A 57135-nucleotide genomic window follows, 5' to 3' on the forward strand; every position below is an offset into this window, starting at 1 on the left:
AGCTCCCAAGGCAGCGCCCGTAGTTCTTCGTCCCGTACGTCGAGGTAGACGGTCTGGCACGGGCCCAGCGCGGCGTCATGCACCAGGTCGTAGAGCCCCCGTCCCAGCTCGCGTCGGCCCTGTGGTGAGGCGTCACCGGCGAGCGCCAGCACATGGGCCGGGTCGACATGGCGGAGCAGCCGTTCGCCCGCGTCGTCAACGAGCACGACCGGGTATCCGGCCGCGCTCTTCGGGTCGACCCGGACGACGCTCATCACGCGTTAGGGAACAACCTCCGCGCCAGCGCCGCAAGGTCGGACTCGGCCGCCATCGACGGCTCCCGGCTGCCGCGTCTCGCCGAACCCTCTTCGGCGGCCAGCACCGCCGACGCGAGCGCCCGCCCGTTGCCCGCGTCGGTCTCCGCCACCGCCGCCCGCTCCTGCGCCGCGGCGACCTCCTGGACGGCCGCCGAAGACCGTCCGACAGCCGTCCCGAAAAGGACGCCCGCCGCCGCGAACACCAGCGCCTCCAGCCCCTGCAGCAGGAACACGAGCCGATCCCACTGCGGGTCGTCGCGCATCAGCACGAGCGCCACGAGCGCGGCGACGAACAGGACGATAAGCCCTACACCCAGCCATATCTGCAGCTTGGTCGGACCCTGGTTCTCCGGCATGCCGTTTGGACGTTCACCCCACGACACGGGTTGTCACGAAGGGCGGCCCAATGTGATCTGATGCACCGACATCCGCCCCGACTCGAAGGCCAGGCCACCACCGACCAGGTAGAGCCGCCACACCCGGGCGATCTCCTCCCCCACCAGGGCGACGGCCTGATCCCAGTGGGACTCGAAGGTCTCATACCAGGCCTGGACGGTCTTCGCGTAGTCCTCCCGCATGCCCTCCACGTGCAGCACCTCGAAGCCGGCCTCCTCGAACATCGCCACAGTCCGCCCCACGGGACGCATGTGCATGTCGGGCGCGATGTACCGCTCGATGAACGGGCCGCCGCCGGGCGCGTTGGCCCCGCGTGACATCTGCTGGATGACGACGCGGCCACCGGGGCGTACCAGGCGGAAAAGGGTCGAGGCGTAGACGGGATAGTTCTCCTCCCCCACGTGCTCGCCCATCTCGATGGAGGAGATCGCGTCGTAGGGGCCGTCGGAGACGTCTCGGTAGTCCTGGAGCCGCACCTCGCCGCCGCGCGCCTCGACGAACGCCTTCTGCTCCGCCGCGATCGTCACGCCGACCGACTTCGCCCCGAACTCCGAAGCGTGCAGCACCATCGAGCCCCAGCCGCAGCCCACGTCGAGATGCCTCGTCCCGGACGACAGTTCGAGCTTGCCGCAGATCAGGTCGAGTTTGCGCCGCTGCGCCGAGGCGAGGTCGTCTCCGGGGGCCCATTTGGCGCACGAGTAGGCCATCGAGGGGTCGAGGATCAGCGAGTAGAAGTCGTTCGAGAGGTCGTAGTGGTGGGCGATCGCGTCGCGGTCGCGGCCGCGGGTGTGCAGCCGCCCGCGCAGCCGGGCCTCGCTATCGGGGATCGGCGGCCTCGGTCCGGCGACGCCGAGGCCGAGGAGGGTGCGCGCGCCACGCGCCAGCTCGGCCATCCCCGGGCCGCCGGAGGTCGCGGCCCAGACCCGCCGGAAGCCGTCGGCCATGTCCCCCTCGACGTCGAGGTGGCCGCTGACATAGGCGCGCGCCAGCCCCAGCTCGCCCGGCGCCCAGAGCAGGTGCCGCAGCGCCAGGGGCGATCTCAGCACGACCACGGGCGCGTCAGCGGGCCCGGCGAAACCGCCGTCCCAGGTGCGCAGCCCGACGGGCAGTGAGCCCCCGAAAAGCCCGGCGACCGTATCGGCCAGACGGGTGGCGACAACAGTCACGACCGGCCCCTCTCCAGAATGAACTGCCGCACGTTCAGATATCCCGATCGGAATCCCGCCTCCGAATAGGCCAGATAGAAGACCCACATCCGGTGGAATACCTCGTCGAATCCGAGCCGCGTGATGTCCGTCCGCCGCGAGCAGTATCTTTCCCGCCACAACCGCAGCGTCTCGGCGTAATCACCGCCCATCTCGTGATGCCCGGCGATACGCAGCGGGCCGAGATTCTGTTCGATGGCCGTGACGCTCGGCAGCAGGCCGCCCGGGAAGATGTATTTCTGAATCCACGTGTACGTAGAGCGCGACGCCACCATCCGATCGTGCGGCATCGTGATGGCCTGCAGGCCCACCCGCCCGCCGGGGGCCAGCAACCGATCGAGGGTCGCGAAGAAAACGGGCCAATAACGCTCCCCGACCGCCTCGATCATCTCCACGCTGAGCACCGCGTCATAAGAGCCGTGCGCCTCCCGATAATCGCAGAGCTCCACGGAAACCCGGTCGGACAGACCCGCCGCGGCCACCCGCTCCAGCGCGAACGCCCGCTGTTCCGCGGAAAGGGTGATCGTCCGGACCGTGGCGCCCCGCATGGCGGCGCGAATGGCCAGCGCCCCCCAGCCGGTGCCGATCTCCATCACCTTCGAGCCCGGCCCGACCCCGGTCTCGTCGAGCAGCCGGTCGATCTTGGCGTGCTGCGCCTCCTCCAGGTTCTCCCATGTGGCGGGTGCCCAGAAAAGCGCCGACGAATAGGTCATCGAGGGATCGAGAAACTCGGCGAAAAGGTCGTTCGACAGGTCGTAGTGGCGCTGGATGTTCCGCCGGGCGTTCTCGACGGTGCCCTCTTCCGTGCGGGGGTGCCGCCGCACCCACACTCCGCGCAACCGCTGGAGAGGGGCCGGAATCAGCGACGCCAGCTCCCGCGCCATCACGGTGAGCACACCGGCGAGGTCGTCGGCCTCCCAGTCGCCCGCCATGTAGGCCTCGCCGAACCCGATCAGCCCGTCGGAGCCCACCCGGGAGAAGAAGTCCTCCGCGCGCACCACCCGCATCAGGGGGCCCGACTGATCTCCGAGCATCTCCCCGTCGGGCATCTGAACGCGCAGCGGCAGGCGGGCCACCGCGTTGCGGAAGAGTTGTCGCACGACCCTGACCCTGAATGGAGATCGGGCGGGGGTGACGGCGATGGCGTGCGTCATGACGATTCTCTCTTTCGGGGAATGACGGGCAGCCCGCGCAGATAGAGCGCGACACCCTGCCGCCGGATGCGCGCCCCCACCAGCAGGGGCGCGATCCGCAGCCGGTTGCGCAACGTCGGGGGCACTCGCCGGCCGCGCAGTGTCGCCACGAACGGCTTGCCTTCTGGACGGTGAAGTGTCACCGCGAGGTCGAGCCGGTCGGACGGCGGCGGTAGCCGGAGCGTGTAGTGGCCGTCGACGGGGTTGAAGGGCGACACGTAGAGCTCCTTGCTCGTCTCGGCACGGCCGTGCGCGTCGGGGTGGAGCAGGTAGCGGTGGCGTCCTCCGTAGGTGTTGCGGACCTCGGCGACCACGACGCCGGTGTCGCACCAGTAGACGGTCAGGGGGTTGAAGACGTATCCGAGGGTGCGGCGCCCGGCCAGCATCGTGACCTTGCCCGCGTGCTCGCCGTGTTCGGCCAGGAAGGCGTCGAGCTCCTCGCGGGCGGCCGGGTCGAAGCCGCGCGGCAGGTCGTCGAGGTCCACGAGCCACAGGTAGCCGTCGTAGGTGAACGCCTTGCGCAGCGGCGTGGAACGCACGTGGGTGATGACGCAGCGGTACAGGGCGGGTGTCACCATCGTGCCCCCAGGTTCTCGGCGGCCTTCAGCCCGGACCGGCAGCCGTCCTCGTGGAAACCCCACCCGTGGTAGGCGCCCGCGAACGCCACCCGGCCGTCCGACAGGCCTGGAAGCAGCCGCTGCAGGGCGACCGTCTCGGGGGTGTAGACGGGGTGCTCGTAGTCCATCCGGGCGATGACATGTTCGTCCGGCACGTCGTCGCCGAGGGTGACCAGATAGCGGGTCTCGGTGGGCAGCCGCTGGAGGCGGGTCATGTCGTAGGAGACACGTACAGAAGATGGTTCGGCGCCACAGTCGGACATGCGGTAGTTCCACGACGCCCGCGCGCCCCTGGCGCGGGGCAGCGCGCCCGCGTCGGTGTGCAGGACCGCCGGATTGCACTCGTAGGCGAAATCGCCCAGGACGCGCTTCTCGAGGTCTGTGGGGGCCGCCAGCAGGGCCAGCGCCTGCCGGGGGTGGGTGGCCACCACGGCGGCGTCGTAGGTGGCGGTCTCGTCGCCGTCGTCGCGGATCTCGACCGCGTCGGCGTGCCTTCTCAGTTCGCGTACGGGTGTCGCGGTGCGCACCGCCGTGAGCCCTTTGGCGACCTTCTCCACATAGGTCCGGCTGCCACCCGTGACGGTCCGCCACACCGGGCTGCCGGTCACGCTGAGCATCCCGTGGTTGGCCAGGAACGTGAACAGGTAGCGCGCCGGGTAGCGCAGGGCCACCGAGGGCGAGCACGACCACACGGCCGCCACCAGCGGGGTCACGAAGTGCCGGATGAAGTAGGGCGGAAACCGGTCGACGACCTGGCCCAGGGTGCGGTCGTCCTCGGTCTCCAGAACCCGGTGGGCCGTCCGGTGGAAGCGCGGGACGTCGGCCAGCAGGCGCAGGTAGTGCGCCGAGGGCCGCTGCGCGAACAGCCCGGTCAGGCTTTTGCCGCCGGCGTATTCGAGGCCGCAGCCGTCGCAGCGGACCGACATGCTCATGTCGGACTCCTGGGTGGCCACCCCCAGTTCGCCGAACAACCGCGTCAGATGCGGATAGGTGCGGTCGTTGTGGACGATGAACCCGCTGTCGACCGCGAGCCCGGCGACGTCGTGGGTGTGGGCGTGGCCGCCGAGGCGGTCATCGGCCTCGTAGAGCGTCACGTCGTGTGTGGAACGCAGCACATGCGCGGCGGTGAGCCCCGCCACGCCGCTGCCGATGACCGCCACCGTCGGGCGCACCTGACCTCCCATGACCTGTCTTTATGGGCTCCTTCGGAGCGGAAGGCCGTTCGGTTTGGCCGGGAGACAGGTTTTTCCCGCGCCTGTGGGGGAGTTTTCGATCGCGCCAATTCGCCTCCACCTGTGGGGCGGATGGGGCAGAGTGATGACAGCGCACACGGTTGGAGCCCCCTCATGGACGTCAAGAAGTTAGTCACCTACGCGGCGATCGCCTTCGTGATCTTCTATCTGTTCACTCAGCCCCAGGGGGCGGCCAGCGCGGTGCGTGGCATCTTCGAAGCGATCGGTAACGGCGCCGAGGCGCTGGCCCAGTTCTTCAACTCCCTCTTCGTCTGAGGGCACGTGTGCCGGAAGGTCCTCCTCCCTATCCGGCTAGTTATGATCACTGGTGTTGCCGGGTAGAAAAACCCGGGACACATAACGCAGGAGGCCCCCCAATGCAGGTCAAGAAGGTGCTTACGTACGCAGCGATTGCGTTCGTGGTCTTCTACCTCTGGACGCAGCCGAGCGCAGCTGCCGGCGCCGTCAGGGGAGTGTTTGACGGTGTCACCTCGGCCGGTAACTCCCTGGCAACCTTCTTCAACGGCGTTCTTGACCAGTAGCAGGCCGGCCCGCGGCGACGCGGGCTTCCTCTTTTCCGGCGCCCACGGATGATCTTCAGGGGGCTCCGGCGCGCACCGATCGGGCGCCCGGACGCTCCCATGCGAAACTGGTCTGATGAGTGACCTGATCGCGGTGACGGGGGCGACCGGCGGGCTTGGCGGCCGGATCGCGCGCCGCCTGGCCCAATCCGGAGCACGACAGCGACTGGTCGTCCGAGACCTCTCCCGGGTTCCCCGGATCGAGGGCGCGGAGACCGTCCAGGCGTCCTACGAAGACCCCGCCGCCTTCGCGGCGGCCCTCGACGGCGCCGGGGTCCTCATGTTGATCTCGGCGACCGAACACCCCGATCGGGTGGCTCTCCATACGGCGGCGGTCGACGCGGCCGTGGCGGCAGGGGTTCCCCGCATCGTCTACACCTCGTTCCTCGGAGCGGGGCCCGAGTGCACGTTCACCTTCGGCCAGGACCACTGGCACACCGAGCGGCACATCGAAGAGACCGGAGTAGGTTTCACCTTCCTCCGAGACAGCCTCTACCTCGATTTCCTGGCCGACATGGTCGGGGACGACGGTGTGATCAGAGGGCCCGCCGGCGACGGCAGATTCGCCCCGGTGGCCCGCGACGACGTGGCCGCGGTGGCCGCCACGATCCTGCAGGACCCCCACGCCCACGAGAGCGCGACCTACGACCTGACGGGTCCCGACCTCCTGACGATGACCGAGGTCGCCTCGGTTCTCTCCTCTGTACGAGGTTCGCAGGTCACCTTCGAGAACGAGACCCTCGACGAGGCCTACGCCTCCCGCGCCAAGTACGACGCCCCCGACTGGGCGGTGGCGGGCTGGGTGACGTCCTACGCGGCGATCGGCGCGGGCGAACTCGACGCGGCGACCGACCACGTGATGAAGGTGACAGGGCATCCGCCGATGACATTGGCGCAGGTGCTCCAGGCCTGAGGCAGGGCGGTTCGGACCATGTCCCGAAATTTCGGGTCTTCTCGTCGCAGCGATGGTGTTTCGCGGAAGTCGTCGATTTCGGGGTCCCTCGTTCGTGTAGGTGGTGAGACCGAAAGGGCTGCCACCATGGGCAAGATCGTTGTGACCGAGAATGTGACGCTGGACGGCGTGATGCAGGGGCCGGGCCGCGCCGAGGAGGACACCCGAGGCGGGTTCCGGCACGGCGGCTGGGCCGGGCCCTACACCGACCCGGTGATGATGCGCGTGATGGGCGCGGGCATGGCCACGACCGGCGCGATGCTGTTCGGCCGCCGGACCTACGAGGACTTCTACTCCGTCTGGCACGGGCGGACCGACGGCAACCCGTTCACCGACGTCCTCGACAAAGCACGCAAATACGTCGCGTCCACGACGCTGAGCGAACCCCTGACCTGGCAGAACTCCACCCTGCTCGCCGGTGAGGCCGGTCCGGCCGTCGAGGCACTCAAGAAGGAGATCGACCACGACATCGTGGTGCTCGGCAGCGGCGAGCTGGTCCGATCGCTGCTCGCCGCCGGGCTCGTCGACCGGCTGGTGCTGTCGGTCCACCCGCTGGTGCTGGGGGCGGGGCGGCGGCTGTTCGCCGACGACGGGGCGCTCGCCGCGTTCCGGCTGGTGGAGAGCGTGCCCACCGGAACCGGTGTGGTGATCGCGACATACGAGGTGGCGTGACGTGAAGAACTATCTGCTCAGCATCTACCAGCCGCAGGGCCCGGCCCCCGAGCCGGAGACCATGCGGAAGATCATGGCCGAGCTCGACGTCCTGCGCCGGGAACTGGAGTCGACCGGTTCGTGGGTGTTCGGCGACGGGCTGCACGACCCGGCCACCGCCACGGTCCTGCGGCCCACGGGGGGCGAGGTGCTGATGACCGACGGGCCGTTCGCCGAGGGCAAGGAGCACCTCGGCGGGTTCGTGATCGTCAGGGCCCCCGATCTCGACGCCGCGCTGGAGTGGGGCCGCCGGTACGCCCAGGCGACCACCCTGCCCATCGAGGTGCGCCCGTTCGCGACCGAGGCCGGCGGCTGACCGGGATCGAGCGGGTCTTCCGCGAGGAGTACGGCCGCGCGGTGGCCGTACTCGTCCGGCTGGCCGGGGACATCGGCACCGCCGAGGAGGCGGTCCAGGAGGCGTTCGCCGTCGCGGCCGAACGGTGGCCGGGCGACGGGATCCCGCCGAGCCCGGCGGGATGGATCATCACCACGGCCCGCAACAGACTGATCGACCGCAACCGCCGGGAGGCGACCCGGGACAGCCGGCACGCCGAGGCGCTCCTGCTGCACGCCCCGGCCGAACCTCCCGAGGAGGGGCCCGTGCCCGACGACCGGCTGCGCCTGATCTTCACCTGCTGCCATCCCGCCCTGGCCGAAAGCGCGCGGATCGCCCTGACGCTCCGGCTGCTGGGCGGCCTGACCACCGGGGAGATCGCCCGCGCGTTCCTGGTGAGCGAGGCCACGGTGGCCCAGCGCGTCGTGCGGGCCAAGACCAAGATCCGGGACGCCGGGATCCCCTACCGGGTTCCCTCGGACGCCGATCTGCCGGGACGGCTGACCTCGGTGCTCGCCGTGGTGCATCTGATCTTCAACGAGGGCTACCTGACCGGTTCCGGCGAGCCGGTGCGCGACGACCTGTGCGCGGAGGCCATCCGGCTGGGACGCCTGCTGGCCGAGCTCATGCCCGACGAACCCGAGGTCCTGGGCCTGCTGGCGCTGATGCTGCTGATCCACTCACGACGTGCCGCGCGCGTCACGGCCGAGGGCTCATTGGTCCTGCTGGCCGACCAGGACCGCGCTCTCTGGGACCGTGATCTCATTGCCGAGGGTCAGGACCTCGTCCGCCGGTGCCTGCGGCGCAACCGGCCGGGGCCGTTCCAGATCCAGGCGGCGATCAACGCCGTGCACAGCGACGCCCCGACCGACTGGCGGCAGGTGGTACGGCTCTACGACCAGCAGATGGCCCTGGCCCCCACGCCCGTGGTGGCCCTGCACCGCGCCGTCGCCGTGGCCGAGGTCGACGGGCCGGCCGTGGCGCTGGACCTCCTCGACGACCTGGACCTCGACGGGCATCACCTGTTCCACGCCGTCCGAGCCGACCTGCTGCGTCGCCTCAGCCGGGACCACGAGGCCGTCGCCGCCTACGAGGCCGCCCTGGCCCGAACGGAGAATCCAGCCGAACGCGAGATCCTGCGAAGCCGACTGACCGAGAGGTAGCACCGGCCGACCGGGGGTGGCAACCGAACACGAGGCCGACCGCGCGTCGCGGCCAAACGCACGGTCCTGCGAAGCCAACTGACCGAGGTCCGGCCCGGGGTAGAACCGGCCGATTCAGGAACGCGGTCGCAGCGCGACAGAAGGCCGTTGTCCCGAAATTTCGGGACAACGGCCGCCGCAGCACAAAGGGCCGGGCGTGACCGCCCGGCCCTCAGCGGAAAGCCCTACCTGACGGGGTGGCCCGCCTCGCGCAGGGTGTTCTTCACTTCGCCGATCTTCAGTTCGCCGAAGTGGAAGACGCTCGCCGCCAGGACCGCGTCGGCCCCCGCGTCGATGGCCGGCGGGAAGTCCTCGAGCGTCCCCGCCCCGCCCGAGGCGATCACCGGCACCGTCACGGCTGCCCGCACGGCTTTGATCATCTCGATGTCGTAGCCGTCTTTGGTGCCGTCGCCGTCCATCGAGTTCAGCAGGATCTCGCCGACGCCGAGTTCCTGGCCGCGTGCGGCCCACTCGACGGCGTCGATGCCGGTTCCCTTGCGGCCACCGTGAGTGGTCACCTCGAAGCCGGACGGGGTGGGCGGGCCGTCGACCACGCGCCGGGCGTCGACCGACAGCACGATGCACTGCGAACCGAACCGCCAGGCCGCCTCACGCAGGAACTCGGGGCGGGCGATTGCTGCGGTGTTGATGCCGACCTTGTCGGCGCCGGCGCGCAGCAGGCGGTCGACGTCGTCGTTGGTGCGCACTCCCCCGCCCACGGTCAGCGGGATGAAGACCTGCTCGGCCGTCCGCCGGACCACGTCGTACATGGTCGAGCGGTCGGAGCTGGAGGCGGTGATGTCGAGGAAGGTCAGTTCGTCGGCGCCTTCGGCGTCGTAGCGTCTGGCCAGCTCAACCGGGTCTCCGGCATCGCGCAGGTTCTCGAAGTTCACGCCCTTGACGACCCGGCCGGCGTCGACGTCCAGGCACGGGATCACGCGCACGGCCACGGTCATGACCGGTAGGCCTCCAGTTCCACCTCGACCAGCATGCGCGGGTCGATCAGGCCGGCCACGCGCACGGAGGTGCAGGCCGGGCGGACCTCGCCGAACAACACGCCGTGGGCGGCGCCGGCCGCGTCGAAGTCGTCCTGGCTGACCACGAACAGGCGGGTGCGGACGACGTCGGTCACCGACGCCCCGGCCTTCTCCAGCGCGTCGAGCGCGACGCCGAAAGCCGTGAGGGTCTGGTTGTAGGCGTCGCCGACGTGCTGGACCTCACCGCCGATGGTGGCGGTGCAGCCGGAGACCAAAACGTGGTTCCCGGCGATGACGGCGCGCGAATATCCGTAGCGCTCCTCCCACGGACCGCCGGAGGAGATGCGCGTCAGAGGTTCGGTCATGCCCTCACCGCCGCAAGTGCCTCTTCGAGGGTGAAGGCCTGGGCGTAGAGGGCCTTGCCGACGATGGCGCCCTCGACGCCGATGCCGACCAGGCCGTTCAGGGCGCGCAGGTCGTCGAGGCTGGAGACGCCCCCGCTGGCGATGACCGGCTTGTCGGTACGGGCGCAGACCTCCCGCAGCAGGTCGAGGTTCGGGCCGCGCAGGGTGCCGTCCTTGGTCACGTCGGTGACGACGTAGCGGGGGCAGCCGTCGGACTCCAGGCGGTCGAGGACCTCCCAGAGGTCACCGCCCTCCTGGGTCCAGCCGCGGGCGGCCAGGGTGGTGCCCCGGACGTCGAGGCCGACGGCGATGCGGTCGCCGTACTCGGCGATGATCTTGGAGCACCACGCCGGGTTCTCCAGGGCGGCGGTGCCGATGTTGACGCGGCGGCAGCCGGTGGCGAGGGCGGCCTCCAGGGAGGCGTCGTCGCGGATGCCGCCGGACAGCTCGACCTGGACGTCGAGCTTGGCGGTCACCTCAGCGAGCAGTTCACGGTTGGAGCCACGGCCGAAGGCGGCGTCGAGGTCGACGAGGTGGATCCATTCGGCTCCGGCGTCCTGCCAGGCGAGGGCGGCGGCGAGCGGGTCGCCGTACGAGGTCTCCGAGCCCGCCTCGCCTTGCACCAGGCGGACCGCCTGGCCATCGGCCACGTCCACGGCGGGGAGCAACACGAGTGACATCTGTTCAGGACCTCCGGTCGAAGAGAACGGTGACGAGCACCGGAACGATCAGGATGGACACGGCCAGCACGGCGAGCCTGGCCATCACGGTGCCGAGCGTCAGCCAGGCGATGACCTGGACGAGCACGAACAGCATGGCCATGACCGCGTTCTGGGCGCGGCGGCGCCGGGCCAGCACTCCGCCCTGCCGGGCCACTCTGACCGGCTTGGGCAGCACGGCCGTGATCCGGCCGCGCAGGTCCCGCAGCCGGGCCGACCTGGCCTCGCGGCGGGCCCGTTCCTCCGCCAGGCGGGCCTTCTCGGCCTCCCTCTCGGCCCGGCGGATGGCCCGCTCCTTGCTCATGAGAGGGTGTTCAGCCAGTTGGCGAGCAGGGTGGCCCCCGCGTCGCCCGACTTCTCGGGGTGGAACTGGGTGGCCATGAGCGGGCCGTTCTCGGCGGCGGCCACGAACGACGACGTCCCGTGGGTGGCCCAGGTGACCAGCGGCGCCTTGAAGCCGTCGCCGGGCACGAGTTCCCATTCGCGCACGCCGTAGGAGTGGACGAAGTAGAAGCGGGTGTCGGCGTCGAGGCCGGCGAACAGGACCGAGTCGCCGGGCGCGGTGACCGTGTTCCACCCCATGTGGGGCAGCACGGGCGCCTCCAGCCGCTCGACCGTGCCGGGCCACTCGCCGCAGCCCTCAGTGTGGACGCCGTGCTCGACGCCCTTCTCGAACAGGATCTGCATGCCGACGCAGATGCCCAGCACCGGACGGCCGCCCGACAGACGGCGGGCCACGATCTGCTCGCCGCGCACCGCCCGCAGACCGGTCATGCAGGCCGCGAACGCGCCCACGCCGGGCACCACGAGGCCGTCGCAGTTCAACGCCTCGTCGAAGTCGGACGTCACCGTGACATCGGCGCCGGTCCGGGCCAGCGCCCGCTCGGCCGAACGCAGATTGCCCGAACCGTAGTCGAGCACGACGACCTTCTTGCCCGCTCCCATCAGAGCACCCCCGTCGTCAGGGCCGGCGCAGCGAGATCGCCGATCGCCTGCGGGGCCACTTGCGCACCAAACCCGGCCGGCGCGCGCTCAGCCGATGTCACTGCCACCACATCACCCCCGCCGTAAAAGCCAGCACGGACAGCGCGCCGGTCACCACCGCGGCCAGCTTCAGCTTCTGGCGGGCGAAGGACCACACCCCGCCGATCAGGAAGAGGCCGATGAAGATCATGGCACTGGCGGAGAAGTTCACAGCACACCCTTGGTGCTGGGCACCCCGGTCGCCCGGGGGTCGAGTTCGGTGGCCGCGCGCAGCGCCCGTGCCAGGGCCTTGAACTGGGCCTCGACGATGTGGTGGGCGTTGCGGCCATAGGGGACGCGGACGTGCAGGCAGATCGAGGCCGAGGCGACGATCGACTCCAGGATGTGGCGGGTCATCGTGGTGTCGTAGTCGGGCCCGATCATCGGGGCCATGTTCTCGGGCTCGCTGTGCACGAGGTAGGGACGGCCGGAGAGGTCGACGGTGACCTCGGCGAGCGCCTCGTCGAGGGGGCAGGACGCGCTGCCGAACCGCCGGATGCCCGACTTGTCGCCCAGGGCCTGCTTCAGGGCGGCGCCGAGCGCGATCGCGGTGTCCTCGATCGTGTGGTGGGCGTCGATGTGCAGGTCGCCCTCGGTCTTGACGGTCAGGTCGAACAGACCGTGCTTGCCGAGCTGGTTGAGCATGTGGTCGAAGAAGCCGACCCCGGTCGCGATCTCGACCTCGCCGGTGCCGTCGAGGTCGATCTCGACCAGGACGGACGTTTCCTTCGTCGTGCGTTCGATGCGTCCGACCCTCATGAGAGGACCCCTTCCAGGGCGGCGCGGAACGCCGCCATCTCTTCGCTGGTGCCGATCGAGACCCGCAGCCACTGGGCCGGACCGGTCTCCCGGATCAGGACGCCGCGGCTGAGGACGTCTTCCCACACTTGGTGGCGATCCGGAAACTTACCGAATAGCACGAAATTGGCGTCAGAGTCAGCCACGGACAGGCCACGTTGCCGTAGCCAGGTCACGGTCGCGTCGCGTTCGGCCCGCAGCGCGGCGACCGTGCCGAGCAGATCGTCGCGGTGCGCGAGAGCCACCCGGGCGGCGGTCTGGGTCAGCGTCGACAGGTGGTAGGGCAGCCGGACCAGCAGCAGCGCGTCGACCACCGCCGGGTCGGCGGCCAGATAGCCCACCCGCGCCCCGGCCATCGCGAACGCCTTGGACATGGTCCGCGTGACGATCAGCCGCGGGTGCCTGGGCAGCAGCGACAGCGCCGAGGGGGTGCCCGTACGGGCGAACTCGAAGTAGGCCTCGTCGACGACGACCATGCCCGGCGCGGCGGCGACGACCCGCTCGATCACCGCCAGCGGCAGGGCGGTGCCGGTCGGGTTGTTGGGCGAGGTCAGGAAGACCACGTCGGGCCGGTGCTCCTCGATGAGGGCCACCGCGCGGTCGGGGTCGAGTGAGAAGTCCTCTTCCCGGCCGCCCTCGATCCAGCTGGTGCTGGTGCCGGAGGCGATGATCGGGTGCATCGAGTAGGAGGGCTCGAAGCCGATCGCCGACCGGCCGGGACCGCCGAAGGCCTGGAGCACCTGCTGCAGGATCTCGTTGGAGCCGTTCGCCGCCCACAACTGGCCGGCGGTCAGGCCGTGGCCGAGGTAGTCGGCCAGGTCCTTGCGCAGCTCGACCGCGTCGCGGTCGGGGTAGCGGTTCAGCGTCGCGGCGCTCTGGCGGACCGCCCGGGCCAGGTCGTCGAGGAGCGCCTCGGACGGCTGGTAGGGGTTCTCGTTGGTGTTGAGCTGCACCGCCACGTTGAGCTGGGGCGCACCGTAGGGGTGCTTGCCGCGCAGGTCGTCGCGGATGGGCAGGTCGTCGAGCGTGGTCATCAGCTGGGGATCTCCCAATCGAACCGGGCGCGGATCGCGGCGCCGTGGCCGGGCAGGTCTTCGGCGTCGGCCAGCGCGCACACCAGCGGCGCGGCCTCCGCGAGCGCCTCGCGGCTGTAGTCGACGACGTGGACGCCCTTGAGGAACGTCTGCACCGACAGACCCGAGGAGTGACAGGCGCAGCCGCCCGTGGGCAGCACGTGGTTCGACCCGGCCATGTAGTCGCCGAGCGAGACGGGTGCGTGCGCCCCCACGAAGATCGCGCCAGCGTTCCTGATCTTAGAGGCCACCAGGGCGGCGTCCGCCGTCTGGATCTCCAGGTGCTCGGCGGCGTAGGCGTCGACGACCTTGATCCCGTCGTCGATCGAGGAGACCAGGACGATGCCCGACTGCCGGCCGGCCAGCGCCTCGGTGATCCGCTCGCTGTGCTTGGTGCGGGCGACCTGGGCCTTGAGCTCGCGCTCGACCGCGTCGGCCAGGTCGACCGAGTCGGTGACCAGGACGGCGGCGGCCAGCGTGTCGTGCTCGGCCTGCGAGATCAGGTCGGCGGCGACGTGGACGGGGTCGGCGGTCGCGTCGGCGAGCACCGCGATCTCGGTCGGACCGGCCTCGGCGTCGATCCCGATGCGGCCCTTGAGCAGCCGTTTGGCCGCCGCGACCCAGATGTTGCCCGGCCCGGTGACCATGGCGGCGGCGGGGCAGTCTTCGGTGCCGTACGCGAACATGGCGACGGCCTGGGCCCCGCCCACCGCGTAGACCTCGTCGACCCCGAGCAGCGCGCAGGCCGCCAGGATCGTCGGGTGGGGCAGCCCGTCAGGCGCCTGGGGCGGTGAGGCCACCGCCATCGACGGCACCCCGGCCTCCTGGGCGGGCACCACGTTCATGATCACGCTGGACGGATAGACGGCCAGGCCGCCGGGCGCGTAGAGGCCCACGCGGTCGACCGGGATCCAGCGCTCGGTGACCGTGCCACCCGGGACCACGGTCGTGGTGACGTCGGTGCGGCGCTGGTCGCGGTGGACCAGGCGGGTGCGGCGGATGGCCTCTTCGAGAGCGGCGCGGACCGTCGGATCGAGCTCCGACAGAGCCTTCCCCAGAGCCTCGACGGGGACGCGGGCGGTCGGGAGGTCGAAGCCGTCGAAACGATGGGTCAGCTCCCGCACGCCCTCCGCGCCTTTATGGCGCACCTCCTCGCAGATGGACCGCACCTTCGAAAGGGCGGTCTCCACGTCGAGCTCGGCGCGGGGCAGCACGTCGCGCAGGTTCCCCGGAAGGGGCCCGCGCAGGTCGATACGGGAAATCACCCGAACAGTCTACGGACGCCCGGTCCGGAATCCCGCGATGTCCATCATGCGGACATTCGGGGCACCAACCACAAAAGCCATTCACTTCACAACGAGTGGAGCGATCCCGGCTTATGCCGTCAATAAGATGAGTCGGGTGACCACGCTCTCCCCACCCCTCCCGGCTCCGGCGCGCGACCGGCTCGTGCCGCCGCAGCCCGGCAGCGTGCTGTGGGGATGGCTCGGGCCGCTGATCGTGACGGTCCTCGGCGGGATCCTGCGGTTCTGGAACCTCGGCAAGCCCCACGAGGTGATGTTCGACGAGACCTACTACGCCAAGGAAGCGCTGTCGCTGCTGCGCTTCGGCGTGGAGACCAAGAGCGTCGACAAACCCGACGTCCCGCTGCTGGCCGGGGGCGACGGGGTGTTCCGGGCCTGCGCGAAGGTCGCCGAGTGCGCCGACTACGTGGTGCATCCGCCGCTCGGCAAGTGGACGATCGCGCTCGGCGAGTGGATGTTCGGGATCAACCCGTTCGGCTGGCGGTTCATGGCGGCCGTCGTCGGGACGCTGTCGATCCTGATCCTGGCCCGCACCGCCCGCCGGATGACCCGGTCGACGCTGCTGGGCTGTTTCGCCGGGCTCCTGCTGGCGGTCGACGGCATGCACATGGTCATGTCGCGGGCCGCGCTGCTCGACATCTTCCTGTCGTTCTGGCTGGTGGCGGCGTTCGCCTGCCTGGTCACCGACCGTGACCACATGCGCGCGAAGCTGGCCGGGTGGCACGCCCGGTCGATCCTCGACGACTTCGGGCCCGCTCTCGGGTGGCGGCCGTGGCGGCTGGCGGCCGGGCTCTGCCTGGGCGCGGCGACGGCGACCAAGTGGACGGGCGCGTTCTTCGTCGTCACGTTCCTGATCCTGACGCTGTGCTGGGACGCGGGGGCGCGGCGGTCGCTGGGGCTGCGCAGGCCGTACCGGGGGCATCTCAGCAAGGATCTGCCGCTCGGCGTCGCCTGGATGTGGGTCGTTCCTGTCGTGGTCTATGTGGTGTCGTACGCGGGATGGTTCGCCAGTGAGCGCGGCTGGGCGCGCAACTGGGCGCAGGCCACCGACCACGGGTGGGCGTTCTTCGTTTTCGACTCGATCAGGTCGCTGGTGGGCTATCAGCTCCAGGCGCTGTCGTTCCACACCGGGCTGGCCTCGGGCCACAGTTACGCCACCGAGCCGTGGCAGTGGCCGCTGCAGTATCGGCCGGTGCTGCTGCACTACAGCTCGCCGACGGGGTGCGGGGCCGAGTCGTGCTCGTCGGCGATCTACGCGGCGGGCACCCCGATCCTGTGGTTCGCCGGGCTCGCGGCGATGGTCGGGATGCTCTCCTGGTACACCGCGACGCGCGACTGGCGGGCCGGGGCGGCGCTGCTCGGCTACGCCACCGGCTGGGTCCCCTGGTTCTACTACGCCATCGTCGACAACCGGACGATGTACCAGTTCTACGCCCTGCCGATGGTGCCGTTCATGATCCTGGCGCTGACCCTGGTGGCCGGGCTGGCCCTCGGGAAACGGGACGCGAGCCCCGCCCGCCGGTCGAGGGGCGCGGTCGCGGTCGGCGTGTTCGCGCTGCTGGTGCTGGCCAACTTCGCCTGGCTGCAGCCGATCCTGACCGGCGACACGATCACCTACGACGGCTGGCGGGCGCGGCTGCTCTATTCGTCGTGGGTGCCGCCCGCCGGCGACTAACCGATGGTGATGGGGCTGGTCACCACGTTGAGTTCGGCGCCCCGGAACTGGAGCCGGAACCGGCCGCGCGGGATCGGGCGGATGGTGAACCCGCCCACCTCGTCGACCGGGACGCCCGGACCGGGCCCCGCGCCGGTGACGACGTGGATCTCCCCGGCGACCGGCGGGTCGAACTGGCCCTGGAGCGCGTCGCCGGTGACGCCGAGCTCGATCAGCAGCCCCGAGCCGGTCTGGAACGCCAGATCGCGCAGCGCGGCCACCTCTTCGGCCCGGACCAGCGGCCCCGGCGCGCCGGCCGTGGCGGAGTCGTAGCTGAGCTCGGCCAGCTCGGCGTCGACCAGCCGCCAGGTGTAGATCGCCCTGCCCATCTCGACCAGCCCGGGAGGCGCCTGGTCGGCGGCGCGCAGCACCACCGCCAGCTCCTCCATGAGGGCGTCGTCACGCATGGCTGTCTCCTCCCTCAGTGCCCGCGGGCCGCAGGCGGACGGCCCGTCTGGACACTACAGGCTGAGCTCGGCGAGCACCTCGTCAGCGGCGTCGGCGACGATGAGGTCGGCCGCCGCGCGCGCCGACAGGTTCTGGGCCGTCGCCCGCGCGGCGATCTCGCCGACCACCGCGGCGCAGGCGAAGGAGGTGCCGCTCCAGGTGGCGTACCCGTCGAACTGCTGTTTGTCCTGTACGGCCACCTCGCCGTCCAGGTTCCGCTCGTACATCTCGACCTCGCCGGAGAGGTAGGTGCTGGTCACCGCGAGGCCGTCGGCCAGCACGTTGATCCACGGCACCTTCGGGCTGAACTCCGCCCCCCGGGCGCCCACGGCGATCACGTCGGTGCAGGCGGCCGGCCAGACCGGGGTGACCTCGGTGATCCCCATCAGCTTGCGTTTCTGGGAGGGCCTGCCGTGGTTTCCGGCCGCCGCGACCAGCACGATCGAGGGCGCGAGGCGCTGGACCGCCCGCTCCAGCACGGTCGGCGGCCGGTTGTCGTGGGTGGTGCAGCCGAACGACATGTTGATCACGCGCACGTCGGTCCTCAGGAAGCCCACCATGGCCTTGGCCACCGTCCATGAGGAGACCTCGACGCCCCTGTTGTCGAGGATCGACCGCATGACGAGAACCGCGTCGGGGGCGTGCTTGAGGATGACCCCGGCGACGAAGGTGGCGTGCCCGACGGGCGCCGGGTGCGGCGCGGCGCCCGAGTAGATGTCCTTGGCGGAGGCCAGGAAGCGGCCCTCCAGTTCGGGGTGGGGCACGATCTTGGAGTCGAGGATGCCGATGTGCGTGCCGATGCCCGGCGCGGTCGAGCGGGTCAGGTCGAGGTGGACGGCCGGGACGAGCTCGTCGGGGCGGCCACCTCCCGTGTACGGGGAGCCCTGGACACCGTCGAGCAGCCGGTTCTTGGCCATCGGGGGCGACCAGCCGTCGTATTTCTCCTCGAAGGAGGTGCGGAGGGCGTACAGAACGAGATCGAGAGCCGGAATCGGGTCATCCGGGTTGTACTGGCCCTCCCGGGACCGGCGGACGCCCGCCAGGTAGCCGGAGATGAGGGTCTGTTCGATGGCGGCCAGGTCGGGGAGCTCGCAGAGGGCGAGGCCGAGTTCGGGGCTGGTGTCGAGTTCCCGCCAGGTGTGGCCGGTCAGCTCGGTGAGGCTTTTCTGGACGAGTGTCCGATATCGAAGGTCGACCACGAGCTGGTCGACCTTCCAGGCCTCGGTGTCGCTGCGGAACACGCCGCCCGAGTCGGTGAAAGGCATGGGATCTCCCTTGATGATGTCCACTTCCGATTGATGAGCGGGCACTCACCGGTTTGATACATCCCCGGCGAATATCGAATGAGAAACTGCCCCGGGTGACGACGATCCAGGATCCGGCGCGGGCGGCGCTCATGCTCGCGGAGGCCGATCCGAGCCGGGCGGTGATCGTCGCGGCGTCGGTCGCCTCCGCCGCCAGGGACCGCAACGATCTCGTCGCGCTGTCGCGGGCCGAACGGGCGCTCGGCATCGCGGCCGTCCACCTCGACGACCTGGCGACGGCGGCCCGGCACCTGCGCGCGGCGATCCGGACCGCCGACCGGGCGGGCTCCCCCGAACTGGCGGCCGAGGCGCACATCCGGATGGCGTTCGTGACCAGCATGCGCGGGCGGCCCCGGCAGGCCCTGTCCGATCTCGAGGCGCTGCTGCCCGGTCTGCACGGCGAGCTCCGGGGGCGGGCCGAGGCGCAGCGCGCCGCCGTGTTCAACCACCTGGGGCGGCACGCCGACGCGCTGGCGTCCTACCGGCAGGCCGTCCCGGTCCTGCGGCGCGCCCAGGATCACGTCTGGCTGCAGCGGGTGCTGTCCAACCGCGGGATCGTGTACGGCTACCGCCACGAGTTCGCCCTGGCCGAGGCCGACTTCCACGAGGCCGAGGAGCTGTGCGCCGACCTCGGGCTGGACCTGTCGCTCGCGGTGGTGCGGCTGAACCTGGGCTGGGTGCGGGGGGTGCGGGGGGACGTACCGGGCGCGCTGCGCTATCTCGACCTGGCCGAGACCCGGTTCCGCGAGCTGGGTACCCACCAGCTCGGGTGGCTGCTGAGCGACCGGTCGGAGCTCCTGCTGTCGGTGGGCCTGACCGCCGAGGCGCGGGCCGCCGCCGAGGAGGCGGTCGGGGAGTTGCGGCGCCGCAGGCGGGCGATCGTCCTTCCGGAGGTACGCCTCCTTCTCGCCCGCACGGCCACCCTCGACGGCGATCACGAACAGGCGGTCGAGGCGGCCCGCCGGGCGGCCCGCGAGTTCGGCGCCCAGCAACGACCGGAGTGGCGGGCCCTGGCCTCGTTCGTGGTGCTGCGGTCACGGCTGGCGGCCGGGCATCCGGGAGTGTCGGTGGCCCGGCTCAAGGCCGTCGCCGAGGAACTGGCCGAGGCGGGCTGGACCGCCGCGTCGGTGGAGGCCAGGCTGCTGGGAGCCCGCCTGGCCTTGGCCTGGAGACCCGGCGCCGGTTCGCCGACGGCCCGAGGGGCTCGGGCTCGCGCGCTCGAGCTGCTCGCCGTCGCCGCGCGGTTCCGGCATCGGGGGCCCGCCCTGCTTCGGGTGCGTGGCTGGCAGGCCGAGGCCTTACGCAGGCTGGCCGTCGGTGATCCGGGCGGGGCTTCGGCGGCGGTGCGGCGGGGGTTGCGGCTGCTCGACGAGCATCGGGCCGCGCTCGGGGCGACCGACCTGCGGGCCCATTCGGCCGAGTTCCGGGTCGAGCTGGCCGAGCTCGGGCTGCGGATGGCCCTCGACCGGGGCGGTCCCGCGCAGGTGCTCGGGTGGGCCGAGCAGGGGCGGGCGAGCCACCTGCTGATGCGCCGTGTCCTGCCCCCCGACGATCCCTGGCTGGCCGAGCACCTGACCGAGCTGCGGGCGGTGGCGACCGACGCGCGGACGTCCAGGGACCCTTCGGTCACCGACCGGCAGGCCCTGCTGGAGCGCCGCATCCGCGACTACATCCGCGCCCAGGCGGGCGCGCCGCAGCGGCCGGAGGCCGGGCGGGCCCCCGGCGTGGTCCGGTCGCTCGCGCCGCTGCTGGAGGATCGGGCGCTGGTCGAGTTCGTGCTGCTGGACGGGGTGCTGCACGCCGTCACGGTCATCGGCGGACGATCGCGGCTGACCGCGCTGGGGCCGGTGGGACCGGTGCGGGACCTGGTCGAGCGGGTGCCGTTCGCGCTGCGCCGGCTGGCCCGGTCGGGCGACACCCGGGGCGGTTCGTCGGCGGCGGCCCGGATGCTGCGGCACGCCGCCGCGCGCCTCGACACGCTGCTGCTCCAGCCGCTGGGCCTCGGCGACCAGCCGTTGGTGATCGTGCCGACCGGCCCGCTGCAGGGGCTCCCCTGGCCGGTGCTGCCGTCGTGCGCGGGGCGTCCGGTGGCCGTGTCGCCGTCGGCGGCGCTGTGGCGCAAGGCCGCCGCGCCGACCGGCGAGGGCGCCGCGGGGCCGATCGTGGCGGTCGCCGGGCCGGGGTTGCCCGACGCGGCGGCGGAGGTCGCCGAGGTCGCGGCCATCCACGGCGTCACCCCGGTCGAGGGCGGCGCGGAGGAGACCCTGGCCGCGCTCGACGGCGCCCGGCTGGCCCATCTGGCGGCCCACGGCCGCGTCAACGCGGCCAACCCGCTGTTCTCCGCCCTCCAGCTGTCCGACGGCCCGCTGACCGTCTACGACCTCGAACGGCTGCGCATCGCGCCGAAGCTGGTCGTGCTGGCCGCCTGTGAGAGCGGGCGCTCGGTGGTCAAGGCGGGCGACGAGCTCCTCGGGCTCAGCACGACCTTCCTGGCCCTGGGCACGCGGTGCGTGGTCGCGTCGATGGTGCCGGTGCCGGACGCCCGTACCCGGCCGTTGATGATCGCCCTGCACGAACGGCTCGCCGCCGGGCTGCCCGCCGCCACCGCGCTGGCCCAGACCCAGCACGACGCGGGCGACGACGTCACGGCGGCCGGGTTCGTCTGCATCGGCGCCGACGCGGGCCTCTAAGGTGATCGGGTGGCGAAGACGAAAGGCGGGCAGGGAACCCCCGCGACGGTGGCGCTGGCCAAGGCCGGTGCCGAGTTCACCCTCCACCCCTACGAGCACGACGCGAACGCGCAGGCCTACGGCGAGGAGGCCGCCGACGCGCTGGGCGTGCCCTACGAGCGGATCTTCAAGACCCTGGTCGCCGAGACCGAGGCCGGTCTCGCCGTCGCGGTGGTGCCGGTGGCCGGGAAACTCGACCTGAAGGCCTTCGCGGCGGCGCTGAAAGGCAAGAAGGCGGCCATGGCCGACGCGGTCAAGGTCGAGCGGGTGACCGGTTACGTGGTCGGCGGCATCAGCCCGCTGGGCCAGCGCAAACGGCTGCCGACCGTGGTCGACGCGTCCGCGCTGGCCTTCGAGACGATCTACTTCTCGGCAGGTCGCCGGGGTCTCCAGATAGAGACGGCCCCAGCCAACCTCGTGACGCTCACGAGCGCCATCACCGCGGAGATCGGCAAGCTCTAGCCTTCTTCGGCCAGGGTGCCGCACGCGAAGCCCTCTTCGCGCTCGGGGTCGAGCTGCACCTGCGTGAGGACCGCCGACTCCATCGGGCGGCGGATGGTCTCCATCATGTCGCAGTCGTAGATCAGATAGGTGCCCTCCCGCTCGCCGAGGAGCATCATCCAGCGGCCGTCGTAGAGCGGCGTGCCCTTCTCCTTGTCGGTCAGGATCGCCCACTGGTCCTGGAAGCCGACGGTGCTGAGCAGGAGGTTCGCCTGACCGGTCTCGCGCATGGTCTGCGCCGCCGAGGCGAGGTTCAGGATGAGCAGGAAGCCCAGCCCGAGGCCGGTCAGGCCGCCGATGAGCACCTTCAGCCCAGCCCGGCCGGCGGGCCTGCGGCGCAGGAGCTGGAAGGGCACCAGGAAGGCCACCAGGCCCAGGCCGACCGCGATGACGACCATGATCGTCAGGTCGAGGTCGGCGAAGAAGTTGTAGAAGCCCCAGTACGTCGCCCCGCACCACAGGGCTGCGATCAGCCCGGCCACCCACGGCTGCGACCTGATCCAGCTCACCACGCGCCCGGCCGTGCCGAGGGTCACGACGTTCACCAGCCAGCCGAGCCCGACGAGCAGGCCGAGCAGCGGGATGCCGAGCAGGATCACCAGGACCAGCGTGCTCATGAGGCGGCTGAACAGGACGGACTGGTCGATGCCGGCCTGCTGGGGGTTGATGCCGAACGTGGCGTAGATCTCCTCGATGCCGAGGTAGAGGACGGCGTACAGGGCGACGCCGATCGGGAGGACGACCGAGGCGATCCGCTCGAGCAGGCTGATCACGCTGCCGCGGTCGTCGTTCTCCTCGGCAGGCCGGACTTCCGGCATATCCCGATTTCTTGCTTCATCTATGGGGAGTTCCTGATCTATCACGGTCAAGGAGAGTAATGATTGCTGACTCTTCTGGTGACTGAAACTTCAATTATTTGTCCGCGTGCGGGTCTGTGGCGTTGAGCACAGTCACGACGTGGTCGTAGTCGCCGCGGATCTCGGCGTTCCGCAGGAACTTGACCCGCTCGGTCTGGATCTCCTTCGCGTCGGGCTGTGACTCCAGCAGGGCCATGGTCTCGGCGATGAACTCGTCGAGGGGCATGGCGTGCTCGTTGTCCTGCTGGCCCGGCATCAGCTCGGTCTGGACCGAGGGCGGCACCAGCTCGACGACCTTGACCGAGGTGCCGGCGTACTGGAGGCGGATCGACTCGCTGAGCATGTGGATCGCGGCCTTGGAGGCGTTGTAGGTCGGAGTGACCTTCAGCGGGACGGACGCGAGGCCCGAGGAGACGGTGACGATCGTGGCGTCATCCTGGCTCCGGAGGTGGTCGATGAAGGCGGCGATCAGCCGGATCGGGCCGAGGACGTTGGTCGTGATGACCGATTCGGCCGTGGCGAGGAACCCTTCGGGCCGGGTCCAGTCTTCGGCCCGCATGATTCCGGCCATCGTGACCAGCACGTTCAGGCGCGGGTAGGCCTGGAGCACCTCCTTCGCGGCCTGCTCGATGCTCGCCGGGTCGGCGGTGTCGACCCGTACCGTGCCGAACCCTTCCGCGGCGAGCTGCTCGAAGCGCTCGGACCGGCGCCCGCCGACGATCACGGTGTTGCCCTTGTCGCGCAGCGCCCTGGCGAGGGCGAGGCCGATGCCGCTCGTGGCGCCGGGGATGAAGACGGTGTTTCCGGTGATGTCCATGGCTCCGACTCTTCCCCGAAGGCCGGGAAAGGTGCAGAGAGCGCTTGTCGGGGGATCGGCGATCCCTGGTTACCGTTTTCCGGCCCGGCATAGGTTGGTGTACGTGGACCGCTCAGCCCTCGCCGACTTCCTCCGCCGCCACCGGGAGGCCCTGCGCCCCGAAGACGTGGGGCTGCCGGAGGGCGCCCGCCGCCGCGCCCCGGGACTGCGCCGCGAGGAGGTCGCCGCGCTGGCGCTGATGTCGACCGACTACTACACGAGGCTCGAACAGCGCCGCGGCCCGCAGCCGAGCGAGCAGATGCTCGCCTCCCTGGCCCGGGCGCTGCGCCTGACCGGCGACGAACGCCACTACCTGTTCCGGGTGGCCGGCCGGACCGCCCCCGAGAGCGTCACCGGCTCTACCCACGTGGCGCCCGCTTTGCTCCGGGTCCTCGACCGCCTCGACGACACCCCCGCGCTGATCCTGTCGAACCTGGGCGAGACCCTGGTCGCCAACCGGATGGCCCAGGCCCTGTTCGGCGACCGGTCGGCCCACACGGGCCTGGCCCGCAGCGACGTCTACCGCTGGTTCACCGTCCCGGGCGAACGCCACGTCTACCCCGAGGACGACCGAGACCGCCAGAGTCGCGCGATGGTGGCGAACCTGCGGGCGGCGTACGGGACGATGGGCCCGAAGTCCCGGGCGGGCGAGCTGGTCAGGGCCCTCCAGAAGGCCAGCCCCGAGTTCGCGGACCTCTGGGAGCGCCACGAGGTGGCCCGCCGTTTCGAGGACCACAAGATCCTGATCCACCCACAGCTGGGGCCGATCGAGCTCGACTGCCAGGTCCTGTTCACCGAGGACCAGTCACAGGCCCTGCTGGTCCTGACCGCTCCACCGCGCAGCGAGGGCGACGAGAAACTGAAGCTACTGGCGGTCGTCGGCCACGAGCGTTTCTCCGTCTAGCCGTCCGGGGTCGTGGTCGTAGAGCCAGCCGGTGGCCTTCTCGTAGAAGCGGTCGAAGAACAGCGGCATCATGATCTCCCGGAGCCGCGCGGCCAGGGGCCCCGCCGTTTTGGCGTCCCGGTTGGCGGCCGCCGTCTTGGCCAGCTTGCCCGTGCGGTCATGGCGCAAGCGGTCGAAGGCCGCCAGGGCCGCCGGGACGGTCTCCGCCTCAGCAAGTTGGCGGGCGAGGGCGACGGCGTCCTCGATCGCCATCGAGGCGCCCTGCCCTGCGCCGACCGGATGGGCCGCGTCGCCGACCAGCACCGTGCGGTCGTCGTGGCGGCGGGTCACCGGAGGGAGCACGTGCAGCAGGGTGGACGCGGTCACCGCCGAGGAGGCGCGGAGCACCGCGAGCGGCGTCTTCTCGGTCCGGAACAGCCCGGCCAGCTCCGCCAGGCCGACGGCGGCCAGGTCGGGCGGCGGATCGGCCGCGGCGACCTGGGCGGACCACCACACCGTGCCGTCGGGGGCGGGCAGGTAGATGAAGGCTCCGCGTCGCGCGAAGACCATGTTGAAACCCTGCGGCCGCTCCCCGGGCAGCCGGACGGGCCCGTCGGTGGCCCCGGAGATCGAGTACAGACCCGCGTAACGAGGCTCGGGAGCCGAGGGGTCCAGCGCCCGGCGGGTGGCCGACCAGATCCCGTCGGCTCCCACGACGACATCGGCCGGTGAATCGCCGCAGCCCCGGCTGCCGAGGAGGATCCGGGCCCCGGCTCGCGCCGCCTCCTCCCGGAGCACCCTGACCAGATCGGCACGCATCAGCGTCACACTCCGCAGCGGGTCGCCCGACCGCCGCCCGCGCGGCACGTCGCCCAGCGGCCGATCCCGCCCGGACCACATGCGCTGCCGGTCCACCGGGAATCCCGCTCTCCGCACCGCGTCCAGGCACCCGAGCGCGTCGAGGGCGCGCAGCCCGTTGACCGACAGGCTGAGATACGACCCGACCGTCCCGCCGGGATCCTCATACGCCTCGTGGACCGTCACCTGAGCCCCGACCCGGCTCAGCGCGATCGCGCTCGCCGCCCCGGCGACCCCGCCACCCACCACCGTCACCCGCATGCCGCACCCCCTGAATCAACATTCACCGAATCTCCATTCGGTGAAATCGAGTTCAGTATGCTGTCGCCGCGACGACGACGTCAAGAAAGAGGACCGGTGGGAGTACGCAAGGCGAGGGCGGCCGAGACCGAGGCCGCCCTGAAAGAGGCCGCGCTGCGGCAGTTCACGGAGCGCGGCTATCTGAACACCAAGATCACCGACATCACGGCGGCGGCCGGGCGGGCGACGGGTTCCTTCTACGACCACTTCGCGAGCAAGGACGACCTGCTCCAGGCACTGCTCGCCGACATGCACGGCAAGGCGCACGACCAGCTCGCCCAGGAGGACCACCCGCCCCACGACCTGACGGACCGCGACCAGCTCCGCGAACATCTGGCGGTGGCCTGGTTCCTGATGCGCGACAACCGTCCGGTCATGACCGCCCTATTCGAACAGGCGATGACCGCGGGCCCTCGCGCGGGCCAGAGCTGGCGGCGCCTGACCGAGGACACCCGGATGCTCCGCGACCACCTGGAGCACCTGCGGCAGGAGGGGCACTCCCTGCCCGGGGACCCGGAACTGGTCGCGGCGGCGATGGGCGGAATGCTGTCGATGCTCGCCTACGCCCTACTGGGCGGCGATCCGGACTCCGGCCGCTCCGACGACGAGGTGATCGACACCGTCACGCGGCTCCTCCTCCACGGCCTCGCCGGTCCGAGCTAGACGGGCGACCCGCAGCACTTCTTGTATTTGCGGTCGGACCCGCACCAGCACGAGTCGTTGCGGCCCGGCGGCCAGGCGATGTCGTCGTCGGGGTCGGTGGCGGCGACCAGTTCGAGGCGCTCCTCCTCCGAGGCGGGGGCGTCATCCCCTAGGTGGACGACCGCGACCCTGGTCTCCAGGTCGGCCTTCTTGAACCGGGCCTCCAGCGCCTGGAGGTCGTCGCCGGGCACATACGGCAGCCGCACGGTCGGCTTCTTCTCGATCACCGGCTGGGTCGTCTTCGGCGCCTTCGGTTCGGTCGCGGCCAGGGCCTCGACCTGGTCGGACAGCGGGCCGGGGCCGCCGAAGCGGCGGCGGAGCAGATCGAGGTAGCGGAGCGTCGCGGGCGGGCGGCCCAGGTTCAGCGCCAGCCGCAGGGCCTCGTCGAGGAGGTCGGCGGCGAAGGCGGAGTCGAACGGGCCGGCGATCATCGCGGCGGCCGGGTAGAACTCCTCGTCGCGCTCCTCGTCGGGCAGGCGGCCGAGCTCGGTGCGCCGGGTGCGCAGCAGGCGCAGGGCCGTCGCGGAGTCGCCGAGCTGGCCGTGGAGCTCGGCCATCGGGGCGCGCAGAGGGCCGCTCAGGGCGGGCTCGACGCCGATGAGGTCGTGCAGGAGGTCCAGGGTGTCCTGCTCCCAGCCGTCGACGGTGTAGTCGTCGATGAGCTCCACCACATAGGCGGGGATGCGGCGGTCACCCCGGGCCCTCGGGTCCATCAGGGCGTCGGCGAGGAGTTCCCAGGCGGCGCGTTCCTCACCCCGGTCGTAGGCGCGCTCGAGCGCGGCGTCGAGGTCGAGAGGGCTGAAGAGATGGTCCGGAAGCACGATCGCACCCTACCGAGGGCGTAGCCCAGGTTCACCTTCACGGAGGACGAAACGGGCATACCCCCGGGCGTAATTTTGGATCACACGGTCGGCGGCGGCGCGGGGGCCCGCCTCCGGCCGCTCGGATATCGTGACCCCGGTGACGGAACTGCACTATCTCACCGCGTCGGAGACCTCGGCCCTGCTGCGTGCGCGGGAGATCGGCGCGGCCGAGGTCACCCAGGCTCACCTCGACCGCATCGAGGCGGTCAACCCCCAGGTCAACGCCATCGTGACGGTCACCGCCGAACGGGCTCTCGACCGGGCGAGAGAACTCGACGAGGGGCCGTGGCGGGGGCCGCTGCACGGGCTTCCGGTCGCGCACAAGGATCTGGTGTCGACCAAGGGCGTCCGGACCACCTTCGGGTCGGCGATTTTCGCCGACCACGTGCCGACGACCGACGATCTGGTGGTCAAAAGGGTCCGCGACGCCGGCGGGGTGATGATCGGCAAGACCAACACACCCGAGTTCGGCACCGGCTCCCACACCGTCAACGAGGTCTTCGGCGCCACCCGCAACCCCTACGACCTGACGAAGTCGGCGGGCGGGTCGAGCGGCGGCGCGGCGGCGGCGCTGGCCTCCGGGATGACCCCGCTGGCCGACGGTTCCGACATGGGCGGCTCGCTGCGCAACCCGGCGTCCTTCTGCAACATCGTGGGGTTGCGCCCGACGCCCGGCCGGGTGCCGTCGAAGTCGACCATCGCCGCGTGGTTCACGCTGGGGGTGTCGGGGCCGATGGCGCGGACCGTACAGGACCTGGCTCTTTTCCTGACCGCCATCGCGGGGCCCGACCCGAGTTCGCCGCTGTCGATCCAGGAGGATCCGTCGATCTTCGGAGGGTCGCTCGACAGCGACGTCAGCGGGCTGCGGATCGCCTTCTCCCCCACCCTCGGCGGGCTCCCCGTCGACCGGGAGACGGCCGCGGTGACCGCGCGGGCCGCGACGGTCTTCGAGGGCCTGGGCGCCACGGTCGAGCACGCCGATCTCAATCTGGCGGGGGCCGATGAGGCATTCCGTACATATCGGGCTTGGTGGTATCTGGCCACCTACGGCGACCTGCCGGGCGTCGGCGAGAACGTGCGCTGGAACGTCGAGCGCGGGCGCGAGGTCACCGGCGCCGACCTGGCGAAGGCGGAGAAGCTGCGCACCCGCCTCTGGCACCGCGTGACCGGCTTCTTCGGCACCTGGGACTACCTGATCGCCCCGGTCAGCCAGGTCCCGCCGTTCCCGGTCGAAGATCCTTATGTACGTGAGGTCGACGGCCTCACCATGCCCGACTACCTGGCCTGGATGCGCTCCTGCTACCTGATCAGCGTGCTGGGCGTCCCGGCCCTGTCGGTCCCCTGCGGCTTCACCTCAGACGGCCTGCCGGTGGGGGTGCAGATCATCGGCCGCCCCTGGGACGACCTCGGCGTGCTCAAGGTCGGCCACGCGTTCGAGCAGGTCACAAAGGCGGGATCGACTCGTCCGCCGCTTTACGCTCCCGGTAGGTGACCGCGAACTCGCGCGCCCAGTACATCCCGGCCGCGAGCGCGGCCCAGAACACCAGCACGCCCTTGGCCGTCACCCCCAGCAGATCCCGGGTCGCGAACTCCCCCGCCGACGTCGCGGCCCGGACGATCTCGCCCCCCATCGACGACCCGATGAGAAACGCGACGAAGGACCCGGCCAGCCCGCCGGCCGCGAGCCCGAGGACGATCGGCAGCCCGTCTTCGCCCGCCTTCCTGTACGCGATCAGCCCCGCCACCACCCCGATGGTCGCGGTGATCAACGCGAAATAGCCGTCGGCCGCGATGAGCGCCTGGGTGTTGGGATCGGCCACCCGCCACACGCCCTCGTAGAGGACATAACGGGTGCGAGGGGCCAGCGCCGACCACAGGAATCCCGCCGGCACGCCCAGCACCGCCAGGATCAGAACCGTCCCACCGAAGTACTTCACAGGCCGCACCGTCACGATGGTACCTACCTAGACCAGGCGGGCCGCGCCGTTAGCATTGGCGGGTGAACGAACAAGCGTGGCTCATCGAACCCTCCGGCCCGCTGCGGGGAGACGTCGAGGTCCGAGGGTCCAAGAACGCCGTGTCCAAGCACATGGTCGCGGCCATGCTCGGCGACGGCCCGAGCACCCTCCACAACGCGCCCGAAGTCGGCGAGGTCCACCTGACCGCCGCCATGCTGGAGGCACTCGGCATCCACGTCCAGATCGGCGACGGCGAGATCGTCCTCGAACGCGGCGCCGTGATCGAGCCGAGGGTCCCGGAGAAGTACACCGGGCTCAACCGCATCCCGATCCTGATGCTCGGCCCGCTGCTGCACCTGGCGGGCGAGGCCTTCGTCCCGATGGTCGGCGGCGACCCGATCGGCCGCCGCCCGGTCAACTTCCACCTCGAGGCGCTGCGTCAGATGGGCGCCGAGATCATCGAGGACGAAAGCGGCATCACCGCCAAGGCCACCCGTCTCCACGGCACCCGCATCACGCTCCCCTACCCGAGCGTCGGCGCGACCGAGACCATCCTGATGACGGCCGTCCTGGCCGAGGGCAAGACGGTCATCAAGGGCGCGGCCATGGAGCCCGAGGTCGTCGAGCTCGCGCTGTTCCTCCAGCGCATGGGCGCGATGATCGAACTGTCCCCCGACCGCCGCATCGTCATCGAGGGCGTCGAGAAGCTGCGCGGCGCGGCCACCTGGCTCGCCGGCGACCGCATCGAGGCCTTCTCCTACCTGGTCGCCGGCCTGGTGACCGGCGGCGAGGTCCGCGTCCACGGCTGCCCGCAAGACCGTCTGGTCACGGCGATCACGACGCTGGCCCGCATGGGCGCGCAGTTCGACATCACCGACGAGTGGCTGACCGCCTCGGCCCCCGACGGCCTGCGCGCCGCCGCGGTGCAGACCGACACCCACCCCGGGTTCATGACCGACTGGCAGACGCCGCTCATGGTCCTGTTCACCCGCGCCGAGGGCATGTCGGTGCTCCACGAGACGGTCTTCGAGAACCGTCTGGTGTACGTCCCGGCGCTCCAGAAGATGGGCTGCGAGATCGAGGTCTTCGCCCAGTGCCTGGGCGGCCCGGCCTGCCGCTACCACGACACCAACGCCAAGCACTCGGCGGTCGTGCGCGGCGTCTCCAAGCTGCGCGGCGCCGACGTGACCCTCCCCGACATCCGGGCGGGCTTCTCGGCGGTCCTGGCGGCGGCGGTGGCCGAGGGCACCTCGACCCTGCGCGGCGTCAACCACATCGAGCGCGGCTACCACCACCCGTTCGACCAGTTCACGTCCCTGGGCCTCAAGATCAGCCGAGTCGACGTCTAGCCTGCCGAGCCGGCCGTGGTCCTCGCGAGGACCACGGCCGGTTTTTTCATCAGCTCACGATGGGGTCGGCCAGGGCTTCGGCCACGCCGTGGGCGGCGAAGACCCGCAGGCCCTCGGCGACGACCTGGGAGTCCTCGTTGGCGTCGATCGACAGGATCTTGCCCCATTTCATCTGCACGATGTGCACGCCATGGTTGTCGTAGGGCGAGCCGTCCGGCATGTCCTGGGTCGCCGACCAGCGGATGATGACCGTCGTGTTGCGGGGGGTGCCCTTCACCCAGACGTCGTGCACCGTCAGGGACAGAGCCGGGCTGACCCGTCCGAGCCGATCGAACCAGCGCCGCAGAGCCTCGCGGTCGTGTCGCTCACCGCCTAAGGCGTGACTGCCGCCGAAGCGGTGGTGGACGTCAGACGCGCAGTCCTTGAGCAGGGCGTCGTAGTCCTTGTCGTTGACGCGGATGAAGTTCCGGACGGCGATGCGTCTGACGATGGCGTGATACATGACTGCTCCTTCGGGATGGCGGAAAGCTCCTGGCGAGTCACCGTCGCGCCGCCCCGACCGTCAGCTCGGTGAGCCGGTCGAGGTAGCGGTCGTCCACCGGCCGGGCGTGGGTCAGGCGCCAGAACACCGGGGCGATGGTCAGGTCGAGCACCAGGTCGACGTCGTCGGCCGCCAGCTCGCCCCGATCGCACGACCGGCTCAGCGCGGCGCGGACCCAGGTGACGCGCGGACGCGTGACATGTTCCGCCACCGCCTCGGCGAGCACGGGGTTGCGGTCGGACTCGGCGATCAGGTCGGGCAGCACCGCCCGGATGCGCGGGTCACTCAGCCAGTCGAAGGCGGCCTGCATCACCGCGCGCACGTCACCGCGCAGAGACCCGGTGTCGGGGGCGGGGCCGGCCGGAATGCTGAGCCGGGCGAGCCCGTGGACGATCATTTCCAGCTTGGACGGCCAGCGCCGGTAGATCGCGCTCTTGCCGACGTTGGCACGCTGCGCCACGCCGTCCATCGTCAGACGCGCGTAGCCCACCTCCACCAGCAGGTCGATCGCCGCTGCGGCAATGGCATCGGTGACCGCCGGGTTCAACACGGCAGCACCCGTCGGACTGCGTCGGGACGTGGTCATGCCAGCATCCTAGCTCAGGACGGAACGGTATCGTCCCGACCATGCTACGATCGGCCACCCAGGACGAGACGGTATCGTCTCGACCAAATGATGCGGAGGAACGGCTCATGAGAACTGTCCTCGTCACAGGCGGAACCGGGACCACCGGCCGCCGGGTCGCCCACTTCCTTCGCGCCCGGGGCGTCGCCGTGCGAACGGCCAGCCGGCACCCCGTGCCCGGCGACCACCAGCATGTGATCTTCGACTGGGCCGCCCCCGAGACCTTCGCCGCGGCCGTGGCAGGCGTCGACGGCGTGTTCCTGGTCGCCCCGATCAGCGACGCCGACCCCGCCGCCGCCGTCGGCGGCTTTCTCGACGCGGCCGTCGCGGCCGGCACCCGGCGGGTCGCCCTGCTGAGCTCGTCCGCGGTGACCGACGCCCCGTCGGGATTGGGCGCCCTGCCCCCGCTGGTGCGCGACCGCGTGCCGGAGGCGGCGGTGCTCCGTCCCTCCTGGTTCATGCAGAACTTCGTCGGGAGCCACCCCGTGGCGGCCGGGATCCGGGAGCGCGGCGAGATCGTCACCGCGACCGGCCGGGGCCGCGTGGCCTTCATCGACCCCGGCGACATCGCCGCCGTCGCCGGCCATCTGCTGTTCGGGGCCCCGATCCCCGACGGCGAGCTGATCCTCACCGGCCCGCAGGCCCTGAGCTACGACGAGGCCGCCGCCGTGGTCAGCGAGGTCACCGGCACCGCGGTGCGCCACACCTCTATCACGGTCGAAGAGCTGACCACGGCTATCGAGGCCGGCGGAGTGCCCCACGACTACGCCCGGATGCTCGCCGGCCTGGACGCCGAGATCGCCGGGGGCAGCGAGGATCGGATCACCACGACCGTGCGGGACATCACCGGCGCGGAGCCCCGCTCCTTCCGCGACTTCCTGCTCGCCGCCCACCCGGCGGGGAAGGCGGCCTGATGCGGCGTCCTCGATCCTGCCCGGTGAACCGGTACCCCCATCCCGCTCCGCGCAAGGAGACCTGAATGATCACCGGAATCGACACCAGCGCCCCCGTCGTCGTCTCTCTCGGCATCACCGTCAACGCCCCCATCGACCGCGTCTGGGCCCTGCACACCGACATCGCCGCCTGGCCCACCTGGCAACACGAGGTCACCGCCGCGAACATCACCGAACCCCTGGCCGCCGGTGCGACCTTCCACTGGAGCACGTTCGGCCTCGACATCGCCTCCACCATCCGGCTCCTCGACCCGCCGCACCGCATCCTGTGGGGCGGCCCCGCGCCCGGCATCACCGGCATCCACCTGTGGACCTTCGAATCCGTCGACAGTGGCGGCACCCGGGTCCTCACCGAGGAGTCCTGGGACGGCGACCTTATCCGCGCCGACGTCCCCGCCATGCGAGCCGCCCTCCACCAGTCCCTCACCACCTGGCTGACCCTCCTGAAGAACACCTCCGAGAACACGAGCGTCTGAGCTGCTCTGAACGTACGGACTGCGGAGCTTCCGCTCCGATGGGATGCCGCATCAGTCGCGGCGGCGACGGCCCTCGCCTTCCATGCGCGGGTCGCCCCGGTAGTAGTCGCCGTTCTCGTCCTCGTACCAGTACTCGTACTCCACGTCTCCGCGACGCCCGCGCCGGTCCGAGGCCTCCATGGCCTCGCGCAGGCCCGGGGTGACCCCGCCGCCGAACCGGCTCATGTCGGGTGCGGTGAAGTCGTCGGCCGGGGTGTCCCGCAGGGCGCTCTGCATGGAGTCGACCCAGATCGGTCCCGGCAGCGACGCCCCCTGGACCGACCCGTAGGTCTGGTCGCCGATCTTCACCCCGTTCAGGGGGTATTTGTACGACCCCCGGATGTCCCCCACGCTCACGGCGGCGGCCAGGTTCGGGGTGTACCCGGCGAACCACGCCGACGTGTAGTTGTTGTTGGTCCCCGTCTTCCCGGCCGCTGGCCGCCCGATCGACTGCCCCTTCATCGTCCCCTGGGTGAAAACGCCGGACAGCACCTCGTTGACCGCGTCGGCGACCTCCGGGTCGATGGTCGCCGAGCAGCTCGGCGGGATCGCCACCCGCCGCCCGTCGCGTTCGACGATCTCGGTGATGGCCACCGGCTTGCAGTACTTGCCTCGCGCGCCGAAGGTCGCCACCGCCGACGCGACCGTCAGCGGGTCCATCTCGTTGACCCCGAGCGTGAACGTCGGCACCTCCGACAGCTTCCCGCCGTCCGCGCGCCGGATGCCCAGCGCCTTCGCGGTCCGGACGACGTCGCAGAGCCCGACCTCCTTCTCCAGCATCATGAAGAAGATGTTGACCGACTTCCACGTCCCCAGCTCCAGGCTGTAGGGGCCGCCGGAGCCCTCGCCCGAGGAGTTGTAGATCTTCGCGTTCGGGTCGTTGACCGCCTTCCCGGCGCAGTCGGTGAAGCCCGACGACGGGACGAACACGCCGGGCGTGTTGAACCCCTGCCCGAACCGCCAGCCCTTGGCCAGCGCGGTCGCAAGTGTGAAGATCTTGAACGTCGAGCCCGCCTGGAAGCCCATGCCGCCCCCGTGGGCGGTGTCGGCGGGCAGGTTGAAGGTCGTGTTGGGCCCGGTCACCTTGCCGCCGGGGTTGCTCCCGTAGCGTTTGCTGGCAGCCAGCGCCCGGATCCGGCCCGTGCCGGGTTCGACCATCGCCTCGGCCGCGACCTCGGTGTCCTCCGCCGCGACGCGCTGCTGGATGGCCTTGTCGGCCGCCTCCTGCGCGGTCGCGTCGAGCGTGGTGGTCAGCGTGAGGCCGCCCCGCTGGAGCCGCCGCTCGCGGTCGGCGCGTGAATGGCCGAACGCGGGGTTGGCGAGGATCTCGTGCTGGACGTACACACAGAAATAGGGATAGGCCGACTCGGCGCACCCGCCGGGCTCCGACCGCATGTTGAGCCCGAGACCCTGTGCCTTGGCCGCGGCGGCCTCGGCGGGGGTGATCTTGCCGAGCTCGGCCATCCGGTCGAGCACCAGGTCGCGCCGCTGCTGCAGCTTCTCGCGCTGCTCCTCGCCGCGCGCCGGGTCGGTCGAGTAGGGCGTGCGAACCGCGCCCGCCAAGGCGGCGGCCTGGCCCAGGGACAGGTCCTTCGCCGAGACGCCGAAGAACCGCATGGCGGCGGCCTGGATGCCGAACGCGCCGCCGCCGAAGTAGGCGATGTTGAGGTAGCGCTCCAGGATCTGGTCCTTGGAGTACTTCTCCTCCAGGGCCAGCGCGTAGCGCATCTCGGAGAACTTGCGGCGCATGCTCCGCACCTGGGCTGAGTCGCGTTCCTTGTCCGACTCGGCCCGGTTGACCAGGATGTTCTTCACGAGCTGCTGGGTCAGCGACGAGCCGCCCTGCCGGATGCCGCCCGCCTGGGTGTTGGCGATCAGCGCCCGGACCGTGCCGCGCACGTCGAGTCCGGCGTGTTCGTAGAAGCGGGCGTCCTCGATCGCGACGATCGCCTCGCGCATCGGCTTGGAGACCTCGCCGATGCCGACCGACTGCCGGTTCTGGGAGTAGAACTGGGCGAACTGCCGCCCGTCCTTGTCGACCAGCCGGGTCACCTCGGGCAAGGGATCCTCGCGTGGCGGGGGCGGGAGTTTGGTCACCATCCCGGCGGCGGTGTTGCTCGCCACCCCGCCTCCGGCGACCAGCGGCGCGACCAGTGCGGCCGCCAGGACCCCGCCGAGTGCACCGCACACCGCCAGCCCACCGGCAGTCGTGACGCGCGCCATGCCGCTCCCCCCGAAACAGCTCGACAACCAGGGGGATTCCAGCGTCAACCTAACACAGCGTAACGCTACGCTCCCAGGCAGGCCGGTCCGAGGAGCTGTTTGAGGTCGCCCATGAGGGCCGGGCTGGGGGTCACGCGCAGGCGGTCGTCGAGGCGCATCACCGTCGTGCGGGGGCCGTTGTGGACCTGGAGGTGCACCTCGGTCGTGCCGGGGTGGGTGCTCAGGACCTCCTTCAGGCGGCCGACGACCGGCGGGGTGACCCGGGCCATGGCCAGGCTGACGACCAGGGGGCCGCCCGACTCGACGGTCAGGTCGGGCTGGGTGACCTCCATCGCGATGATCTTGGCGACGTCTTCGCGCTTGTCGATGCGGCCCTTGACGAAGACGATCGCGTCTTCGGCCAGGATCGTGGCGCAGAGCTGGTAGGCCGACGGGAAGATCATCACCTCGATCGAGCCGCCGAGGTCTTCGAGCTGGGTCAGGACCCAGGTGTCGCCCTTCTTGGTGACCTTGCGCTGCACACCGCTGAGGATGCCGCCCACGGTGACCATCTGGCCATCGGGGCGCGACTCGTCCTGCAACGCACTGATCGAGCAGTCGGCGCCGCTCGACAGGATGTGCTCGACACCGAGGAGCGGGTGGTCGGAGACGTACAGGCCGAGCATCTCGCGCTCGAACTGCAGGACGGTGTTCTTGTCCCACTCGCCGTCGGGGATGTTGACGTCGAAGGTCTGGTCCTCGCCGCCGTCGACCGCGCCGAACAGGGAGTCCTGCCCGATGGCCTCGTTCTTCTTGATGTCGATGATCGCGTCGACGGCCTGCTCGTGGACCATCACCAGGCCCTTGCGGACATGGCCCATCGAGTCGTAGGCGCCCGCCTTGATCAGCGACTCGATGACGCGCTTGTTGCAGACCTGGGCCGGGACCTTGCGCAGGAAGTCCTTGAAGTCGGTGAAGCGGCCCTTCTCCTTGCGCGCGGCGATGATGCCGTCGACGACGTTGCCGCCGACGTTGCGAATGGCCGAGAGACCGAATCGGATGTCGGCGCCGCGCGGGGTGAAGTCGAAGTCGGAGTCGCTGACGTCGGGCGGCAGCACCTTGATGCCCATGTGGCGGCACTCGTTGAGGTAGAGGGCCGACTTGTCCTTGTCGTCCTTGACGCTCGTGAGCAGCGCGGCCATGTATTCGGCCCGGTAGTTGGCCTTCAGGTAGGCGGTCCAGTAGGAGACCAGGCCGTATCCGGCGGTGTGGGCCTTGTTGAAGGCGTAGTCGGAGAACGGGAGCAGGATGTCCCAGAGGGCCTTGATGGCGGCCTTGGAGTAGCCGTTGTCCTGCATGCCCTTCTCGAAGAACTCGTATTGCTTGTCGAGTTCCGACTTCTTCTTCTTGCCCATCGCGCGGCGCAGCAGGTCGGCGCCGCCGAGCGAGTAGCCGGCCACCTTCTGGGCGATGGCCATGACCTGCTCCTGATAGACGATCAGGCCGTAGGTCGTGGACAGGATCTCCGCGAGGGGCTCTTCGAGCTCCGGGTGGATCGGCGTCATCTCCTGCTGCTTGTTCTTGCGCAGCGCGTAGTTCGTGTGGGAGTTGGCGCCCATCGGGCCGGGGCGGTAGAGCGCGAGGGCGGCGGAGATGTCCTCGAAGTTGTCGGGGCGCATCAGCCGCAGGAGGGTCCGCATGCCGCCGCCGTCGAGCTGGAAGATGCCGAGGGTGTCGCCCCTGGCCAGCAGGTCGTAGGTCTTGGCGTCGTCGAGCGGCAGGTCGAGCAGTTCGATGTCGTTGCCGGTGTTGAGCTCGACCATCTTGAGGCAGTCGTCGATGATCGTCAGGTTGCGCAGGCCGAGGAAGTCCATCTTCAGCAGGCCGAGGTTCTCGCAGGTCGGATAGTCGAACTGCGTGATGATCGCGCCGTCGGAGTCGCGGCGCATGATCGGGATGTAGTCGGTGATCACCTCGGACGACATGATCACGCCGGCGGCGTGCACGCCGGTCTGCCGGATCAGGCCCTCCAGACCGCGCCCGAGGTCGATGGTCGACTTCACGTCGACGTCTTCCTCGTAGAGCTTGCGCAGCTCACCGGCCTCGTTGTAGCGCGGGTGGTCGCTGTCGAAGATGCCGGTGAGCGGGATGTCCTTGCCCATCACGGCGGGCGGGAACGCCTTGGAGACCTTGTCGCCGAGGGCGTAGGGGTAGCCCAGGACGCGGCCGGCGTCCTTCACGGCCGCTTTCGCCTTGATCGTGCCGAAGGTGGCGATCATGGCGACCTTGTCGCTGCCCCACTTCTCCGTCACGTACCTGATCACGTCGGCGCGCCGGCGCTCGTCGAAGTCGATGTCGACGTCGGGCATGGAGACGCGCTCGGGGTTCAGGAACCGCTCGAAGTAGAGGCCGAACGGGATCGGGTCGAGGTCGGTGATGCCCAGCGAGTAGGCGACCAGCGAGCCCGCCGCGGAACCACGGCCGGGGCCCACCCGGATGCCGTTGGTCTTGGCCCACATGATGAAGTCGGCGACCACGAGGAAGTAGCTCGGGAAGCCCATCTGGACGATGACGCGCAGCTCGTTCTCGACCCAGGCGCGGTGTTCCTCGTCGATGCCGCCCGGGAAGCGGCGGTGCATGCCCTTCCACACCTCCTGGCGGAAGAACTCCTCCTCCGTCAGCCCCTCGGGGATCGGGAAGGTCGGCATCAGGTTCTTGTGCTGGAAGAACCCGGCCGGGTCGACCTTCTCGGCGACCAGCAGGGTGTTCCTGCAGCCTTCCTGCCACAGCTCGGAGGAGTCGATGGCGCGCATCTCGTCGGCGCTCTTGATGTAGTAGCCGCTGCCGTCGAACCGGAACCGGCCGGGGTCGGAGAGCTGCTTGCCCGTCTGGATGCACAGGAGCGCGTCGTGTGACTGGGCGTCGGCCTCGTAGGTGTAGTGGGAGTCGTTGGTGACCACCGGCGGGATGTTCAGCTCTTTGGAGATGCGGGTCAGGCCCTCGCGGACGCGGCGCTCGATGTCGAGGCCGTGGTCCATGATCTCCAGGAAGTAGTTGTCCTTGCCGAAGAGGTCCTGGAACTTCGCCGCGGCCTTGACGGCCTCGTCGTATTGGCCGAGCCGCAGGCGGGTCTGCACCTCGCCCGACGGGCAGCCCGTGGTGGCCATCAGGCCCTCGGAGTGCTCGGCCAGGATCTCGGCGTCCATCCGGGCCCACTTGCGGTGGAAACCCTCGGTGTAGGCGCGCGAGGACAGCTTCATCAGGTTGTGCAGGCCGGTGCGGTTCTTGGCCCAGATCGTCATGTGGGTGTAGAAACCACCCGCCGAGACGTCGTCGCTCTTCTGGTGGGGCTCGCCCCACAGGACGGGCTTCTTGTTGAAGCGGGCGTCGGGGGCGACGTAGGCCTCGATGCCGATGATCGGCTTCACCCCGGCGGCGGTGGCCTGCCGGTAGAACTCGAAGGCTCCGTGCATGTTGCCGTGGTCGGTGATCGCGATGGCGGGCATCTCCTGCTCGCCCACCAGTTTGAACATCTGCTTCAATCTGGCCGCACCGTCGAGCATCGAATACTCGGTGTGGACGTGCAGATGCACAAACGAATCGCCCATGAGACCCCCATCATCCGACCGACGGATGTAGAGCCTACGCGTGATCACCACCCCACACGACTACGGTCGCGGAAGAGATCTTTCCGGGGGGAAAAGGTGGAGAAAGCCAACCTTGACGAGGGGTATTCACACTCCCTCGGCAATCGCCAGGTCCAGATGATCGCGATCGGCGGCGCCATCGGCGTCGGGCTGTTCCTGGGCTCGGGAGGCCGATTCGCCGCCGCCGGTCCGGCCCTGGTGATCTCGTACGCCATCGCCGGTATCGCCGCCTTCTTCGTGATGCGGGCGCTCGGCGAGCTGGTCAGCTACCGGCCCACATCGGGCTCCTTCGTCTCGTACGCCACCGAGTTCGTCGGCCCCTGGGCGGGGTTCGCCAGCGGGTGGATGTACTGGGTCAACTGGGCCGCCACGGGCGTCGCCGAGCTGACCGCCATCGCGATCTACGTGCACCTGTGGGCACCCAGCTTCCCCCGGTGGGCCACGGCGCTGATCGCGCTGGGGGTCGTGCTGGTGGTGAACCTGCTGTCGGTGAAGGCCTTCGGCGAGATGGAGTTCTGGTTCGCGCTGCTCAAGGTGGCCGCGATCGTGACGTTCCTGATCGTCGGGCTCTACCTGGTGCTGTTCTCGGTCGAGGGGGCCTCCCCCTCGAACCTGGTCGCCCACGACGGGTTCTTCCCGATGGGGTTCGGGCCGGTGTTCATGAGCCTGCAGGCCGTGGTCTTCGCGTACGCCGCCATCGAGCTCGTCGGCATCGCGGCCGGCGAGACGAAGGACCCCGAGAAAGTGCTCCCGAAGGCCGTCAACAGCGTCATCTGGCGGATCGCGATCTTCTACGTCGGGTCGATCCTGCTGCTGGGCATGGTGCTGCCGTGGACCTCCTACCAGGCCGGCGAGTCGCCGTTCGTCACGGTGTTCACCACGCTCGGCGCGCCGTGGGCGGGTGACGTGATGAACCTGATCGTGATCACGGCGGCGCTGTCGTCGTGCAACTCGGGGCTCTACTCGACCGGGCGCATCCTGCGGTCGATGGGGCAGCGCGGCGAGGCGCCCCGGTTCACCGCGAACCTGAGCTCCCGGCAGGTGCCGGTGGGCGGGATCATGCTCACGGCCTCGGTGTACGTGATCGGGGTGGCCGTCTACTCGTACATCCCCGAACGGGCCTTCACGATCGCCGTGGCGATCTCGTCCCTGGGCACGGTCACCACCTGGGGCACCCTCATCTACTGCCAGATGAAGCTGCGCCGGGCCTGGATGCGCGGACAGCTGCCGAAACCGGCATTCCTGATGCCGGGCACGCCCTACACGAACTGGCTGACCCTGGCGTTCCTGGCGCTGGTGGTGGTCCTGATGCCGTTCGCCGACGAGGACCAGCGGCTGGCGTTCTACCTGATCCCGATCCTGGCGGGCGGGATCTGGGGCGGCTGGCGGATGGTCAACGCCCGGCGCGAGCCGGCCACTCACGTTCAGCAGCGTGTAGTCCCGCCTCAATGATCGCCGCCATGATCGGCCGCAGGCCCGGTTCGCCCAGGCGCGGCGCCCGCTGCGCCATCGCGGCGACCACCTTGCGCTCCCGCTCGGGGTCACGCCCGGCGAACCCGCCGATCGGCTTGAGCCGCTGGATCGTCCCGGCGAATTCGGCCCTGCGTTCCAGCAGCACGGCGAGGGCGGCGTCGGCCCGGTCGATCGCGGCACGGGCCTGCGTGATGTCCTCCGGCGCCTCCGGGCGCACCACGGCCCCGATCAGCCGGCCGTCCTCCACCGCGGCGTCGACGACCTCGGCGGGCGCGTCGGCGTCGAGAAGGAGCCCGTCGGCGCCCACCGCGACGGCGGGACCGGCGAGCACGGCCTGTTTGCCCAGGTAGACGATCACCGGCCGCCCCGACTCCGCGCGGGCGGCCTTCACCAGCGCCAGGTCGGGCACCGCCTCACAGAGCACCACGGCCGGGTTCCCCTCGGCCTCACAGCGGTCGGCGGCGGTCAGCCATTCCAGCAGGGACGCCTCACGCGGCCTGCGCAGAATGACCGGCAGGGCCAGGCGGGCGGCGGCGCGGACGAGCGTCAGGTCGTCGACGACGACGGCGACGGCTGGACCGGCGATGACGTCGAGTTCGACCGAAGGCGACAACTCGACAAGCAGCGGACCCCCAAGGACCGCGACAGGCCGTCCTTCCCCGATGGTCAGATCCGCGATCCGTACGGACATGTCGTGAGATTACCAGGGCAGTACTGCTCGCGTTTGATCCCTTTGCCATCCATGGGACGATTCATGGGTTCTGGAAGGGGTGGGGATGACGAACGCGGAAGGCCGACTCGTCGGGGGCCGGTACCACTTGATAGAACCCATCGGCCGGGGCGGCATGGGCATCGTGTGGCGGGCCCATGACGAGCTGCTCGACCGCGCCGTCGCGGTGAAGGAGGTCCGATACGACAGCGCGATGGGCGACGAGCTCCCCGAGCTGAACCGCCGGACCATGCGCGAGGCCCGCGCCGCCGGGCGGCTGAGCCACCCCAATGTGGTGGTCGTCCACGACGTGATCGAGGAGGACGGCCGGCCGTGGATCATCATGCAGCTGGTCGAATCCCGGTCGCTGGGCCAGGTGATCCGGCAGGACGGCCCTCTGACGCCCAAACGGGCGACGGAGATCGGGCTGCAGATCCTCGACGCGCTCCGGGCCGCCCATGCGCAGGGCGTGTTACACCGGGATGTGAAGCCCGAGAACGTGCTGCTCGCCGACGACGGGCGCGTGGTGCTGACCGACTTCGGCATCGCGCGGGTCGAGACCGACTCGACGATGACCCGTACCGGCCTGGTCGGGACCCCGGCCTTCATCGCGCCTGAACGGCTGCGCGGCGGCCCGGCGCAACGGGAGTCCGACCTGTGGTCGCTCGGCGCGACCCTCTACGCCGCCGTTGAGGGCCGCCCGCCGCACGACAAGGGCATGGCGATGGCGACCATGCACGCCGTGCTGACCGAGCCGCCCGACCCGGCGAAGAACGCCGGGCCGCTGCGACCCGTCCTCGAGCGTCTCCTGGAGAAGGACCCCGCCACCCGTCCCGGCTACGACGAGACGGCGCGCCTGCTGCGCCGCGCGGCGGCAGATCCGCCCGCGCCCCGCCCGGTCGACGCGTCGGGCTGGCCGTCACCGCCGTCACCGCAGCGCTCGGGCCGCACCAACGGGACGCCGAAGCCGCCGGTGGTGCCGCAGGAGGCCTTCGACGACACCGACCCGAACCTGCCGACGACACCGACCAAACACCCCAAGAGCGAAAAATCCGGTCTTGTACGTCCTGGGGGTGCCGGGACCGAATCCTCATCGGCGAAGGCCCCGCCGTCGACCGACGCTCCCGGGCCGCACACCGGAGACGCGATCCCGGCGCAGCGGCCCGCCGAGCCCGCGAAGCCGGCACCGAAGGGCCCCGCGGGCAAGCCGGGAGCGGCCAAGGCCGCCGGAGCGGCCGCCGCCGGTCTCGCCGCGGACGCGGCGGCCGACCCGGCCGACGCCGGATCGGCCGACCGTGAATCCGCTCGTGAGGCGGCCGGGAAGCCCGCCTCCGGGTCCGGCCGTGCCGTCAAGCCGGACGCCGCTTCTTCGGGCGGCACCACGGGGAACACCAAGCCCGAGGTCCCCCGTCAGGTCACCCCCGCCGAACCTGACCCCGTCCGCGAGTCCGCGCAGGAGGACGGCGCAGAGGCCCGCAAGGAATCGCGGCCCGAGCCGAAGAGCCCGCCCAAGCCGGCCGGTCGCCGCCCCCCGAGCGCCCCTTACGGCGGCGCCGGAGTGCGTCCGGGCGCCGGCCGTCCCACCGAGGCGCCCCGGCCGAGCGAACCCGCGCCGGTCCGCCCGGCCGCCGCGGCCCCGGCCGCCTTCCGGTCGGAGCCGGAGGGCTTCTACGCCGACGAACCCGGCCACACCCGCTACGGCGAGCAGTCGTCGGTGCCGCTCCCGGAGCCCAGCCGGCACGCCTGGAACACCGTCGACATCCCCGAGCGCAGGAACGGCCTGATCAAGGCCGCGCTGATCGCCATCCCGGCGATCCTGGTCGTGGGTGGCATCGCCCTGTGGCTCGGCATGGAGCAGGCCGCCGAGACCGCCGGCACCGGCGCGACGGGCAAACCTCCGGCCACCTCAGCCGATGCCAATCCGTCGGGCGACCCGTCCGAGGGGGCCGCCGGAGGCGAGGAGTCCGACCAGCCGTCCGCGACCCCGTCGGACGACGAGGAGAAGGACCCGTCCCCGAAGCCGTCCGAGTCCCCCTCCAAGGACGATGAGAAGGAGGACGACGGGATCCCCAAGGGCTGGAAGATGTACAAGGACCGGACCGGGTTCGCCCTCGCCCTCCCGCCGGGCTGGAAGTACGAACGCACCGACTCCAGTGGCACCTTCTTCCGCGGCCCGCTCGACGGGGCGTACCTGCAGATCGGCCAGACCAGCACCCCCGGTGACAGCGCCCTCGCCGACTGGAAGAGCCAGGAGGCCTCCTCGGCCCGGTCCAACTTCCCGGGCTACAAGCGGCTGTCCATGAAGAAGGTCGATTACTTCCGCGACGCCGCCGACTGGGAGTGGACCTTCGAGCCGGGCGGCAACACGGGCCACATCCTGAACCGCGGATTCGTCGTCGACGACAAGCACGGTTACGCCATCCTGTGGAAGACCCGTGACAAGGACTGGGACAAGTACCGGCATTACTTCGACAACTTCGCCAAGACCTTCGAACCCGACAAGTGACCCCTGTTGTGGGACGATGCCAAACGGTTCGAAGGGGGATGATGTGGAAGGCACGCGCCGCCTCGCGGGGAGGTACCAGCTCCAGGAGCGAATAGGCCGGGGCGGGATGGGCGTCGTCTGGCGTGCCCACGACGAGCTCCTCGACCGCGCCGTCGCGGTCAAGGAGATCCATTACACCGCCCTCAGCGACGAGGACCGGGCCGACTTCAACCGCAGGACCATCCGTGAGGCCCGCGCCGCCGGCCGCCTGTCCCACCCGAACGTGATCGTCGTCCACGACGTCATCGAGGAGGACGGCCGCCCCTGGATCGTGATGCAGCTCGTCCGCTCGACGTCGCTGGGCGACGCGCTGCGCGAGCACGGTCCCCTGGTCCCCGACAGGGTGGCGACGATCGGCGCGCAGGTCCTCGACGCCCTGATGACGGCCCACGCGTCCGGTGTCCTGCACCGCGACGTGAAGCCCGAGAACGTCCTGCTGAGCCCGGACAACCGGGTGGTCCTCACCGACTTCGGCATCGCGTCGATGACCGAGGACCCGTCGATGACCCTGACGGGCACCGTCACCGGGACCCCCGCCTTCCTGCCCCCGGAACGCCTGGCCGGACACCCCGCGACCCCCGAGTCCGACCTGTGGTCGCTGGGCGCGACCCTGTGGGCCGCCGTCGAGGGGCGCTCCCCCTACGACCGGGGAACACCCATCGCGAGCATGGCGGCGGTCCTCCACGAGGAGATCCCGATCGCCCGCCGGGCGGGGGCGCTGGCCCCGGTGCTCGAAGGCCTGATGTGCAAGGACCCGACCCGGCGCATGGGCGCGGAACAGGCCATGGACCTGCTGCACCAGGCCGCCTCGGCCAAGTGGAGCCCGCAGGGCGGCGGCCGGCCGTCCAGCGCGGGCGCCAACGCGGGCGCCTCCACCAGGCACGACGCGGGATACCAGCAGCACGGCACGGGCTTCACCGGCCAGAACAGGCCGCACGACAGCTTCGCCGGTCAGGCCGCGCCACAGGGTGGCTACGGCTCGCCCACCGGGCCGGGCCACTACCCCGGTGGCCCCAGTGGCCCCGGGGGCGGTCAGACCGGTGCCGGGGCGGGCGGCTACCAGGGCCACACCCCGCCCGACCCCTACGGCGCGCCCACCGGGCAGGCCGGCCCCGGCGGCTACGGTCCGCCCCACCACTGGCCCACGCTCGCCCCGCCGGAGCGCGACCGCGACAAGTTCCTGATCACCACCCTGGTCACCCTGCTGGTCGTGCTCGTGGGCATCGGCGGCTATTTCGCGTACACGACCCTCGGTTCCCCCGACGACACGGGCCCCATCGTCTCGGGCGTCGACCCGGCCACCGAGGTCCCCACCCCGAGGGCGTCGGCGGAACCGACCCCGGAGCCCACACCCACGGTCCGGGCGAGCGACGCTCCCGTCCTGCCCCGGGGCTGGACCATGTACGAGGACCAGGAACTCCGGTTCGCGGTGGCGTTGCCGCCCGGGTGGGAGCCGTCCAAGAGGGAGGGGCAGCGGGTCTTCTTCCGGGGCCCCGGCATGCCCGGCTACCTGCAGATCGACCTCACCCCGTGGGAGGTCGACGACCCGGTCGCCGCCCTCGAGGTGGTCGAGCAGGCCTCGACCTCGAAGGGCTACCTGCCGGACTACCAGCGCATCAGGATGAAACGCACCCAGCTCACCATCGACGGTTTCGACGCCCCCGGCGCCGACTGGGAGTTCACCTTCAGCACGCTGGAGGGCATCCAGCGCGTGCACGACCGCGCGTTCCGCATCGACAACCAGTGCTACGCCATCTACTGGCAGATCCCCGTGAACATCTGGGACAAGGGCGCCCCCTGGTTCCGGACCTTCGCCCGCACCTTCAAGCCGATCTGATGACCGCCCGGCACGACGCGGTCCGCGCCGGTCTCGGCGTGGGGATCGCGGTGGGAGTCTCCGGCCTGGCGTTCGGCGCGGCGGCGGTCACGGCCGGGCTGTCGGTGGCTCAGGCGTGCGCGCTGAGCCTGTTCGCGTTCACCGGCGCGTCGCAGTTCGCCCTCGCGGGGGTCGTCGCCGGTGGCGGGGCCCTGGTCCCCGGCGTCGCGGGCGCGCTTCTGCTGGGAGCCCGCAACGGCCTGTACGGCCTGCGCCTGGCCACCCTCCTCCCGGCCCGCTTCCGCGCCCTCACCGCCCACGGCGTCATCGACGAGACCTCCGCGGTCGCCTTCGCGCACCCCGGCGAGGCCAGAGCCGGCTTCTACACCACCTTCGCCAGCCTCTACGTCACCTGGAACGTGGGGACGCTGCTGGCCGCGGTGGGCGCGTCGAGGGTGGCCGACCCGACCGTGTTCGGTCTCGACGCGGTGGGCCCCGCGACGTTCCTCGCCCTGCTCTGGCCCCGGCTGAAGGAGTCGGCGGAAGACCGGAAAGTGGCCGTGGCCGGAGTGGTCATCGCCCTGGCGGCCACCCCGTTCCTCCCCGCGGGCATCCCGGTCCTGCTGGCCGCCGCGGGCGCTCTGGTGGTGCTGGTCAAATGAACCTGTGGTGGGCCGTCATCGCCACGTGCCTGGGCTGCTACCTGCTCAAATACGCCGGTCTGGCCGCCCCGAGAAAGGTGCTGGACCACCCGGCGGTGAAGCGGTTCGCCACGATCGTCCCGGTCGCGTTGCTGGCCGCCCTGATCGCCGTCCAGTCGTTCGGCCAGGGCTTCGACGGCCCCAGAACGGCCGGCCTGGCCGCCGCCGTCATCGCCCTGCTGCTGCGCGCCCCGTTCCTGCTGGTTCTTGTCGTCGCCGCCGTAGTTACCGGACTGCTACGAATAACGGGCATGTGATTCGCTCGCTGGGGTAGCCGGGCGGCATGCCCGAGTCTCAGACATCCGACCGAATCGTCGCCGGCCGTTATCGCCTGATCGAAGCGATCGGCCGGGGTGGGATGGGCACCGTGTGGCGTGCCCTGGACGAAACCCTGCAACGCGAAGTCGCCGTGAAAGAGCTCAACGCGAACCTGTCGGGAGAGGACCGCGAGATCTTCACGATCCGCACCCTCCGCGAGGCCCGCGCCGCCGGCCGGGTCAGCCACCCGTCCGTGGCCGCCGTCTACGACGTGTTCGAGGAACTCGGTCACCCGTGGATCGTGATGCAGTACGTCCCGTCCATCACGTTGGGCGCCCTGATCAGGGACGACGGCCCGATGCGCCCCCACAGGGTGGCGGCCGTCGGCCTCCAGATGCTGAGCGCCCTGACGGCGGCCCACCAGGCGGGCGTCCTGCACCGGGACGTGAAGCCCGACAACGTCCTCATCACCCCTGAGGGCCGCGCGGTCCTCACCGACTTCGGCATCGCCGCGATGGAGGACGACAGCCCGGTGACCAGGACGGGCGCCCTGGTCGGCACCCCCGCCTTCATCAGCCCCGAGCGTGCCGCGGGCGGCCGCGCCGTCCGCGCCTCGGACATGTGGTCGCTGGGCGTGACCCTGTTCCTGGCCGCCGAGGGCCGCTCCCCGTTCCACCGGGGCCACGCCATGGCGTCCCTGGCCGCCGTCATGTACGAACCCTTCGGCCAGCTCTACCGCGCCGGCCCGCTCACCCCCGTGCTGCACGGCCTCCTGGAGAAGGACCCCGCCACCCGGATGACCGCCGAGGAGGCCGAACGCCACCTCCACAACATCGTCAACGGCACGGTGTCGGAACCGACGGCCCCCTTCATCCCGGTCCCCCCGCCGCCCGCGACCGCCGAGCTGCCGAAAGTCCGCAAGAGCTGGCCCTTCACCGCTGTGGTCACCGCCGTCCTGGCCGTGGGCCTCAGCGCCGGAACCATCGCGTACGTGACCGCGGGCGACCCCCCGCAGATACCCAGCGACACGATCCCCGCCCAGGTCCCCGCGAAGAAGAAGGCCACTCCGGAACCCACATCGGAATCGAAGTCCGAAGAGGAACCGGTCGTCCAGCAGACCGAACGTCAGCAGGAACAGCCGCAGGAGAGGTCGCAGGCCCCCTCCCCAAAAGCCAGTCCGTCCGGTCAGACGAGCGAGGAGGCGAGCACCCCAAGCCAGGAACCCGAGGAAGAGCCGGGCACCCCCACGGAGGAGCCCACGATGGAAGAGAACACGGGCGAGGAGAACGAGGACCAGGAAAGCGGGGGCCAGGAAAGCTCAGGTCAGCTTGAGGGCCAACTTTCTGACGAATGATCGCCCCTAAGCCACCCATATCCGGGCACGACACGGACATGGACGACATCACCGGCGGAATCCTCAAACTCACCGACGACCTCGCCCTCACCAGAATGGGCTACGGCGCGATGCGCCTGACGGGACCGGGCATCTGGGGCCCGCCCAAGGACCCGGCGGAGGCGATCCGGGTCCTGCGAACCGTCGCCGACCTGGGCCTGCTCCACATCGACACCAGCGACTACTACGGCCCTTACGTGGTGAACGACCTGATCCGCGAAGCCCTGTACCCCTACCCTTCTGGCCTGCGCATCGTGACCAAGGTCGGCGCGCGGCGGGGCGACGACAGGTCCTGGTTCCCCGCGATGACCGAGCCGGAACTGATCGAGGCCGTGTACGACAACCTCAAGCGCCTCGACGTGGAACAGCTCGACGTGGTCAACCTGCGTATGCACGACACCAGCGACCCGACGATCCCCTTCAGCGTGCTGACCGCCCTCCAGGACGAGGGCCTGATCGCCCACCTGGGCGTCAGCAACGTCACCGAGGACCAGTTGCTGATCTGCCGGGGAATCGCCCCCGTGGTCTGCGTCCAGAACGAGTACAACCTGGTCAACCGTGGCGACGACGCCCTGGTCGACATCTGCGCCGAGAACGGGATCGCCTACGTGCCGTTCTTCCCGCTGGGCGGCTTCTCCCCGTTGCAGTCGGAGATCCTCGACGAGGTGGCTCAGGACTTGGGCGCTACACGTCAGCAGACGGCGCTGGCCTGGCTCCTCCAACGTTCCCCGACGATCTGTGTGATCCCGGGAACCTCATCGGTCGCCCACCTGAAGGAGAACGTCGCAGCATCTGGAATCAGATTCTCCGAAATCGCGTCCCAAAGACTCAATGCCCTATAACAAATAATCTCTGCTTTTCTTGGTTCACCACTTGGAACGTGGAGAACCTCCGAGCCAACGGCGCAGGGTCCGCGGAATCGGAAACGGCGATCTCAAGGAATCGCAAAGTTGGAATCTCGGCAAATGGACTGACATCTCTGATCACACCTGGCCCCGAAATTGTCACTCGTTCCAGCAATCTCAGCCCGGCCAACCGTCGGACATCGATGACCGACGACTCATGGATCGTCAGTTCTCTAAGATCAGGGAAACGCTCTACCCCGTGGAGACTCTGCAAGCTTCGGTCAGCACTCAAAGAGTCGACGCTGGGCGCCGAGAGACCATAGAGGTCCAGATCGCGGAAACCTTGAAGGTGAAGCGCACGGAGTTGCGGCAAACGGGCCTGCACCACACGAAAAACGCTGTAATGACCAGTATGAAGCGACAATCCGACGATTCCCGCGTCGTTCAAAGGTGTGAGATCCAAAAGGCCGGCAATCCCCCACAATTCCAGCCTCTCCAGATTTGGCATGTTCCGGAAGGCCGACAGCCATCCCCGCGTTACTTCCGGGTCGTAATGCCAGGGAACCTCGATCTTGGTACATGAGGACATGGACAATGGCGAGAGATCGATTTCTCTTCTGGGGAGTCTGAGCAGGTTCAGGGTCGCCAGTCTGGGCAGGTCGCGAAGAAACCCCAGGTGCCCGATCGATTGAAGATCGACAGTGAGCTGCTCGATATCCGTCAGATGAGCCAGCGCGGGCACCATTTCCTGTCGCGTGAGCTCGAAATTCCTCGAACTCAGAGCAGTCCCCCGGATGACTTTCCGAGCGAACTCCGCCACGTCAAAGTGCCCCCAGGCCCTGATCAGCTCCTGTTGCACTTCAGGCGAAGGATGGTTCTTGAATCTGACGATGATGTCGAGAGCCCGATCCGTACCGAACTCCGCTGCTGCGCGGATAGTGGCGACGACCTGTCTCTGCGTTGTCGGGTTGGAGACGGCCAACTGCTCCAGAGCCCAGTCTCCAGCGCCGGAGATCGCCCTAGCAGTGCTGATGGTTCGTGGAGGGAACAACTCCTTGGCGCGGTTCCGGATGTCATCCCACAAGCCTGGTGACAACTCCGACGAGGTCTCCAGACATGCCACAGCCAGCAAACGAAGCTCATCGGTGTGTTCACCACCGTCGGAACGGTCGAGGATGCCGTGCAGCAACTGTTCTCTGAGCGGCGGGAAGGCATGCCCGGCGGCCATGACGATGATCTCTCGCCACTGATCCTCATGGGCATGCCTGATCAGCAGGCCGATGTCATTCTGCGCAACCGCTTCAAGCGCCGCCAGGTCCTCCTGGAATGTCCTGTGCACGAAACCCACCCGGCCCACAACCGGTTCGCGTAGCAGCCCGCTGCGTTCTAATAGGTGCCAGTAGATCTGGTCCGCTGACATGCTGGGCAGGTCCGCCAGCAAGGGCATTTTTTGCCGGATGCGCTCGATGACCTCTTCCCTTGGCGCGTCTGACTTGCCGTTCCGGACCAGCCAGTAGGCGATGTCGCGTAAGAACAACATTTTCACGGTTTTCGACAAGACCATGTCGATGACCAACCCTTGGTCGGCCCCGCGACGTTCAAGCAACATGTCCAACGCGACGTCGTAGAGTTCCATCCGGTTGCCGGGGAGTCTCCCATTTCGGTCGCGATTGAGAGCACACAACAAAGCACAAAGCAGCGGTGAACTCGCGATCAACCGCAGATGTCCGCGCCGAGAGATCGATTCGGCCAGGTCTTCGCCGAGGGCGAGCAGGGCGCTCTTCTCGTCAGCGGACACCACGCCCGCGGCTACAGCCTCATGCCAGTGCCCGACGCACTCTCGAATGACCGGCGGGGACATCGGCTGAAGTTCATATGACACGAACTCCTCTGTGGCCAGCCATCCAGAACCGACCGCGCCCGGCCGAGAAGTGACGACATACCGGGCCCTGGGAAACGCATGGATGAGTTCCTGCACCCACGTGTGGGCGTCGCGTCGGCGGCCCTCTGGAAGTTCGTCAACGCCATCGATGAGCAAAATTGCATTGCCCGCACGCAACTGGCGCTGCACCCAACCATCGGGCATCTCGTCAGCGATGTGCCGCCCAACTTGGTCGAGGAAGTCAGACGGCGCAGGCAGGCGCTGGTCGACATATTGCCGTAGCGGAATCGAAAACGGAACGCAGCCCCGCAAATCAGCCATGCCCGGGGGCAGGTCCTTCAGGGCCGCCCGAACAGCGGTCCAACGCAACAACGTAGTTTTGCCGCCGCCCGCGGCACCTCGAATGAGGAGACGCCGCTGAGCACCGATGATTTCCTCGGTCGAGCGCTCGTCATTCTCGATCTCGCTGGACAGGGTCAGTTCCACATAGGCAAGCCGCAGCGGATACCGGCGGCTGGTCTCGCTGAGAGTTGCCCCGAACAGTTCCATATGGTCCAGCGCCAGCCCGACCTGACGTCGGTAGTCCAGTTCGAAATCGATCTGTGGAGCCTCGGGCAGTCGCGCCAGCACGGTCTCAAGTTGTTCGATGATCGCCGTGTCCCGGCGCAGCAACTCGGTTAGCACCCCAGGCTGGAAGGTCGGCAGAGCCCTCGCCGTCTGAACAAGGTAGGCGCAACACTCCTTCCGTACCCGCAGATAGAAAGCCTGGCCCCGCTCCGTGAGGTCGCGGGAGAGGTCGGGCAGGTGCCGGTCGAGATAGCGAGCGTCGAGGTCTGCGGCGAACAGGTCGTCGTCGGTGAAGGCTGCCTGCTCGAAGGTGTCCCTGACCAGGTCGAGAGCGGAAAGCATCTCATTCTCCGGTAGAGACCCGATCTCCCCCGCCACGAAGGGTTCGATCTTCAAAGCCACAGTCTCCGCCATGCGCTCCGCCAGTCGACGGGTCGCCCGCTGCTGGGCGAGCCCACTGGCCTTCGTACTCAGGGCATTGATGCCGTTCTCGGCCGCTGCCGCAGCTAGCGCCCGGTCCCCCAGCCATAGCTTCATCGCGCTCTGGACAACCGCAGTACCAAGGGAGATCGCCGCAACCTCTAAGCCGCCCATGCCGGAATGCTATGACTCGGCGATCACGTCGAGCGCCCGGGCCAGGTCGTCCGGATAGTCGGAGGTGAAGGTGACCCACTCCCCCGACGAGGGATGCTCGAAGGCCAGCGTCTTCGCGTGAAGCCACTGCCGCCCCAGCCCCAGACGGGCCGATAGCGTCGGGTCGGCCCCATATTGCAGGTCTCCCACGCAGGGATGCCGCAGCGTCGACATGTGCACGCGGATCTGGTGCGTACGCCCCGTCTCCAGGCGGATGTCGAGCAGGGAAGCGGCCCGGAACGCCTCAAGGGTGTCGTAGTGGGTGACGGAGTCCTTGCCGCCGGCCACGACAGCCCATCGCCCGTCCCCGGAGGGATGCCGGTCGATGGGGGCGTCGACGGTCCCGCGCAGCGGGTCCATGTGCCCCTGGACCAGAGCGTGATACCGCTTCTCCACGGTCCGCTCCTTGAAGGCCCGCTTCATCAGCGTGTAGGCCCGCTCACTCTTCGCCACGACCATGCACCCGGTCGTGTTGGCGTCGAGCCGGTGCACGATCCCCTGACGCTCAGCGGCCCCGCTCGTGGAGACGCGCCGCCCCGTGCCGAGCAACCCGCCGATGACGGTGGGGCCCGTCCACCCGACAGAAGGATGGGCCGCCACCCCGATGGGCTTGTTGACGACGATGATGTCGTCGTCCTCGTAGATGATCGTCATTCCGGGAACCGGCTCGGCCACCGGCATGGGAGCCGAGGCGGGCGCGGGGATGGTCACATCCAGCCACGACCCGGCGGTCACCCGATCCGACTTGGCGGCCGGCGACCCGTCGACCAGGACGTCCCCGTCGAAGATGAGCTCGGCGGCCCGGGTGCGGGAGAAGCCGAAGAGACGAGCGAGAGCGGCGTCGAGCCGCTCTCCCTCAAGTCCGTCGGGTACGGGCAGGGAGCGCTGGTCAGCCATTCGAGACCACGCCCTCACGCGTACCGTCGATCTGGTAGCCCCGCCAGGCCAGGAACACCGCGAGGATCCCTCCGCAGACGATCGCGGAGTCGGCCACGTTGAAGATCGGGAACCCCGTCGCGGGGAACACCTGGACGAAGTCGACCACGTGTCCCTGGAACGGCGCCGGCGACCGGAAAATACGGTCGGTCAGGTTCCCCAGGGCGCCGCCGAGAAGAAGCCCCAGGTCGATGGCCCAGGGCAACGACCGCAGCTGCCGAGCGGTCCGGATGATCGCCACGATCACGACCGCGGCGATGATCGTGAATACGATCGTCATCCCGGTCCCGATGGAGAACGCCGCCCCGGGGTTCCGGATGACGTTGAACTCCAGCACCCCCGGGATCAGCACCGTCGGCAACTGGTCTTCGAGGTGCTCGACCACCAGATACTTGGTGATCAGGTCGAAGATGTAGATGAGCACGGCCACGGCGGCCAGGAGTTTGATCCGCCGCGCCCGCGTCGCCTCATCCTGCGTCAGCGGCGTTCCTCCCGCTGCTTGCACGCTACGCACAGCGTCGCCCTCGGGAACGCCTGCAGACGTTCCTTCCCGATCGGCCGTTGGCACGATTCGCACACCCCATATGTTCCTGCGTCGATGCGGACGATCGCCCGCTCGTTCTGCGCGAGCAGGTCGCGCGCATTCAGGGTAAGGGCGATCTCACGTTCGCGCTCATAGGTCTTGGCGCCGGCGTCGGCCGGATCGTCGCCTGCGCCCTCGGAAGAGTTGCCGAGCGCGAGGGAAGCCTCGGCCCGGGAGATGTCGCCCTGAAGTTCCTCGATCTCGGTCAGCAACCGATCGCGGACAGCGGCGATCTCGTCGGCGGACCAGACGTCTTCAGTGACGGCAGGTTTGGCCGCGCGCGTGGCCATAGGGCCTCCCAAGTGCAGTGTTTTGCAAGTCCGGGCATCGTAGGTATGCGGTGACAAGATCGGCAATCGACGCGCCGACGCTTTTACGCCATCCGTACCGGACGGCTCGGTCCTCCCTGTTTGCCGCATACCTCCGCGCCGAGATGTGGATTCAACACCACCGCCTCGCCGCGTGTTCCGCGCTCCCTACCCCGTTATCGGGAAGCCAGCACCCGGTCGCTGCGTTATCTTTGGGAATTGCACGGCAATGATGGGGACGAGTACTCACGCCCCCCTCGCACGAGCGACCCGGGGACGGTGGAAGCCCGGGGCGAGGCGCGTGGAGAAGATCACCCCGGAGCCGCCGGAAGAACCGCGAAAGCCCAGTAGATCCGGCCGCACAGCACGAAAAGAGAGGGTCTCCCCAGGAGGCCAAGGAGGGTGGTACCGCGGGACCCGCGAAAGGTCTCGTCCCTCTACGCCATTGTCCGATGAGCGTGGAGGATCCGTGTCCAGCCACCAGTTCCAACCGCTGCCCGCGCAGGTCGACCTGCCGCGCCTCGAGCACGAGGTGCTCGCGCGCTGGCGCGACGGCAAAGTCTTCGAACGTTCGCTCGAACAGAACGCCACCGGGCCGTCCTGGGTCTTCTACGAGGGCCCCCCGACGGCCAACGGCATGCCCGGCGTCCACCACGTCGAGGCGCGCGTGTTCAAGGACGTCTTCCCCCGCTACAAGTCGATGAACGGCTACCACGTGCCGCGCAAGGCGGGCTGGGACTGCCACGGCCTGCCCGTCGAGGTGGCGGTCGAGAAGGAACTCGGTCTGTCGGGCAAGCCCCAGATCGAGGCCTACGGCATCGCTGAGTTCAACGCCCGCTGCCGCGAGTCGGTGCTGCGCCACGTCGACGCGTTCGAAGAGATGACCGAGCGGATGGGCTACTGGGTCGACATGTCCCAGGCCTACCGCACGATGGACCCGGCCTACGTCGAGGCCGTCTGGTGGTCGCTCAAGGTCGTCTTCGACAAGGGCCTGCTGTTCCGCGACTTCCGGATCACCCCTTACTGCCCGCGCTGCGGCACCGGCCTGTCCGACCACGAGCTGGGCCAGCCCGGCGGCTACGAGACCGTTTCCAGCCCTTCGGTGTACGTCAGGATGCCGGTCACCTCGGGCCGCTTCGAGGGCGCGGATCTGCTCATCTGGACGACCACCCCGTGGACCCTCGTGTCGAACACCGCCGTGGCGGTGCACCCCGAGGTCACCTACGTGGTCGCGGAGAAGGACGGCGAGAAGCCCGTCATCGTGGCCGAGCCGCTGGTCGGCCAGGCCCTCGGCGAGGGCTGGTCGGTCCGCGAGTCCTTCCTCGGCACGGACCTGGAGCACACCCCGTACCAGCGCCCCTTCGACCTGGTCGACATCCCCGGCGCCCACTTCGTGGTGCTCGGTGACTACGTCACCGTCGAAGACGGCTCGGGCCTGGTGCACCAGGCGCCCGCGTTCGGCGCCGACGACATGCAGGTCTGCAAGAGGTACGGCCTGCCCGTGGTCAACCCGATCGGCCCCGACGGCCGGTTCCTCGACGACGTCCCGCAGGTCGGCGGCCAGTTCTTCAAGGACGCCGACGAGGGTCTCACGGCCGACCTCCGCGAACGCGGCCTGCTTTTCCGTGGCAGCCACTTCGAGCACAGCTACCCGCACTGCTGGCGCTGCCACACGCCGCTGCTCTACTACGCGCTCCCCTCCTGGTACATCCGGACCACCGAGATCAAGCAGCGCCTGCTGGAGGAGAACGAGGGCACCAACTGGTTCCCCGACACGATCAAGAACGGCCGCTACGGCGAGTGGCTCCGCAACAACGTCGACTGGGCGCTGTCCCGGTCGCGTTACTGGGGCACCCCGCTGCCGCTGTGGATCTGTGACGAAGACCACGTCACCTGCGTCGGCTCGCTGAAGGAGCTGGGCGAGAAGGCCGGCCAGGAGCTGTCGGCCCTCGACCCCCACCGCCCCTTCGTCGACGACGTGACCTTCCCGTGCGGCGACTGCGGCGGCGAGGCGCGGCGCGTCCCCGACGTCATCGACGTCTGGTACGACTCGGGCGCCATGCCCTTCGCCCAGTGGGGTGCGCCCCACGTCAACAAGGAGGTCTTCGAGGCGGCCTACCCGGGCCAGTTCATCGCCGAGGCCATCGACCAGACGCGCGGCTGGTTCTACTCGATGATGACCGTCGGGACCCTGGTCTTCGACAAGTCGGCGTACGAGAACGTGCTCTGCCTCGGTCTCATCCTGGCCGAAGACGGCCGCAAGATGAGCAAGCACCTGGGCAACGTCCTGCGCCCGATGCCCCTGATGGACCAGCACGGCGCCGACTCCCTGCGCTGGTACATGGCCACCAGCGGTTCCCCGTGGTCCCCTCGCCGGATCAGCCACGGCGCCCTGGAGGAGATCGTCCGCAAGGTCCTGCTGACCTACTGGAACACGGCCTCCTTCTTCACCCTGTACGCCAACGCGTCCAACTGGACCCCCGGCGCGGCCCCGGCCGACCGGCCGCTGATCGACAGATGGGCCCTGGCGGAGCTCAGCCGCACGGTGACCGAGGTGACGGCCGCCCTCGACGTCTTCGACACCTCCCGCGCCGGCCGCCGCGTGACGGAGTTCCTGGACGACCTCTCCAACTGGTACGTCCGCCGCTCCCGCCGCCGCTTCTGGAAGGGCGAGGAGTCGGCCTTCGCCACCCTGTACGAATGCCTGGAGACCGTCACCCGCCTGATGGCCCCCCTGGTCCCCTTCACCACCGACTACGTCTGGGACGCCCTGCGCACCCCCGACGCCCCCGCGTCGGTCCACCTGGCGACGTGGCCGACGGTCGACGAGGCCAACGTCGACCCGGCGCTGTCGGAGCAGATGGGCCTGGTCCGCCGCCTGGTCGAACTGGGCCGCTCGGCCCGCGCGTCGTCGTCGGTCAAGACCCGCCAGCCGCTGGGCCGCGCCCTGGTCGGCGCTCCGGGCTGGTCGGCGCTGTCGGGCGAACTCCGCGACCTGATCGCCGACGAGCTCAACGTGCTGGCACTGGAAGACATGTCGGGCTTCTCCGCCGACCTGGTGACCTTCACCGTGAAGCCCAACTTCCGGGCCCTGGGCAAGCGCTTCGGCTCCCAGACCAAACTGGTCGCCGCGGCGGTCTCGGCCGCCGACCCGGCGACCCTGGCCCGAGCGATCCGCGAGGGCGGCACGGCGACCCTGGAAGCCGGCGAACTCGGCGAGGTCACCGTCGGCGGCGACGACCTCATCATCACCGAGCAGCCCAAGTCGGGCTGGGCGGTGGAGACGGGCGCCGTCGACACCGGCACCGGCGAGACGATCGCCCTCGACCTGGCCATGACCGACGAACTCCGCCGGGCGGGCCTGGTCCGCGAGGTCATCCGCCTGGTTCAGGACGCCCGCAAGTCGACCGGCCTGTCCATCACCGACCGCATCGACCTGTGGTGGTCGACCGACGCCCCCGACCTGGCCACCGCCCTGCGCGAGGGCGGCTCACTGGTGGCCGAGGAGGTCCTGGCGACCTCGTTCAGCGAGGGCGCGGCAGACGGCCCCCAGACCCACGAGGACAACGACCTCGGCCTGAGGTTCCAGCTCCGCAAGGCCTGAGCAGGGGACGGGCCCGGCGGAGACATCTCCGCCGGGCCCATCTTTTTTCACCGGATGGGTC

At 69.8% G+C, this 57135-nt stretch carries 54 protein-coding genes (1 of these 54 running past the window's edge); 23 read left to right on the plus strand and 31 right to left on the minus strand.

Going from position 1 to position 57135, the window contains the following annotated elements:
• The 6 genes in view from AW272_RS07455 to AW272_RS07480 are tightly spaced (at most 50 nt apart) and all read right to left on the minus strand, a layout consistent with a single transcriptional unit that may run on beyond the window.
• A protein-coding gene (locus AW272_RS07455; protein WP_066362062.1) for a CHAT domain-containing protein crosses the window boundary here: on the minus strand, window positions 1–254 show its start. It extends 1528 nt beyond the left edge of the window; the window shows 254 of its 1782 coding nt (coding positions 1–254); it begins with the start codon at window positions 252–254; its stop codon lies beyond the left edge, outside the window.
• Window positions 254–652: a hypothetical protein gene (locus tag AW272_RS07460; protein ID WP_066362064.1), complete on the minus strand. Its 399-nt coding sequence runs from the start codon at window positions 650–652 to the stop codon at window positions 254–256. Before AW272_RS07460 ends, AW272_RS07455 begins: the two co-directional genes overlap by 1 nt.
• Before the next feature lie 33 nt (window positions 653–685).
• Window positions 686–1858, minus strand: coding sequence for an SAM-dependent methyltransferase (locus AW272_RS07465; RefSeq protein ID WP_066362067.1), 1173 nt, complete (start codon window positions 1856–1858; stop codon window positions 686–688).
• Window positions 1855–2997, minus strand: a complete 1143-nt coding sequence (locus tag AW272_RS07470; protein ID WP_245657246.1) for an SAM-dependent methyltransferase — start codon at window positions 2995–2997, stop codon at window positions 1855–1857. The genes AW272_RS07465 and AW272_RS07470 overlap by 4 nt, the downstream gene beginning before the upstream one ends.
• Before the next feature lie 50 nt (window positions 2998–3047).
• Window positions 3048–3668, minus strand: a complete 621-nt coding sequence (locus tag AW272_RS07475) for a DUF1365 domain-containing protein (RefSeq protein WP_066362071.1) — start codon at window positions 3666–3668, stop codon at window positions 3048–3050.
• Entirely contained in the window at window positions 3662–4891 is a 1230-nt protein-coding gene (locus AW272_RS07480) for an NAD(P)/FAD-dependent oxidoreductase (RefSeq protein ID WP_066362073.1), read from the minus strand. Before AW272_RS07480 ends, AW272_RS07475 begins: the two co-directional genes overlap by 7 nt.
• 162 nt (window positions 4892–5053) lie before the next feature.
• On the opposite strand from AW272_RS07480, the gene AW272_RS43105 reads away from it, so the two are divergent.
• The 6 genes from AW272_RS43105 to AW272_RS07500 all read left to right on the plus strand — a co-directional run bounded on the left by AW272_RS43105 (window position 5054) and on the right by AW272_RS07500 (window position 8680).
• The gene (locus tag AW272_RS43105; RefSeq protein ID WP_169807504.1) at window positions 5054–5215 is read left to right on the plus strand and encodes a hypothetical protein; all 162 of its coding nucleotides are present in this window, start codon (window positions 5054–5056) and stop codon (window positions 5213–5215) included.
• A 101-nt stretch (window positions 5216–5316) separates the two neighbouring features.
• The gene (locus tag AW272_RS43110) at window positions 5317–5481 is read left to right on the plus strand and encodes a hypothetical protein (RefSeq protein WP_169807505.1); all 165 of its coding nucleotides are present in this window, start codon (window positions 5317–5319) and stop codon (window positions 5479–5481) included.
• 115 nt (window positions 5482–5596) lie between these two features.
• A complete protein-coding gene (locus tag AW272_RS07485) occupies window positions 5597–6433 on the plus strand; it encodes an NmrA family NAD(P)-binding protein (RefSeq protein WP_066362077.1) in 837 nt (278 codons plus the stop codon).
• Window positions 6434–6559: 126 nt separating this feature from the next.
• The gene (locus tag AW272_RS07490; RefSeq protein ID WP_066362079.1) at window positions 6560–7144 is read left to right on the plus strand and encodes a dihydrofolate reductase family protein; all 585 of its coding nucleotides are present in this window, start codon (window positions 6560–6562) and stop codon (window positions 7142–7144) included.
• Window position 7145: 1 nt separating this feature from the next.
• Entirely contained in the window at window positions 7146–7499 is a 354-nt protein-coding gene (locus tag AW272_RS07495) for a YciI family protein (protein ID WP_083958090.1), read from the plus strand.
• Between the two features lie 5 nt (window positions 7500–7504).
• Entirely contained in the window at window positions 7505–8680 is a 1176-nt protein-coding gene (locus AW272_RS07500; RefSeq protein ID WP_369408720.1) for an RNA polymerase sigma factor, read from the plus strand.
• 224 nt (window positions 8681–8904) lie between these two features.
• Here AW272_RS07500 and hisF read toward each other — a convergent pair whose 3' ends face one another.
• From hisF to hisD, 9 genes are all read right to left on the minus strand, one after another.
• Window positions 8905–9675: an imidazole glycerol phosphate synthase subunit HisF gene (gene hisF, locus AW272_RS07505; RefSeq protein WP_066362081.1), complete on the minus strand. Its 771-nt coding sequence runs from the start codon at window positions 9673–9675 to the stop codon at window positions 8905–8907.
• The gene (locus AW272_RS07510; RefSeq protein ID WP_066362083.1) at window positions 9672–10061 is read right to left on the minus strand and encodes a RidA family protein; all 390 of its coding nucleotides are present in this window, start codon (window positions 10059–10061) and stop codon (window positions 9672–9674) included. Before AW272_RS07510 ends, hisF begins: the two co-directional genes overlap by 4 nt.
• The gene (gene priA, locus AW272_RS07515) at window positions 10058–10780 is read right to left on the minus strand and encodes a bifunctional 1-(5-phosphoribosyl)-5-((5-phosphoribosylamino)methylideneamino)imidazole-4-carboxamide isomerase/phosphoribosylanthranilate isomerase PriA (RefSeq protein ID WP_066362086.1); all 723 of its coding nucleotides are present in this window, start codon (window positions 10778–10780) and stop codon (window positions 10058–10060) included. The genes AW272_RS07510 and priA overlap by 4 nt, the downstream gene beginning before the upstream one ends.
• A 4-nt stretch (window positions 10781–10784) precedes the next feature.
• Window positions 10785–11123 carry a hypothetical protein gene (locus AW272_RS07520; RefSeq protein ID WP_066362088.1) on the minus strand — a complete coding sequence of 113 codons (339 nt, stop codon included), beginning with the start codon at window positions 11121–11123 and terminating at the stop codon, window positions 10785–10787.
• Window positions 11120–11764, minus strand: a complete 645-nt coding sequence (gene hisH / locus AW272_RS07525) for an imidazole glycerol phosphate synthase subunit HisH (RefSeq protein WP_066362090.1) — start codon at window positions 11762–11764, stop codon at window positions 11120–11122. Before hisH ends, AW272_RS07520 begins: the two co-directional genes overlap by 4 nt.
• 97 nt (window positions 11765–11861) lie before the next feature.
• The gene (locus tag AW272_RS41845; protein ID WP_157518423.1) at window positions 11862–12014 is read right to left on the minus strand and encodes a CG2302 family histidine operon protein; all 153 of its coding nucleotides are present in this window, start codon (window positions 12012–12014) and stop codon (window positions 11862–11864) included.
• On the minus strand, window positions 12011–12601 hold the full coding sequence (gene hisB / locus AW272_RS07530; protein WP_066362094.1) for an imidazoleglycerol-phosphate dehydratase HisB: 591 nt from the start codon (window positions 12599–12601) through the stop codon (window positions 12011–12013). The genes AW272_RS41845 and hisB overlap by 4 nt, the downstream gene beginning before the upstream one ends.
• Complete coding sequence (locus AW272_RS07535) at window positions 12598–13677, minus strand: histidinol-phosphate transaminase (RefSeq protein WP_157518448.1); 1080 nt, start codon at window positions 13675–13677, stop codon at window positions 12598–12600. Before AW272_RS07535 ends, hisB begins: the two co-directional genes overlap by 4 nt.
• Complete coding sequence (hisD, locus tag AW272_RS07540) at window positions 13674–14978, minus strand: histidinol dehydrogenase (protein ID WP_066362099.1); 1305 nt, start codon at window positions 14976–14978, stop codon at window positions 13674–13676. The genes AW272_RS07535 and hisD overlap by 4 nt, the downstream gene beginning before the upstream one ends.
• 136 nt (window positions 14979–15114) lie before the next feature.
• On the opposite strand from hisD, the gene AW272_RS07545 reads away from it, so the two are divergent.
• Window positions 15115–16692: a dolichyl-phosphate-mannose--protein mannosyltransferase gene (locus tag AW272_RS07545; RefSeq protein WP_245657258.1), complete on the plus strand. Its 1578-nt coding sequence runs from the start codon at window positions 15115–15117 to the stop codon at window positions 16690–16692.
• Here AW272_RS07545 and AW272_RS07550 read toward each other — a convergent pair.
• Complete coding sequence (locus tag AW272_RS07550) at window positions 16689–17138, minus strand: hypothetical protein (protein WP_066362101.1); 450 nt, start codon at window positions 17136–17138, stop codon at window positions 16689–16691. The two genes, AW272_RS07545 and AW272_RS07550, sit on opposite strands and share 4 nt — an antisense overlap.
• 54 nt (window positions 17139–17192) lie before the next feature.
• Window positions 17193–18443, minus strand: a complete 1251-nt coding sequence (locus AW272_RS07555; RefSeq protein WP_157518424.1) for a S8 family peptidase — start codon at window positions 18441–18443, stop codon at window positions 17193–17195.
• Window positions 18444–18538: 95 nt separating this feature from the next.
• Here AW272_RS07555 and AW272_RS07560 point away from each other — a divergent pair, with 95 nt between their 5' ends.
• Together AW272_RS07560 and ybaK are read left to right on the plus strand one after the other, a co-directional pair.
• Window positions 18539–21172 (plus strand): CHAT domain-containing protein, encoded by a 2634-nt coding sequence (locus AW272_RS07560; RefSeq protein WP_083958092.1) that lies wholly within the window; start codon window positions 18539–18541, stop codon window positions 21170–21172.
• A gap of 9 nt (window positions 21173–21181) precedes the next feature.
• Window positions 21182–21673 carry a Cys-tRNA(Pro) deacylase gene (ybaK, locus tag AW272_RS07565; protein ID WP_066362104.1) on the plus strand — a complete coding sequence of 164 codons (492 nt, stop codon included), beginning with the start codon at window positions 21182–21184 and terminating at the stop codon, window positions 21671–21673.
• On the opposite strand, the gene AW272_RS07570 is transcribed toward ybaK, so the two are convergent.
• Together AW272_RS07570 and AW272_RS07575 are read right to left on the minus strand one after the other, a co-directional pair.
• Window positions 21670–22530, minus strand: a complete 861-nt coding sequence (locus AW272_RS07570) for a hypothetical protein (protein WP_066362106.1) — start codon at window positions 22528–22530, stop codon at window positions 21670–21672. The two genes, ybaK and AW272_RS07570, sit on opposite strands and share 4 nt — an antisense overlap.
• Before the next feature lie 94 nt (window positions 22531–22624).
• The gene (locus AW272_RS07575) at window positions 22625–23386 is read right to left on the minus strand and encodes an SDR family oxidoreductase (RefSeq protein ID WP_066362108.1); all 762 of its coding nucleotides are present in this window, start codon (window positions 23384–23386) and stop codon (window positions 22625–22627) included.
• Window positions 23387–23489: 103 nt separating this feature from the next.
• Here AW272_RS07575 and AW272_RS07580 point away from each other — a divergent pair, with 103 nt between their 5' ends.
• Window positions 23490–24329, plus strand: a complete 840-nt coding sequence (locus AW272_RS07580) for a helix-turn-helix transcriptional regulator (RefSeq protein WP_066362589.1) — start codon at window positions 23490–23492, stop codon at window positions 24327–24329.
• Here AW272_RS07580 and AW272_RS07585 read toward each other — a convergent pair.
• A complete protein-coding gene (locus AW272_RS07585; RefSeq protein ID WP_066362110.1) occupies window positions 24291–25427 on the minus strand; it encodes an FAD-dependent monooxygenase in 1137 nt (378 codons plus the stop codon). The genes AW272_RS07580 and AW272_RS07585 overlap by 39 nt on opposite strands.
• 96 nt (window positions 25428–25523) lie before the next feature.
• Here AW272_RS07585 and AW272_RS07590 point away from each other — a divergent pair, with 96 nt between their 5' ends.
• Window positions 25524–26129, plus strand: a complete 606-nt coding sequence (locus AW272_RS07590) for a TetR/AcrR family transcriptional regulator (protein ID WP_066362113.1) — start codon at window positions 25524–25526, stop codon at window positions 26127–26129.
• Here the strand turns inward: AW272_RS07590 and AW272_RS44855 are convergent.
• Window positions 26126–26989: an SEC-C domain-containing protein gene (locus AW272_RS44855; RefSeq protein ID WP_066362114.1), complete on the minus strand. Its 864-nt coding sequence runs from the start codon at window positions 26987–26989 to the stop codon at window positions 26126–26128. The genes AW272_RS07590 and AW272_RS44855 overlap by 4 nt on opposite strands.
• A 139-nt stretch (window positions 26990–27128) precedes the next feature.
• Here AW272_RS44855 and AW272_RS07600 point away from each other — a divergent pair, with 139 nt between their 5' ends.
• Entirely contained in the window at window positions 27129–28523 is a 1395-nt protein-coding gene (locus tag AW272_RS07600; protein ID WP_066362118.1) for an amidase, read from the plus strand.
• Here AW272_RS07600 and AW272_RS07605 read toward each other — a convergent pair.
• Window positions 28474–28977 (minus strand): hypothetical protein, encoded by a 504-nt coding sequence (locus tag AW272_RS07605; RefSeq protein WP_157518425.1) that lies wholly within the window; start codon window positions 28975–28977, stop codon window positions 28474–28476. The genes AW272_RS07600 and AW272_RS07605 overlap by 50 nt on opposite strands.
• A gap of 53 nt (window positions 28978–29030) precedes the next feature.
• Here AW272_RS07605 and murA point away from each other — a divergent pair, with 53 nt between their 5' ends.
• Complete coding sequence (gene murA / locus AW272_RS07610; protein ID WP_066362122.1) at window positions 29031–30338, plus strand: UDP-N-acetylglucosamine 1-carboxyvinyltransferase; 1308 nt, start codon at window positions 29031–29033, stop codon at window positions 30336–30338.
• Window positions 30339–30387: 49 nt separating this feature from the next.
• Here the strand turns inward: murA and AW272_RS07615 are convergent, their stop codons facing one another.
• The gene (locus tag AW272_RS07615; protein WP_066362123.1) at window positions 30388–30840 is read right to left on the minus strand and encodes a nuclear transport factor 2 family protein; all 453 of its coding nucleotides are present in this window, start codon (window positions 30838–30840) and stop codon (window positions 30388–30390) included.
• A 37-nt stretch (window positions 30841–30877) separates the two neighbouring features.
• Window positions 30878–31465, minus strand: a complete 588-nt coding sequence (locus AW272_RS07620) for a TetR/AcrR family transcriptional regulator (protein WP_066362124.1) — start codon at window positions 31463–31465, stop codon at window positions 30878–30880.
• A 107-nt stretch (window positions 31466–31572) separates the two neighbouring features.
• Between AW272_RS07620 and AW272_RS07625 the strand changes: the two genes are divergently transcribed.
• Together AW272_RS07625 and AW272_RS07630 are read left to right on the plus strand one after the other, a co-directional pair.
• Window positions 31573–32418: an NAD(P)H-binding protein gene (locus AW272_RS07625; RefSeq protein ID WP_066362125.1), complete on the plus strand. Its 846-nt coding sequence runs from the start codon at window positions 31573–31575 to the stop codon at window positions 32416–32418.
• Between the two features lie 65 nt (window positions 32419–32483).
• A complete protein-coding gene (locus AW272_RS07630) occupies window positions 32484–32933 on the plus strand; it encodes an SRPBCC family protein (RefSeq protein ID WP_066362126.1) in 450 nt (149 codons plus the stop codon).
• Window positions 32934–32984: 51 nt separating this feature from the next.
• Here AW272_RS07630 and AW272_RS07635 read toward each other — a convergent pair whose 3' ends face one another.
• A complete protein-coding gene (locus AW272_RS07635) occupies window positions 32985–35195 on the minus strand; it encodes a transglycosylase domain-containing protein (RefSeq protein WP_083958093.1) in 2211 nt (736 codons plus the stop codon).
• Window positions 35196–35260: 65 nt separating this feature from the next.
• Window positions 35261–38782, minus strand: a complete 3522-nt coding sequence (dnaE, locus tag AW272_RS07640) for a DNA polymerase III subunit alpha (protein WP_066362131.1) — start codon at window positions 38780–38782, stop codon at window positions 35261–35263.
• Between the two features lie 96 nt (window positions 38783–38878).
• Here dnaE and AW272_RS07645 point away from each other — a divergent pair, with 96 nt between their 5' ends.
• Window positions 38879–40273 carry an amino acid permease gene (locus tag AW272_RS07645; RefSeq protein WP_066362132.1) on the plus strand — a complete coding sequence of 465 codons (1395 nt, stop codon included), beginning with the start codon at window positions 38879–38881 and terminating at the stop codon, window positions 40271–40273.
• On the opposite strand, the gene AW272_RS45965 is transcribed toward AW272_RS07645, so the two are convergent.
• Window positions 40215–40985 carry a chorismate mutase gene (locus AW272_RS45965; RefSeq protein ID WP_083958094.1) on the minus strand — a complete coding sequence of 257 codons (771 nt, stop codon included), beginning with the start codon at window positions 40983–40985 and terminating at the stop codon, window positions 40215–40217. The two genes, AW272_RS07645 and AW272_RS45965, sit on opposite strands and share 59 nt — an antisense overlap.
• Before the next feature lie 85 nt (window positions 40986–41070).
• Here AW272_RS45965 and AW272_RS43910 point away from each other — a divergent pair, with 85 nt between their 5' ends.
• Genes AW272_RS43910 through AW272_RS07680 form a run of 6 tightly spaced genes read left to right on the plus strand, consistent with a single transcriptional unit; the run spans window position 41071 to window position 48558 of the window.
• Window positions 41071–43509, plus strand: coding sequence for a serine/threonine-protein kinase (locus AW272_RS43910; protein ID WP_066362133.1), 2439 nt, complete (start codon window positions 41071–41073; stop codon window positions 43507–43509).
• 43 nt (window positions 43510–43552) lie between these two features.
• Complete coding sequence (locus tag AW272_RS07660) at window positions 43553–45385, plus strand: serine/threonine-protein kinase (RefSeq protein ID WP_169807506.1); 1833 nt, start codon at window positions 43553–43555, stop codon at window positions 45383–45385.
• Window positions 45385–46026, plus strand: coding sequence for an AzlC family ABC transporter permease (locus AW272_RS07665; RefSeq protein ID WP_066362135.1), 642 nt, complete (start codon window positions 45385–45387; stop codon window positions 46024–46026). Before AW272_RS07660 ends, AW272_RS07665 begins: the two co-directional genes overlap by 1 nt.
• Complete coding sequence (locus AW272_RS07670) at window positions 46023–46322, plus strand: AzlD domain-containing protein (protein WP_066362139.1); 300 nt, start codon at window positions 46023–46025, stop codon at window positions 46320–46322. Before AW272_RS07665 ends, AW272_RS07670 begins: the two co-directional genes overlap by 4 nt.
• Window positions 46323–46348: 26 nt before the next feature.
• Window positions 46349–47677 carry a serine/threonine-protein kinase gene (locus tag AW272_RS07675; RefSeq protein WP_066362140.1) on the plus strand — a complete coding sequence of 443 codons (1329 nt, stop codon included), beginning with the start codon at window positions 46349–46351 and terminating at the stop codon, window positions 47675–47677.
• Window positions 47678–47715: 38 nt separating this feature from the next.
• On the plus strand, window positions 47716–48558 hold the full coding sequence (locus AW272_RS07680) for an oxidoreductase (RefSeq protein WP_066362141.1): 843 nt from the start codon (window positions 47716–47718) through the stop codon (window positions 48556–48558).
• Here the strand turns inward: AW272_RS07680 and AW272_RS07685 are convergent.
• From AW272_RS07685 to AW272_RS07700, 4 genes are read right to left on the minus strand one after another with little or no spacing between them, the layout of a single operon-like run.
• Window positions 48545–51604: an NACHT domain-containing protein gene (locus tag AW272_RS07685; protein ID WP_066362142.1), complete on the minus strand. Its 3060-nt coding sequence runs from the start codon at window positions 51602–51604 to the stop codon at window positions 48545–48547. The genes AW272_RS07680 and AW272_RS07685 overlap by 14 nt on opposite strands.
• Window positions 51605–51613: 9 nt before the next feature.
• A complete protein-coding gene (locus tag AW272_RS07690) occupies window positions 51614–52540 on the minus strand; it encodes an RluA family pseudouridine synthase (RefSeq protein WP_066362144.1) in 927 nt (308 codons plus the stop codon).
• Window positions 52533–53093, minus strand: coding sequence for a signal peptidase II (lspA, locus tag AW272_RS07695; protein ID WP_066362145.1), 561 nt, complete (start codon window positions 53091–53093; stop codon window positions 52533–52535). Before lspA ends, AW272_RS07690 begins: the two co-directional genes overlap by 8 nt.
• Window positions 53057–53452, minus strand: a complete 396-nt coding sequence (locus AW272_RS07700) for a TraR/DksA family transcriptional regulator (RefSeq protein ID WP_066362146.1) — start codon at window positions 53450–53452, stop codon at window positions 53057–53059. Before AW272_RS07700 ends, lspA begins: the two co-directional genes overlap by 37 nt.
• 487 nt (window positions 53453–53939) lie before the next feature.
• Between AW272_RS07700 and ileS the strand changes: the two genes are divergently transcribed.
• Window positions 53940–57074: an isoleucine--tRNA ligase gene (ileS, locus tag AW272_RS07705; RefSeq protein ID WP_066362148.1), complete on the plus strand. Its 3135-nt coding sequence runs from the start codon at window positions 53940–53942 to the stop codon at window positions 57072–57074.
• Window positions 57075–57135 lie beyond the last annotated feature (61 nt).

The organism is Herbidospora mongoliensis (assembly GCF_001570545.1).
In the GTDB taxonomy this organism is placed as follows: Bacteria; Actinomycetota; Actinomycetes; order Streptosporangiales; family Streptosporangiaceae; genus Herbidospora; species Herbidospora mongoliensis.

Coding starts and splice junctions, on each gene's coding strand:
- AW272_RS07460 (WP_066362064.1), bottom strand. CDS start 652: ATGCCGGAGAACCAGGGTCCGACCAAGCTGCAGATATGGCTGGGTGTA.
- AW272_RS07475 (WP_066362071.1), bottom strand. CDS start 3,668: ATGGTGACACCCGCCCTGTACCGCTGCGTCATCACCCACGTGCGTTCC.
- AW272_RS07480 (WP_066362073.1), bottom strand. CDS start 4,891: ATGGGAGGTCAGGTGCGCCCGACGGTGGCGGTCATCGGCAGCGGCGTG.
- AW272_RS43105 (WP_169807504.1), top strand. CDS start 5,054: ATGGACGTCAAGAAGTTAGTCACCTACGCGGCGATCGCCTTCGTGATC.
- AW272_RS43110 (WP_169807505.1), top strand. CDS start 5,317: ATGCAGGTCAAGAAGGTGCTTACGTACGCAGCGATTGCGTTCGTGGTC.
- AW272_RS07485 (WP_066362077.1), top strand. CDS start 5,597: ATGAGTGACCTGATCGCGGTGACGGGGGCGACCGGCGGGCTTGGCGGC.
- AW272_RS07490 (WP_066362079.1), top strand. CDS start 6,560: ATGGGCAAGATCGTTGTGACCGAGAATGTGACGCTGGACGGCGTGATG.
- hisF (WP_066362081.1), bottom strand. CDS start 9,675: ATGACCGTGGCCGTGCGCGTGATCCCGTGCCTGGACGTCGACGCCGGC.
- AW272_RS07510 (WP_066362083.1), bottom strand. CDS start 10,061: ATGACCGAACCTCTGACGCGCATCTCCTCCGGCGGTCCGTGGGAGGAG.
- priA (WP_066362086.1), bottom strand. CDS start 10,780: ATGTCACTCGTGTTGCTCCCCGCCGTGGACGTGGCCGATGGCCAGGCG.
- AW272_RS07520 (WP_066362088.1), bottom strand. CDS start 11,123: ATGAGCAAGGAGCGGGCCATCCGCCGGGCCGAGAGGGAGGCCGAGAAG.
- hisH (WP_066362090.1), bottom strand. CDS start 11,764: ATGGGAGCGGGCAAGAAGGTCGTCGTGCTCGACTACGGTTCGGGCAAT.
- hisB (WP_066362094.1), bottom strand. CDS start 12,601: ATGAGGGTCGGACGCATCGAACGCACGACGAAGGAAACGTCCGTCCTG.
- AW272_RS07550 (WP_066362101.1), bottom strand. CDS start 17,138: ATGCGTGACGACGCCCTCATGGAGGAGCTGGCGGTGGTGCTGCGCGCC.
- AW272_RS07555 (WP_157518424.1), bottom strand. CDS start 18,443: ATGCCTTTCACCGACTCGGGCGGCGTGTTCCGCAGCGACACCGAGGCC.
- AW272_RS07570 (WP_066362106.1), bottom strand. CDS start 22,530: ATGCCGGAAGTCCGGCCTGCCGAGGAGAACGACGACCGCGGCAGCGTG.
- AW272_RS07575 (WP_066362108.1), bottom strand. CDS start 23,386: ATGGACATCACCGGAAACACCGTCTTCATCCCCGGCGCCACGAGCGGC.
- AW272_RS07585 (WP_066362110.1), bottom strand. CDS start 25,427: ATGCGGGTGACGGTGGTGGGTGGCGGGGTCGCCGGGGCGGCGAGCGCG.
- AW272_RS07615 (WP_066362123.1), bottom strand. CDS start 30,840: ATGTATCACGCCATCGTCAGACGCATCGCCGTCCGGAACTTCATCCGC.
- AW272_RS07620 (WP_066362124.1), bottom strand. CDS start 31,465: ATGACCACGTCCCGACGCAGTCCGACGGGTGCTGCCGTGTTGAACCCG.
- AW272_RS07625 (WP_066362125.1), top strand. CDS start 31,573: ATGAGAACTGTCCTCGTCACAGGCGGAACCGGGACCACCGGCCGCCGG.
- AW272_RS07630 (WP_066362126.1), top strand. CDS start 32,484: ATGATCACCGGAATCGACACCAGCGCCCCCGTCGTCGTCTCTCTCGGC.
- AW272_RS07635 (WP_083958093.1), bottom strand. CDS start 35,195: ATGGCGCGCGTCACGACTGCCGGTGGGCTGGCGGTGTGCGGTGCACTC.
- dnaE (WP_066362131.1), bottom strand. CDS start 38,782: ATGGGCGATTCGTTTGTGCATCTGCACGTCCACACCGAGTATTCGATG.
- AW272_RS45965 (WP_083958094.1), bottom strand. CDS start 40,985: ATGTCCGTACGGATCGCGGATCTGACCATCGGGGAAGGACGGCCTGTC.
- AW272_RS43910 (WP_066362133.1), top strand. CDS start 41,071: ATGACGAACGCGGAAGGCCGACTCGTCGGGGGCCGGTACCACTTGATA.
- AW272_RS07665 (WP_066362135.1), top strand. CDS start 45,385: ATGACCGCCCGGCACGACGCGGTCCGCGCCGGTCTCGGCGTGGGGATC.
- AW272_RS07670 (WP_066362139.1), top strand. CDS start 46,023: ATGAACCTGTGGTGGGCCGTCATCGCCACGTGCCTGGGCTGCTACCTG.
- AW272_RS07675 (WP_066362140.1), top strand. CDS start 46,349: ATGCCCGAGTCTCAGACATCCGACCGAATCGTCGCCGGCCGTTATCGC.
- AW272_RS07680 (WP_066362141.1), top strand. CDS start 47,716: ATGGACGACATCACCGGCGGAATCCTCAAACTCACCGACGACCTCGCC.
- AW272_RS07685 (WP_066362142.1), bottom strand. CDS start 51,604: ATGGGCGGCTTAGAGGTTGCGGCGATCTCCCTTGGTACTGCGGTTGTC.
- AW272_RS07690 (WP_066362144.1), bottom strand. CDS start 52,540: ATGGCTGACCAGCGCTCCCTGCCCGTACCCGACGGACTTGAGGGAGAG.
- AW272_RS07700 (WP_066362146.1), bottom strand. CDS start 53,452: ATGGCCACGCGCGCGGCCAAACCTGCCGTCACTGAAGACGTCTGGTCC.